The following is a 54981-nucleotide window of genomic DNA, read 5'->3' as shown; positions in this document are numbered from 1 at the left end:
CGCTCGCATCGCGCGCGAGCTCGTTAACACCGACGGCTGCGAGATGCTGCTCGATGGCGAGGCGTCCTCGGGATCGTTTGCGGTTCACGAGGTGGCGCGCGATCTCGGCGTGCTCTGCATCCATACCTGCTCGGAGGCCTCGTCGCTGACGGCCGATCCCAAGCAGCACATCCCGAATGCATTCCGTTGCGTCCGCCAGGGCATTCACGATTCGATCGTCGGCGCCAGCTATGCGGCGTCGATCGCAAAGGCCAAGGGCCTGAAGAAATGGGCGACCTGTTCGCCTGACTATGCCTATGGCCGCGACACCACCGGCGAGTTCGTGCTGTACCTGAAGAAGTTCGCGCCCGACGTCGAGGTCATCAGCGAGTCCTGGCCAAAACTGTTCCAGCCCGACTACACCGACGTGATCACGAAGATCCTGCAGGCGAAACCGCAGGCGCTCTATTCCTGCCTGTGGGGCGGCGATCTCACGTCCTACATCGACCAGGCCAACATCTACGCGATGTTCACCCAGATGGAGGTGTTCGCGGTCAACATGGCCGATTACACTGCGCTCACCGTGGTGAAGAACCTGCCCAAGGGCATCCACTCCGGCGACCGCTACATCAAGACGTTTCCGCCGACACCGGAGAATGCGGCCTGGGGCGACGCCTACAAGGCGAAGTACAGCGAATATCCGACCAACTGGTCCTGGCAGAACGCGACGGCCGTCATGTTCCTCAATGAAGCCGTCAAGAAGGCCAACTCGACTGACGGCAAGAAGGTCGCGGAAGCGCTGACCGGATTGACCATCAAGTGCCCGTTCGGCGCCGATGGCACAGTCACGATGCGCGCCGACGACCACACGCTGGTCGGTTACGCAATCGGGTGGGGCACCACGATTCCGAAGGAGCCCTATGTGCTCGATATGAAGGCCGGTGACTGGAAGACCATCTTCGAACTCGAAGCCGAGTGGAAGAAAAGCAAGGGTTACACCTGATCCGTACGCCAGGCGGGGACAGCGGTCAGCAGTCCCCGCCGGCGATCTGATGCTTGTCGCGCGCCGGCGTTGCGGCCCGCCGTAATGGATGATTTCCCGTGGACCTCGACGCGCTCGCCAGTTGTTTCGCCAGTCCCGCTTGCCTGGTGACCCAAACCACCAGCGGCCTGATCATCGGTATGCTGCTGTTTCTCGTCGCCGTCGGGCTGACCCTGATCTTCGGCGTGCTCAAGGTAGTCAATTTCAGCCATGGCGCCTTCTATATGTTTGGCGCCTATTTCGCGATGACGGCCTATCAGCTCACCGGCAGCTTCGCGCTGGCGATGCTGTGCGGCGCCGTCGGCACCGCGATCCTCGGCCTGATCTTCGAGCGCGCGTTCATGAGCCGGGTCTATGGCGCCGACGTCCTGATGCAGCTCCTGGTCTGCTATGCCTTCGTGCTGATCTTCGATGACGTCGTGCGCATGATCTGGGGCCCGGAGTTCAAGTCGATGGGCATGCCGGCCGCATTCCAGGTTCCGCCGCTGTTCATCGCGGGCGGCGTGGTGCCGCCCTACTATCTGCTGCTGATCGGCGTGGCGCTCGCCGCTGCCGTCGTTCTCGGACTAGGGCTGGCGCGCACAAAGATCGGCAAGGTGATCCGCGCAGCAGCGCATAATCCGGGGATGGTGTCTGCGCTCGGCATCAACACGGGGCTGATCTATGGCGGCGTGTTCGCGCTCGGCGGCTTGCTGGCGGGGCTAGCCGGCGCGCTTGCCGCACCCGTGCGCTCGCTGACACCGGGCATGGGGTTCTCGGTGCTGATCGAGTCCTTCATCGTCACCGTGATCGGCGGCATGGGCTCGATCCTGGGTGCGTTGATCGGCGCGCTCCTGATCGGACTGATCCGCTCCTTCGGATCGCTCGGTTTTCCCCTGTACACCGAAGGGCTGATGTATCTCTTCATGGTGATCGTGCTGGTCGCGCGGCCGACCGGCCTGTTCGGCAAGGAGGCCGCATGACCGAATTGCAGGCCGGCGAGGGCGCGCAGGTGCTCAAGGTGCCGCGGATCGACGCGAGGGCGCAGCGTTACCGCGATGTCCTGATCGCGCTCGTGGCCTTCATCGTGCTCGCGCTGCTGCCGATGGTGTTCGGCAGCAAGCAGCTGCTCGACTTCGTGGTCCGCTGCGCGGCCTACGGACTGTTCGCGACGTCGCTGAATCTCCTGGTCGGCTACACCGGAATGATCTCGTTCGGCCATGGCATGTTCTTCGGCCTCGGCGCCTATGGCTTCGGTTTGATGATGCAGAAAACCGGTGTGCCGATTCCGGTCGCCTTTGCCGCGACGTTGGCGATCACCTTCCTTGTTGCCGCAGTCATCGGCGCAATCTGCGTGCGGCTGAAGGAGATCTACTTCGCCTTCGTCACGCTGGCATTCCAGATGCTGATCCACTCGACCATCCTGTCGTGGCAGTCGCTGACCGGCGGCGACCAAGGATTGCGCGGCGGCATCCCGCGGCCGCCATTTCTCGGCATCGACCTGTCGAGGCCGATGCATCTCTACATCGCGAGTTGCGCGTTGCTGGTGATCGGCCTGCTCCTGATGCGCCAGATCGCGCAGTCGCCATTCGGCTACACGCTGCGCATGATCCGCGACAACCCGACGCGCGCGAGCTTCATCGGCATCGATGTCTGGCGGGCGAAGCTCGTGATCTTCGTGCTTGCGGCGCTGTTCGCGTCGACCGGCGGCATGATCATGGCGTTGTTCGTCTCAGGCGCCTATCCCGAATTCGCCTACTGGACGATCTCGGGTGAGGGCATCTTTATCAACATGCTCGGCGGCGTCACCACGTTCCTCGGGCCGATGGTCGGCACCGCGCTGCTGCTACTCCTCAACGACACGGTCACCCGCCTGACGGAATATCACGGCATTGTCCTTGGCATCGTGATCCTGTTCTTCGCTATCGGCCTGCGGAAGGGGCTGATGGATTTCATCGTGGAATGGTTCGTGCAGCGTCGCGAGGGAGCAAACGGCTAGCCATGCTGGAGATCCGCTCCCTCTCGAAATCCTTCGGCGGCGTCAAGGCGACGGACAACGTCTCGCTCGACTTTGCCGACGGGTCGTTGACTGCCGTGATCGGCCCCAATGGAGCCGGCAAGAGCACGTTCTTCAACCTGATCACCGGCGCGCTGCGACCGGATGCGGGCCAGATTCTGCTCAATGGCGTCGACATGGCCGGCAAGACTCCGCCGGAGATCGTGCGCCACGGCATTGGTCGCGCCTTCCAGGTTGCGAGCATCTTCCCGTCGCTGACGGTGGAAGAGACGATGCTGGCCGCGGTCTGCGCCGACCAGCGGCGGGCCGGCGTGATGCATCGTCGTTTTCCACTGGCCGAGACGCGGGATCGCGCCGAGCATGCCATGGAGCTGCTTGGGCTTGCCAACAAGCGCAACAGAACGGCTGCGACGCTGTCGCATGGCGACCAGAAGCTGCTCGATATCGCGCTCGCGCTGGTGCTCGAACCGGAAGTACTGCTGCTGGACGAGCCGACGGCCGGCATGGGCACTGAGGAGCGCTGGCGCATGATCGACAAGGTGCGCGAGCTCTGGGAGAAGCAGAAGATCACGGTGGTGTTCATCGAGCACGATATGGACATCGTGTTCAAGATCGCACCTAAGATCGTCGTGCTGTGCTACGGCCGGATCCTTGCGACCGGCACGCCGGACGCGATCCGCAGCAACGACGCCGTCATCGAGGCCTATCTCGGCAGCGAAGACCGTGCGGGAGCCGTCGCATGAGCACACAGCCGGTGGTGCAGGTCGAGGACCTCGACGTCTATTACGGCACCAGCCAGATCCTGTTCGGTGTCGCCCTGTCGGTGCGGCAGGGCGAGACCATGGCGCTGTTGGGTCGCAACGGCGCCGGTAAGTCGACAACCATGAAGGCGATCATGGGGCTGGCGCCGGCGCGGCGCGGCAAGGTGACCTTGCGCGGCAACGTCGTGTCTGGGCTGAAGCCGCATCGCATAGCGCAGGCCGGGCTCGGCTTCGTGCCCGAGGACCGGCAGATCTTCCCGGAGCACACGGTCGAGGACAATCTCGTCATCGGTCAGAAGAAGGGGCCGAACGGCGAGGACGAATGGTCGATCCGCCGGGTCTATGATGTGTTTCCGCTGCTGGAGCCGCTGCGGCAGCGGATCGCCGGCCGGCTGTCCGGCGGCGAGCAGCAGATGCTGGCGATCGCCCGCACGCTGATGGGCAATCCGGTGCTCCTGCTGCTGGACGAGCCGAGCGAGGGGCTGGCGCCGATCATCGTGCAGCGAATCGGCGATCTGCTGCGGCAGCTCCGCGGCACTGGTGCCACAGTATTGATCGCCGAACAAAACATGCATTTTTGCCTTGGCCTTGCGAGCCACGCGACGGTTATCGACAAGGGGCAGATCGTCTACACATCCTCCATCGAAGAGCTCAGGGCCAACGACAACATTCGACAGCGCTATCTGGCGCTGTAAGGCCCCTGACAGCAACGGGAGGAAAAATGGCGGGCGAACGCAAGCTCACGCCGACGCATGAGGCGCCCTATCGGGGATTGAAGGTGCTCGATTTCGGGCAAGGCATCGCGTCGCCCTATTGCGCGATGCTGCTCGGGGTCTACGGCGCCGATGTCATCAAGGTCGAGCCGCCTGAGGGCGATTGGTCGCGCTATCTCGGCACGACCTATGGCAATCACACGACCTTGTCGGCCGTCTACAACCGCGGCAAGCGCAGCCTGTGCCTCGACATGAAGCACAAGGATGGGATTGCGATCGCCCAGCGTCTGGCAAAGGACGCCGACGTGCTGATCGAAGGCTTCAGGCCCGGCGTCGCCACCCGGCTCGGGCTCGGCTATGAGAGCCTGTCGCAGGACAATCCCGGCCTGGTCTATCTGTCGGTCAGCGGCTTCGGGCAGAGCGGGCCGTACTCCAAGCGGCCCGGGTCGGACTCGGTCGCGCAGGCGTTCTCGGGGCTGGTTTCGGTGAATGTCGGGACCGACGGCGTGCCGCACCGAGTCGGCACCACGATCTCCGACATCGTCACCGGCGTCTACGCGTTCCAGGCCATCGCGACGACCCTATTTGCGCGCGCGACCGTCGGCACCGGCCGCTGGATCGACGTCAATCTCTGCCAGTCGACCTCGGCGCTGCTTGGCCACAAGGTGGCCGAGTTCATCCTCGAGGGCGGGGCGCCTCGCGCGCTCAACGTGCCGGCCGGCACCTACCAGACGCAGGACGGCTGGATGATGGTGACGCTGGTCAATGAGCCGCAATACAAGCGCCTGTGCGGGGCGATCGACCGCGAAGATCTCGCCACCGATCCGCGCTTTGCCGATTTCGCCCGGCGCGCCGATTCCGCCGACGCGCTGATCCCGCAATTGCGCGAGGTATTCCTGACCCGGCCGACGGACGCCTGGCTGACGCAACTCCACGCGGCCGATATCATTGCCGAGCGGATCCTCACTCCGGGCGAGTGGCTGCGCAATGCCCATGTCGAGGCAACCAAGGCGTCGGTGTGCCAGGATACCCCGGGCGTCGGCCCGGTCTACACGCCGCGGACGCCGGGCATCGCAAGCCTGTCGGAGGACCGCCTTTGTCCTGCCCCGGATGTCGGACAGGACAGCCGCGCGGTCCTCACTGAGGCTGGCTTTGGTCCGGCCGAGATCGACGGGCTGGTTGAGTCCGGCGCGGTGCGGCAGGCCAAGCGATAACGAAGGCAACCATTCATGAGCACAGATCTCGTACGTTACTCGGTGACGAACCACATCGCCGAAATCATGCTGGACCGCGGGCCGGTCAATGCACTCAGCCTGCCCTTGATCGACGCGCTATTGGCCGCGCTGGCCAAGGCGCGCGACGATGAGATGGTTCGCGCCGTCATCATCGGTAGTGCCCACAAGGTGTTTTGCGCTGGCCTCGACCTCGACATCGTCAGGGGCAAGCCCGCGATCGAGACCAAGACATTCCTCGAGCGTCTCTATTTCGCGCTGAACGATACGCAATACCGGATGGGCAAGCCGACGATCGCGGCCATCGATGGCGCGGTGAGGGCGGGCGGCATGACGATTGCGATCTCTTGCGACATGACCATCGCCGGCGACGCCTCCACCTTCGGCTATCCCGAGATCGATGTCGGCCTGATCCCGGCGATCCACTTCGTGCAGCTGCCGCGGCTGGTCGGCAAGCACCAGGCGTTTGCCCCCTTGTTCCTCGGCGAGCCCTTCGATGCAGCCACTGCCTATCGCATGGGCCTGCTCAGCGAGGTCGTGCCGAAAGGCACCGCGCTTGATCGCGCTCGGGAGATCGCGCGCAAGCTTGCGACGAAATCACCGATCGTGATGAAGATCGGGCGCGACGCGTTCATGCGCGCGGTCGATGCGGATTTCCGACGATCGGTCGAGAACACGGCGGAAAGCTTCGTTGTGGTCGCATCGACCGAGGATTGCCAGGAAGGACTGAATGCGTTCGTCGAGAAGCGGACGCCCAACTACAAGGGACGGTAAATGGCCGGATTGTATTTCGAAGAGTTCGAGGTCGGGCAGGAATTCCATCACGAGTTTAGCCGAACCGTGACGGAGATGGACAACACCATGTTCAGCCTGCTGACCATGAACCCGCAGCCGTTGCACCTCGATGCGCATTTCTCGGAAAAGACCGAGTTCGGCCAACGGTTGTTCAACAGCCTCTACACGCTGGGCATCATGATCGGCATGAGCGTGTACGACACGACGCTGGGAACCACGGTCGGCAATCTCGGCATGACCGACGTCAGGTTTCCCAAGCCCGTGTTCCACGGCGACACGCTGAAGGCGCACACCAAGATCATCGGCAAGCGCGCCAGCAAGTCGCGACCGACTCAGGGCATCGTTGAGTTCGAGCACACCATGACCAATCAGCGCGGCGAGGTGGTCGCGAGCTGCCGCCGTACCGGCCTGATGCATTGCAAACCGAGGGCCTGAGCGATGCGATCGTTCCTGTTCGTTCCCGGTGACAGCACCCGGAAATACGAGAGCGCCAAGAAGACCGCGGCCGACGCGTTGATCCTCGACCTCGAGGATTCCATCGCGCCGGACCAGAAGGTGACCGCGCGAGGCATCACCCGAAAGATGCTCGACGAGCGCAACCCGAGCCAGAAGCTCTACATTCGTGTCAATGCTCTCGACACGGATATGACGCTCGGCGACCTGGCGGCCGTGATGCCGGGCAAGCCTGATGGCATCGTGCTGCCGAAATGTGCCGGCGCGGCCGACGTCAACAAGCTTGCGCTCTGGCTCGATGCGTTCGAGGCTGCATCTGATATCGCGCAAGGCACCACGCGTATCGTGACGGTTGCGACCGAAACCGCACGCGCGGTGCTCAAGATCCTCGACTTCGAGAACATGAGCCCGCGGTTGTGGGGCATGATGTGGGGCGCGGAAGACCTCGCGGCCTCGCTCGGCGCGTCGCGCAACCGCACCGACGGCCGCTATCACTCGCCCTTCATCCTGGCCCGCGATCTCTGCCTGATCGGCGCGGCCGCAGCCGGCGTCGTGGCCATCGATACCATCGCAACCGACATCAACGACCTCGACGCGCTGAAGGCCGAGGCGATTGCTGCGCGCCAGGACGGCTTCCTGGCCAAGGCCGTGATCCATCCCAAGCATGTCGACGTCGTCAACGCGGCCTTCATGCCGACGGATGAGGAGGTCGAATGGTCGAAGCGGGTGATCGCCGCGTTCGCCGGTAATCCGTCCGGGGTGGTCAAGATGGACGGCAAGATGCTGGACAAGCCGCACCTTCGCGCCGCCGAGAAGATTTTGGCGTCGCGCGGAAGATAATCAGCGATCCGGCTCGATCAGCGCGCCGCCTTCAATGAGGGCGGCGATCTCTGTGTCTGCGAGCCCAGCCTCGCGGAGGATTTCCCGGCCGTGCTCGCCGAGCCGCGGCGGATGGCTCCGGATCGACGGCGGCGTCTTGCTCCAGGTCGCGGCCGGGCCGGCGACCCGTAGCGTTCCCTCCGTCGGGTGCTCGATGGTCTGGATCAGTCCGACCGCCGCCAGATGCGGATCGTCGATCAGGCTGTCGAGGTCGTGCAGCGGCGCATGCGGAATGTCGGCGTCCTCGAAGAAGCGCATCCATTCGGCGGTCGTGCGGGTCTTCATCATCTGCGAGAACCAGTCGTAGACGAAGTCGTAGTTGCGGGTTCGCGCCGAGATGCTGTTGAGCCTGGGGTCGCGATCGGCCGCGTCGGCGAGCCCGATCTTGGCGAAGAACGCGTTCCACTGCTTGTCGGAATAGACCAGCGCGCAGATATAGCCGTCGCTGGTCTGATAGGGGCGGCGATCGGGCGACAACAGCCGCGAATAGCCCGGCGGCCCGATCGGCGGCTCGAAGCTGCGGCCGGCCATGTGATCGCCGAGCACGAACTGCGCCATGGTCTCGAACATCGGGATTTCGATGGCCTGGCCTTCGCCGGTCCGTTCGCGGTGAAACAGCGCCGCGAGGATTGCGTGCACGGCGTTCAGGCCGACGGTGCGATCGGCCATGGTCGTCGGCGAGTAGCGTGGTTCGCCGGTGATCTTGCCGGTGAGCGCGGGCAGGGCGGTGAGGCCCTGGATCAGATCGTCATAGGCGGGCCGTCCCGCATAGGGCCCGGTCTCGCCGAAGCCATGCAGGCTCGCGTAGACCAGCCGCGGATTGATCGCGAGCAGATCGTCAGCCCCGAGTTTCAGCCGTGCCATCGCCGCCGGGCGGATATTGTGCACGAAGACATCGGCGGCCGCGGCAAGCCGCAGCAGGGCGGCACGGCCACCGGCCTTCTTGAGGTCCAGCACGATCGAGCGCTTGTTGCGGTTGCCCTGCAGGTACATCGCGCCCATCCCAGGATGGCGCATCGGAGCTGCATGGCGCATCACGTCGCCATCGGGGCTCTCGACCTTGATCACGTCGGCGCCGTAGTCGCCGAGGATCATGGTCGCATAGGGCCCCATCATCACGCTGGTGAGGTCGATGATCCTGACCCCTGCGAGGGGACCCGCGGGCGTGGACTGCGTGTTCCTCGTCGGCGCCCCGCTCAATGGGTTGCCGCCAGCGCTTCGGTGAAGGCCTTGTAGACGTCGGTGCCGGGCTTGCCGCGCTTGTCGACGTCCTTCACCCATTCCTGCGCGACCGCCCTGAAGGCGGTGTCGAACACCTTCTTGTCGTCGGCGCTGAAGTTGATGACCTTCATGCCCTGCGACTTGATCTTGTCGGTCGCGGCCTTCTCGCCGTCCTCGAACCGCTTGCAGGCCTCGCGCGTGGTCTGCTCGCCGGCATCGACCAGTGCCTTGCGCACATTTTCGGGCAGTGACTTGAACTTCGCCTCACCGATCGAATAGGTGAAGATGGCGGTGCCGAAATTCAGGCCCTCGGTGCCGGACTTGAGGATCTTGCCGAAGTCGTAGGACACGGAGCTCTGATAGGAGAAGATGAGCCCGTCGAGCGTGCCGCGCGTTAGCGATTCATAAATCTCGGGTGCTGCCATTCGCACCGGCACGCCGCCGATCGAGCGCATCATCAGGTCCATCGCGCCGCCGGTGGTGCGGACCTTCAGGCCCTCGATGTCCTTTGCCGACTTGATCTCGCGGCTGGTCGCGAGCTGAAGCTGATAGGCCGGCAGCGCGAGTGTCACCAGCGGATGGAGCTGGTTCGGGGCGAACTCCTTGGTCTCGAGGATGCCGCCATTGTGCGAGACCTTGTAGAAAGCGAGTGAGCCCCGGCATTCGTTGTCGAAGATGCCCGGTAGCTCGGCCACCGCCGTCAGCGGAAACTTGTCGGACGAGTAGGACGGCACGATGTAGGAGACATCAGCCACGCCGAGCGCGGTGAGCTGGGCCATGTCCTTGGCCTTGCCGAGCTGCTCCGCCGGAAAGTGCTGGAACGTGACCTGGCCATCGGTCAACTTGGTGACCAGCTCCGAAAACGGCTTGCCGACGAGTTCGTGGATCACGTGGCCGGATGGCAGGCTGTCGGCGAGGCGCAGCGTGATCTTCGCCTGCGCCAGAGCCGATGATGCGGAGGCGGCCAGCAAGGCCGTGCCGATGCCGGCGGTGAGAAAGCGAGAACAGAACGTCATTATGGTCTCCCAGCAGGTGGCCGTCTCAACCGACGGCTTCTTCAATGTTGCATATGGTTCGGCAGCCAGAGGATGATCTCCGGAAATGCCACGAAGATCGCAATCGCTATCAGGTGAGCAATGAAATGCGGGAACGTGCCGTGGAACACCTCGCCCACGGGACGGTTTGCGTAGCGCGCCACGATGAAGCAGTTCAGCCCGATCGGCGGCGTGATCATGCCGACTTCGGCCGTCACGATCTTGATGACGCCGAACCAGATCGGATCGAAGCCGAGCGACTTGATCAGCGGCAGCACGATCGGAACGGTCAGAACAAGGATCGCGATCTGATCCATGAAGGAACCGAGCACGATGTAGCCGCACAGGATCAGCGCGATGATGACCCAGCGCGAGACGTCGAGCCCGCCGACCCAGCCGATCAGGTTCTGGGTGACCTGCGTGAGGGTGAAGAAATAACCGAAGATCTGCGCGCACATGATGATCAGCACTATCATGCAGGTGCCTTGCGCCGCGTGCCGCAACGTCACATAGAGTGACGTCATGTTGATCTTGCGCTTCCAGCAGGCGAGACAGAAAGCGCCGAACGCGCCGAATGCAGACGCTTCTGTCGGCGTCGCGATTCCGAGATAGATGGTGCCGGTGACGATCGAGAACAGCACCACCATCGGGCTGACCTGCCAGAGCAGGCCGAGGCGCTCGGACCATGACACCGCTGTTACCGTCGGTGCGCGCGAGGGATCGAGCAGCACCAGGATGTAGATCGTCGACATGATGATGACGGTGACGAAGATCGCCGGAATGATGCCGCTGATCAAAAGCTTTCCGATGTTCACCTCGGCGAGCAAGCCGAAGATGACGAGCGCGACCGAGGTCGGCAGCAGCATTGCGAGCGTACCCGAGATGGCCACGACGCCGGCCGCCATCCTGGGTTCGTAACCTTGGCGGATCATCGCCGGCAGGCTGGTCGAGGACAGCGTCGCGGCTGACGCGGTGCTGGTGCCGCAGATCGAGCCGAAGTCGGCACCGGCAAGGGCGGTCGCCATGCCGAGTCCACCCGGGATTCGTCCGACCCAGGCCGCCGCCGTCTTGAAAAGATCGTCGGCGACGCCGGACAGCAGCACGAGGTCCGCCATCAGGAGAAACATCGGGATCGTGATCAGCTCGTAGGAGCTGACGGCCGACAGCGGCGTCGTCTGCAGCACGCCGAGCAGGATCGGCAGGCCGCCGGTCAGATAGAGGCCGACCCCGCCGGAGAAGGCCATGGCGAATGCCACGGGCGTTCCGATTGCCAGCAGGAAGAACAGCAGGCCAAGGACAAGGGCGGGGATCATTCGAAACCTCCGGCGGCCTTCTCCGAATGACCCGAGATGGCCGGCAGCGGCAGCAGGTTCTCGCCCGTCAGAAGGCTTGCGGTATTGGCAATGAGGTGAACGGCGAGCCGCAGCGCCAGGATTGCCGCCCCGACAGGGACGAACGCTGCGGACGCCCAGGTCGGCCACGGGATCGCACCTGCCATCACGTCGCCGGATACGTAATTGTCTAGTGCCCGTTGATAGCCGAGCCAGGCGATCGGAATGAAGATCGCGAGCCCGACGAGGTTTGAGATGATGACGCACAGGCGCTGGATCACGGCCGAGAAGCGAGGCAGCAGGATATCGACGCTGATGTGCCCATTCACCGCGTAGGTGCCGGACAGCGACAAGAAGAAGACTCCCGTCATCACGTAGAGCGAGATCAGGTCGTAAGCCCAGGAGAACGGGCGGTTGAAGACGTAGCGCATCACGACGTCGGAGAACACGATGATCATGATCGCGAACATGAACACGGCGGCGACGGCCGAGGTGACCTTCTCGACGGCGGTCAAGGCCTTCAGGCTTGTCTTGATCACGTTCAGCTCCGTCGCGCTACTTGACCGCCGCGACGGCTGCACTGAATTCCTTCAGGGCGTCGCTGCCGTGTTTGCCGCGCGCATCGAGCCCGTCGGCCCATGCCTTGCCCACGCCCTTCGTCAGATCCGTGAGCTTTGCGATCGCGTCGGGCTGCAAGGTGTCGAAGTGGACGCCTGCGGCCTCCATCGATTTCATGGTCTCGCTGTCCTGCTTCTGCACTTCCTTGCAGGCGGAAGGCAGGATCTCCTCAGCCGCATCGACCATCGTTTTCTGGATTTCGGGCGACAGTTTCTTCCAGGCATTCTCGCTGATCGAATAGGCGACGACGAAGCTCGCGAAGCCGAAGCCGTCGGTGGAATATTTCACCAGCTTGTCTGCGCCGTAAGCGACAACGCTCTCGAGCGGAAACAGCAGGCCATCCATCGTGCCCCGCGACAGGGACTCGTAGGCGTCGGGGGCCGCCATGCGCACGGGCACCGCGCCGATGGCGCGCAAGGTGAGATCCTGCGCGCCGCCGGTCGACCGCAGCTTCAATCCGTTGATGTCGCCCGCGTCCTTCACCGGGTGCTTCACAGTCAGGATGCGATAGGGCGGCAGGCTGACTGCGAGCAGGAGGCGAATGCCATTCGGGGTATAATCCTGCTCCGCGATCACGCCACTTCGCGCGGCCTTCCAATAGGCCAGCGTGCCCTGGCAGGAATGCTCGAACATGCCCGGCAGCATCGCGACTTCTGAGACTGGCATCTTGTCGGACACATAGGCCGGCGCGACATAACCGATGTCGGCGACGCCGGTTTGCGTCAGCTTGAGCATGTCTGCGGCTTTGCCGAGCTGTTGGGCCGGATAGTGCTCGAAGGTTACCGCATTGTTGGTGCGTTTCTGAACCTGTTCCATCCAGGGCTCGAGCACGAGCTTGACGAGATAGTGTCCCTTCGGAAAGGAGTCGGCTACGCGTAGCTTGATTGGCTCCGCCGCCGCCAGATTGACCGATGCGATGAGGAAGCCATAACCGACCAGTGCTCGCCCGAGCCCGCCCATATTTTCCGCCCCTGAGAATACGTTGTTGTTTTAAGTAGCTGCGCATAAACGAATTTGCGCGTCAAGCATGGCTCGGCTGAGCAGGGCTGATAGGACAACCGGAAAGCGCGGGGCGCCATGCATCACGGGCCGCCACCGCGAATTGACTTTGATCCCGGATCGGCGGCAAATGCCTCAAACCAACATTCATTGCCGAGAGGAAACCACCATGGCGGACGCGCTGATCATTGACGCATGCAGGACACCACGAGGCATCGGCAAGGCCGGCAAGGGCGCGCTCTCCAGCATTCATCCACAGCAGCTTGGCGCCGCGGTACTGCGCGCGCTGGCAGACAGGACCGGCATCAACACCGCCGATGTCGACGACATCGTCTGGGGCACCAGCTCGCAGCGCGGTCCGCAGAGCGGCGACCTCGGCCGCATGTCGGCGCTCGATGCCGGCTATGACGTGCGCGCCAGCGGCGTCACGCTCGATCGCTTCTGTGGCTCCGGCATCACCAGCGTCAACATGGCCGCCAATTCCATCATGGCGGGCTCCGAGGACCTCGTGATCGCCGGCGGCACGGAAATGATGTCGATGGAAGGCCGCCGCGGCGAGGGGCCATTCATGATGGACAACGGGAACCTTCGCCTGCGTGCCCGCCACCCGCAGTCGCATCAGGGCGTCTGTGCGGACGCCATTGCGACCATGGAAGGGATCACCCGGCACGACGTCGACGCGCTTGGTCTCGAGAGTCAGAAGCGGGCGGCTGCGGCGATCAAGGGCGGGCATTTCGACAAGAGCCTGGTTCCGGTCTATCGCGAGGATGGCACGCTGGCCCTCGACCGCGAAGAGTATCCGCGGCCACAGACGACGATGGAAGGCCTCGCCGGGCTGAAGCCGGCGTTCCCGGCCGTTGCCGACTACGCTCTCGACGACAAGGGCACGACCTATCGGAAGTTGATCCTGGAGAAACATCCGGATCTCGACATCAACTTTGTCCACCACGCGGGAAATTCTTCGGGTGTGGTGGACGGCTCCGCCGCGATCCTGCTCGCGTCGCCGGACTATGCCCGCAAGCACGGCCTGAAGCCGCGCGCTCGCGTGGTCGCGATGGCCAATATGGGGGACTCGCCGACCTTGATGCTCAACGCGCCGGTGCCGGCCACCCGCAAGGTGCTGGCCAAGGCCGGCTTGACGCTCGACGACATCGACCTGTTCGAGATCAACGAGGCCTTTGCCGTGGTCGCCGAGAAGTACATCCGCGACCTCAAGCTCGATCGCGACAAGGTCAACGTCAACGGCGGCTCAATCGCGCTCGGCCATCCGATCGGTGCGACCGGTTCGATCCTGATCGGGACGGTGCTGGATGAGCTCGAGCGCCGCGATCTCAAGCGTGGGCTGGTCACGATGTGCGCTGCCGGCGGCATGGCGCCGGCCATCATCATCGAGCGGATCTGAGCCGGTTCAGACGGCGGGAAACTGCAGCTCGAAGGCCACGCCTCGGCTGGATGGCAAGAGACGGATCGAGCCGCCATGGGTGACCATGGCGGCTTGTACGATCGGGAGTCCCATTCCGGTGCCGCCCGTATCGCGACGGGTGGTGAAGAAGGCGTCGAAGATCTTGCCGCGATTGGTATCCGAGATCGGGCCGCCGTCATTGCTCGCAATTCTATCGGCTCTTTGCGTCCGATTCCGACGCAGCCCGTCGCGATGCGCTCGATCACGTCATGCTGCATGCCAGTAAACAAGCGCCTGAAGCGCGCACTTGTCGTCGATTAAAGACGGCGAGCTGTTTCTGATCCGTGATCAGGACGGCGCCCTGACGGCCGACTTGTAGTCCTGGTGCTTTGACCAAGAGACGTAATAGGCCACCCCTGTCATCGCCGCGATGCCGGCGATGCTGACCACGATCTGCATTGTCAGTGCATTCGGGCCTGTAATCAGGATCAAGTGCGCGGCAAAGGAGAGGAATACGCCCGAGCAGAACACGGCCAGCCACTCTTCACCGCATTTGATGATCGGTTGCAGGACGTGAGAGTGCAGATGTCTCCAGTCACGCGGCACCAACAGGGTGAACAGGAACGTCAACGCCAGGAAGTGCAGGATGCGGTATGGCTCGACGTTCTCCTGCTCGTTCGGCAGGAATGTATTGACGAAGGAGTCGGGGACCATCTCGGCAAGCATCGGAATCCTGCTGCTGGCGACAATCGTCAGCGCGAACAGGAGATACAACAGAGCGGCAGCGCGCAAGGCAGGCACGGCTTGCATCGCGCGGATCGCGTCTGCATAACGATTGCTTATAAGGCTGCACCAGCCGCCCATCACGAACAGGAGCTGCCAGCAGAATGGATTGAAGTACCAGTGACCGTCCGGATACGACGTCAGGTTCCAGTCAAGCAGACGGGCTGCCGCATAGAGCGCCAAGGATGCGACGAGCGTCACGTTCGGTAGGGTCAGTAGCCCGAATAGGACGATGGGCAGGAATGCCATCAAGGCAATGACGAGTTGCAGGACGTCAAGATTGAGCGGCGTGGCCTGCAGGAGCAGGCCGTAGATCAGAGACCGGATCGAGTGATCGATGAAGCCGGTGATGTTGAACTCGTTGATGATCTCAGGTGCCGCGGTCCGGCTCGCGACATAGCTGATCAACTCGACATAGATCACGAACAGCACGATATAGGCCGCGTAGAGCTGCCACACGCGCTTGAAGATACGGGTTGCGGCTACCAGGAATCCGCGTTCCAGGGCCATACCGGCGTAGATCAGCGTCGCTGTGTAGCCCCCGACGAATACGAACAGGTCGGTCGCACCGCTGAAGCCGAAGTTGCGCAAGGTCAGCGCGTTGACCGCGTTGTGAGGGATGTGGTCCAGAAACAGAAACCAATTGGCGATGCCGAGCAGCAGCGCGATTCTGAGATCGCTGTTGCGTGCCGCGATCTCGGCATTTGTTGTCGGATTCATTGAAAGCAGACGTCTACTGGCCGGAGAAGCGGAATCACTAATCTAGTGGGAACCTCAGCACAGTCCGAATAGACTTTGCGTGAACATATGTAGTCTGAATTCGGTTCCGGCCAAGGTACCGAATCCGAAGAAAATCACGTTCTCGAAATCGTCGCATGAACGCTTTCGACGTCAGACTGGTTCGTGTTTGCGGAGGTCGCGGGCATGGTCGAGCGTATTGGCTTGCAAGTCTGCGCCGGTCAAGCCGATCTCGGGAAGGGCAGCCTCGGCAAGGATGTCGTCCGTGATGTCCCCAACAGAGGATCCAGCGATCTCGTGGATGAAGCTGATATTCGAGCATTCCCCTGATGCGACCCGCGCGACGACTTCGCGCCTGGTCATTTCGGGATCGACGATGGCCTCACGTCCGCGGCGGCCATAGTCATCATCACGACGAAATATTGCATGTTCGAAGTTCGACACCTTGACTGTCATCGGGTATTATTTCCGATGATCCGAATAAAGTCAAGGCAATTTCTGATAATCGGAATTAGAAGGTTCGCCCCTGACCTAGCCGAAGGAGAATCGGCCAGGCACCCTTCCGGAGACCACTCCTACTTGTCGGACGACCGTCCGCCGGAGGCCTTGGTCGCCTTGCGGCCCTTTGTTGCCGTCTTGCCCCGCATCCTTGCGATCTGGCCGCGCGGCAGGGTGACACAAATCTCGCCGATCCATTCGAGCCTGACGCCGTTGATCGGCTTGGCATTGAAGCTGGTCAGGTTGACGACGCCGGACGAGCTGCCGCGCTCCACAGTCTTGAGGTAGCGCTCACCGGTCTTCAGCCGGACTGCGGCCTCTTCGCCGTAGAAACTCGACAACGGATGACGCTGCTCGCGATAGACCACGATCACGTCGCCATTCTCATATTTTGGCAGCATGGAATCGCCCGATACTTCGAAGGCGATGGTCTCCTCCGCAAGGGGGAACGGAAGTTCGACGTCGCCGAGACCTTCCGGCGGCACCTGCTCGTAATCCGGCTCGATCGAGGCGCCGGCGCCGATCCGCCCCATGATCGGCACCGCGTTCAGCTCAAGATACTCGACAATCAGGGGGATCTCCGCCGCCTTGATCAGCCGTATTCCCGATAGAATTTCGGACACCGCACCGGCCCGCACGCCCATCGCTTCGGCAAGGCCCCCCTTGCTCTTGCCCGTCCTCTCAAGTCCGCGTTCGATCATTTTCACGTCAAGCATGGCTCATCCTCTCCGAATCCCTGAACTGTCATAGCAGTTCCGATAATCAGAAATCAAGATGTTCCTGCGTAGCGACATCGAGAATTCGCCGACATGAGGCAGTTCGAAGCGGAGCGGTTCCAATCAGTGCCGCAAGCGATAGAACCATCAGTCTGGCGTTGGCCAATGGTATCGCTTCGGTCAGGTAAAGCACGAAAATGCCACCGAAAGCGCCTGTGCCTTGCATCTCAGCAAGGACAGCGAGGAAAGAGTCGGGCTGGGTCAGATGGCAGTGGCGACGGCTTAGAGATGACTCGTGTTTTCTGACGGTCGAGGCATTGGGCGATGGATCGGCGCCATAACGGATTTTGAATAGTGGTTCGTGGTGGGATTAGCTCGCGGGTAAGCCTGCATCCAATTGCAAGTTTTGCGAGACGGCGACCGGCGGGAATGTGCCCAGCCGGTGCACCTTCGCCCCCATGCCAAACGTCCGGTCTGATCCTCGTGCAGGCCGGAGGCGGCGATGGTGTTGGGGCGATATGACCGGTCGTCAATTGGACCCGCCATCGGCTTCCAGGGGGCCGGGCGGCTCCGAAGCGTAGCATGGCAAAGACTGCCGTTACCAAAACGACGGCTCGCATCGGATAGCTTGATTCCGAGCTGCTCCTGCAGTCGGTTGTCGATGCGCGCGAAACTCACGCACCTCAGCTTGGCCAGAATCATGGAGCCTGAACCGCTTGCTGCATCCTCGGTAGATTCAACATCGGTGCATCAAATCGCACGCTCGAATCATTTGGTATTTGGACGATGCTTGTCTCAGCCATCGATTTATTCGCCGGGCCCAGATGATCGATGCCGGTCGCCACCACCGAGACACGGACAAGACCTTCTAGGCGTTCATCGAAAGTGGCGCCGACGATGATGTTGGCGTCCGGGTCGGCCCCTTCGCGAATGCGGGTAGCGGCTTCGTCGACCTCGAACAAGGTCAGGTCCTTGCCGCCGGTGATTGAGATTATGAGGCCACTGGCGCGCTTGATCGAGGGATCCTCGATCAATGGATTGGAAATCGCCGCCACAGCAGCAGCGAGCACGCGTTTTTCGCCAGAAGCCTCGCCTCTGCCCATCATGGCCTTGCCCTTCTCGCGCATGACAGAGAGAATGTCGGCAAAATCGAGATTGATCAGGCCTTCTTTGACTATAAGATCACTGATGCAGGCGACACCTGAGTAAAGCACTTGATCGGCCATGGCGAAGGCATCGGTGAATGTCGTTTTCTCGTTAGCCACCCGGAACAGGTTCTGGTTTGGGATAATCAACAGGGTGTCAACCGCCTCCAACAGTTTCGCGATGCCTGCTTCGGCAAGGCGCATACGACGCTGGCCTTCGAAGTGGAAGGGCTTGCTGACGACACCGATGGTGAGGATGCCAAGCTCACGTGCGATCCTGGCTATGACGGGTGCTGCCCCAGTGCCGGTACCGCCGCCCATGCCAGCAGTAACGAACACCATGTGTGCTCCGGTCAAGTGATGCTGAATCGCTTGAATTGCCTCTTCGGCCGCAGCTCGCCCCACCTCGGAGTTCGAGCCGGCGCCAAGCCCTTCGGTCACCTTTGTGCCCAACTGGATGAGGCGCTCGGCTTTCGACATGGCGAGCGCTTGGGCGTCGGTATTGGCGACGACGAAGTCGACGCCTTCCAGGCCGGCGGCGATCATGTTGTTGACGGCATTGCCCCCGGCGCCGCCGACGCCAAACACAACAATGCGCGCTTTCATCTCGCGAATGTCGGTGATGTTCGCCACTTTGCACCTCACGATTGATCCGACAAGCTGGAATCGCGGGCCTAGATTGCTACCTATGAGCCTTGCGATATGCGTCTAGTGCAGCTTGTCTGTTGCTGACAATCGAGGTGCCAACTCAGCCATCGCTCCGTAGAGCCGCCACCTCGCCCTCAAGCCGCGCCGTCGCTTCTGTAGCGGCCATAGTCTCTACGGTTGCCTGCAGGCCAGGCACTCTGCGCACCCGCGTTCATGCTCGAAATCTGTGCGGTGACCGGTTGCCCTCGATTCGAGCTGCACAATTTCCGCCTGCAGCGCCTCGATCTTTTCCTCTGGTTGGACGATGTTGTCTGCCTGACGACCACCTCGTGGGCAGTTCAGCGAGATGAACGCTCACCAGGACTTTGCCGTCCTTCGCAAGCGAGCGCGGCAACCGGAGCCGTTTGGCAGGTGATTGGGCACGCCCGCTGAGATCGTCAGCAGGGCCCGAACTGCGACGTATGTCAGCGCCTCAATCGGCATCGGCTGCTCTCCTGGAACGACCGCGAGGCAATCGGCTCTTAACCAAAAAGTAACCACAGGCTAGGCTGCGTTGGTTAACAAGTTCTTAACGTCGCTGAGAAAGCAGCGGAGCGCTGCTTGGTTGGACGAAGACGGCTCTTGCCAATAGGTTCCAATGGCACTCCAACCATCACTCAGCCCTTCCTCATGCAGGTTGCCATTCTGCTAGACGAGTGCCGCGATGCGATCTGGACAGCGACGGAGGCGGCACCCGATGAGTGCACCGCAATCGCGATGCTGATGTCGCGAGTAGCGCAGGGCGGGCAAGCGGTGAGCCATTCATCCTTTATGCAACGGTGGGGCACTTTCCTATGGCAATGAGAAGATGCTCGGCGTTGCGATGGGCATGCTTTGTGAACTCCTGCTGCTTGATGAGCCGGCCTCGGGTCTTGGTCACGACGAGATCGCTAATCTCGACGCGGCTCTCCGGGATCTCAAATCGCACGATGTGACGCTGTGTATAGTTGATCACAAGGTTGGATTCCTGGGGAGGCTCGCGGACCGTTCGATCGCGCTCCATCATGGTGCTGTCATTGCCTCCGAAAAGACCATCGATGTCCTCGCCGACGAAGCCGTTGCGACGGCCTATCTGAGCAAGAAGCATGCTTGATGTATCGAACCTTAACGTCCGTTACGGCAAGCAGAAGGTACTTTCGGAGGTGATCGACCTGCTTGGCAGGCTGGCGATTGTCGCAGCCGGTCTTGCCGAGGCTCAACTCAAAGGAGGATTACGGTTCGAGCGCTATCGGCGCAAGGCGGACATTGCTAAGCCAGACCTTTAGCACGGTTGGGCGGACGCTGATCGAAAGATCCATTCGCTGTAGGCCGCACAGCTCGCTGCAGAATTGGCCAATCTTCGCTTCAATTAGCTCTCACAATCCGCGGGTCGAAGAGCAAGAAGCAAGTCATGGAGGATCCATGCCATCGATAGTCATCGCCCAGGGCGGCGGCCCCACCGCCGTGATCAACCAGACGCTCTGCGGCGCCATCCTCGCCGCGCGCAAGCATGATCCGTCGTCGCGTATTCTCGGCGCCCGCCACGGCGTGCGCGGCCTGACGGTTGGCAATGTCGTCGATCTCACCGCCATCCCCGAAGCGGATTTGCGCCGCCTCGGCAATACGCCCAATTCGGCGCTCGGCTCGACCCGCGACAAGCCAGATTCCGGCGCATGCTCTGCGATCCTCGCGGCGCTGAGTCGGCTCGACGCCCGTGCCTTTGTCTATATCGGCGGCAATGACACGGCGGGAACGCTCGAATTGCTGCGTCAACAGTCAAACAGTCCCTGCCATTTCGTGCATGCACCCAAGACCATCGATAACGATCTGATGGAGAACGATCACGTCCCCGGCTTCATCTCGGCCGCCGCTTTTGTCGCCAATGCCCTTGTCAGCGTTGATCTCGATTTTCGCGCTATGCCCGGCATCTATGTCGCCATCGTCATGGGCCGCCATGCTGGATTTCTCACTGCAGCTGCCGCAGGCTGGCAGCAATCGTCCGACGATGCCCCACATCTTATCTACACGCCGGAAAAGCCGTTCACGGTTGCCCAGTTCCTCGACGAGGTCGATGCAGTTTATGCCCGCTTGGGCCGCTGTATCGTTTCGATGTCCGAGGGCGTGCAGGACGAGATGGGACGGCCCCTCGCCGAGGCGCTGGCAGGCGAGGCGGTCGAGCACGACGCCCATGGCAATCTGCAATTGACCGGCGGCGATCTTGGTATCGAGATCCAGAAAGCGCTGAAATCGCGTTTTCCCAAGGCGAGGGCGCGCGTCGATACGCTGGGCTATTTGCCGCGCGGATATGTCGGCGTGATCGACGAAACCGACCGCAAGGAGGCTTTCGACGCTGGCGCATTTTCCGTGCAAAGCGCCTTGGGCGGCAGCGGCTCGGTGGTGCTGCATTATGACGGCCACCACACCACACCTCAATTCGTGCCGTTGACGCGTGTGGCGGGCAAAACGCGTCGTATGCCGGATGACTTCTTTGCCGGCAGCAATGCCGTCTCGGCCGAAGGACGGCGGTATTTTCGGCGGCTGCTGCCCAAACGACCCGACATCTTCCCGCCGTTCGTGTGAGAATGCCGGATAAGAGCATTCTCAACATAAGGTGTGCCGCGGCCTCGAATATTGCCCCCTTCGGCGTCCAACGTTGACGCCCGTGCAGCGCTTCGATCTGGAATGGGTTGCGGCACTTATGGCGAATTGGGCGGGGGCAACCTTGGACGCCGGATGGGGGGTAAAGGCCACGCCGATCCACAATTGACACGTGCGCATCTCCACGCCACATCGGCACCTTGCGCGACTGTCTCCGTCGAAACTCAGAAGCAAAACTAAATCAACGGCACCGACATGGGCTCGGGGCATCGGACCAAAGGAGGGGCTGGCGGTGTTCGGCGGGACACGGGCGGTCGCCAGCGCGGCGGGCCAGCGCGCCTTTGCCATTCGTCAAATGCGATCGGCCGGTCCCATTCCGCCGGCTCACCCGAAACAGCTCTCAGCGGGCTTCCTATTCGTTCGATCCGACGCGCCCCAACTCGCGCTGTCCTGTCGGGGTCAACGCCATGATGCATTCCCCATGAGCGTTCTCGTCGCCGTCGCAGATCAGTTCGTCGCGCAGCAAACTCCATAGCGTTTTTGGTCGGACATCGGGGCACACCAGCATGCCGCCCAGCTGCGATCGATATTTCCGCACAACCAAGCCGGCCTCGACGGCTTCAAGTGCGCGCTGTTGCGCAAGCGTCAACCTCGAAACCTTCTCACTCAAACCCATCCCCCACACTCAACACCAACACAACAAAGCATCTATCCACGTCAGGGGTGAAAGTGTGGCACATCAGTGCACGAAAGCCACACCGCACTGCAAATCAACACGCGCGCTACAAACGCGTGCCACGCATCGAGCTGCGGAGGCAATCACGTCAACTGAGCAGCAGCAGGCCCGCGAAATGCGAACGAGACGTAGCTTTAGGGACCAGGCTGCTTTCCCCGCAGTATCTCGCGCGTCGTCTGGTGGATCCAGCGTTTGTGGTCAAACGGTCAGGGTCCAACCGGAAAAGTGCGTGGCATGGTGGTGATTGTCGTCCGGGACGGCCGGAAGGCCATTGGTATTGCCTGCTAAAGCCATCGCAACCCTGGAAAAGCAAGCGCAATGGCTTCGGGCCTATCCGCGCTATACTTTCAAAATCGAGGGCCACGCGGACAAGCGCGGAACCCGCGAATACAATATTGCGCTTGGCGCACGTCGTGCCCAGGATGTCCGCGACTTTCAGATTTCGAGCGGGATTTGTGCGAACCGCATGTGGACGATCTCGTACGGCAAAGAACGACCTGTTGCCGTTTGCAAGACGAGTCCTGTTGGTCGCAGAATCGGCGTGCGGTGACGGTATTGAACGCTAGCTCTTGACGGCAATGACGACTGATCGGAAGCTCTTAATGCGGTGCTCAGAAGCGCGCTCTTATTCAGCGTGATGCGGACAGTCCTTGCGAGCGCCGCGGAATCCATCAACGAACGAACCAGCTTTAGCGGGTCGCGTAATGGCTCTCCGGCCGATTGCGCCAAGGCGCGCTTGATCGCGACAGTCATGCCGAGCTGGGGAGCCGCTTGCGCCGGGCGATCCAGCCGACGACTATCGATAGTGTCGCCACGACAAGCGGCGGCACCCCATGCCGGTATTCGCCATGGAGGGTGACGGTCGCGAGCGCCGCCAACATCACGGTGCAGCCGAGCGCCGAGCCCCACAGTCGTGTCCGTGCCTGCGCCAGCAGAAAGGCGGTCGTGAGTTCCAGCGATCCGGTCACGAAATGGAACCAGTGCGGGTATCCCCACCGCAGATATTCCTCGTAGATGGACCCAGGGGCGAGGATGTTGCTGAGCGATCCCGCGACGAAGAAAGCTGCAAGTGCCCAGGCCGAGACTTGGCGCCAGGAAATCTTTGACATTTATCCAACCTTTTTCTGATGGGGCTGCGCAGAGGACCTGCGTGGTCGCGCCAAGTGACGGCTGGCCGCGGCGCATTCCTGCCGAAGGAGATGCGACTCTTTCGGGGCAGGTCCGAAAGAATCGCATCTGATCGCTGATCCGCGGACCTACGCCGTGGCGGCCTTCTGGGCTGCCGCGAAGACATCCCGGGGAAGCGTTGTGCCGGCGACATGCTCGGTGCCAGCGACGCCGAGGTCCATCCAGCCCGCGTTGACGGCCTCGAACATTGCTTCAGCCGGTCCAGTTTGGCCCTTCGGGATGCCGAGCTGCTCGAACGCTGCCGGCCATTCGGCCCGCGGGACAGCGAAGGCCTTGACGTCGTGCTGCATGACATCGCCAAGTTGCGCTGCGACTTCATCCGCGCTGACCATCGAACCAAGTTCGATGACGCGATGCCCCGACCACATCGGCCCGGTCAGCAGCGTCGCCACCTCAGCACCGATGTCGTTCGTCGCGACCATCGTCGATTTCCGGCTGGTCGGATTGTAGTAAACTGGGAGCGTGCCGCCCTGGGCGACGTGCAGGCCGTACAGGAAGTTCTCGAAGAACCCGCCGGCGCGCACGACAGCGACCGGGGACGCCAAGTCGCGAAAGCCTTGCTCCAACAGCGATAGGGCGGTGATCATTCCCAACCCGCTGGTTCGGTTCGCCCCCATCGACGAGAGCGCGACCACACGCGGCGGTGCGGTCTTGGTCAGCGCCTCGACATAGCTCGCGATGACGCCCTTGGCCTCCTTGAAATCCGGCGAGGGGGCCCAGACTGCGGGCAGCATGACGAACGCGCCGTCGACGCCGTCGAGCGCCCGCTGAATCTCTGCCGTGTTGTTCCAGTCGCCCTCCACCAAGTCCAAGCCCTTGTCCATCCATTCCGCCGCCCTCTCGCGACTGCGGACCAGCGCGCGCACCCTCTTGCCGTGAGACAGCAGATGCTTGGCCGTCGCGCCGCCGACTTTTCCCGTAATTCCCATCACCAAAAACATGTGTTCTCTCCTTGCCCTGAATGGTCTATGTTTGAGGGCAGGTCTCACATAGAGACCTTAGAGCTGCGCCGTAAGGAGGCAGTTTTTTGTAACCAGGAGAGAAAAAGGGGTCCCGCATGAGCGCCGCATTGAGCGCGATCGAGCGATTCAGCCGATATCAATCGGACGACGCCCAGTCAGTAAGACCCGTACATTGTCCGGTGCGCGAGGTGCTTGACCGCATCGGCGACAAATGGAGCATACTCCTGGTCATGACCCTCGCGACGCGACCGCAGCGCTTCAGCGAACTTCACCGAGCCATCCGCGACATTTCCAAGCGCATGCTCACCCAGACGCTGCGCGACTTGGAGCGCGACGGACTTATCACCCGCCATGTCTTTCCGACCAAGCCGCCGAGCGTTGAATATTGCCTATCCCCGCTAGGCCAATCCCTGCTGGAGCCGATGGCGAGCCTCATCGATTGGGCCGACCGTCGTTATTCCGATATCCATGCCGCGCGCGTCCGCTTTGACGGAGCCCTCTGTGATGCCTAGCGCTATTGATCTAAGACGGAAGTTCGCATCATCGCATGCGTGAGGTCTGACGGCGTGCCTCTGTAAATCGGCTCGCAACTTTGCCTCCGTCAATACGATGTCGATCAAGGCATTGGCGTTCCGATCGGCTCCAGGACCCCGCGCCGAAGCACAATAATCTCCGATTTGCAGCGCGCATGGTCTCATCCGTGGACGCCCGATCATCGAATGAGCGGAAGAACCTCGAATTCATGGAATCGCGGTGGCGACGACAGCGTCCATTCCAGCGTGGTCGCTCCGCTGCCCCATGGGTTGCCGGCCGCCCTCGACTTGCGGATGAGCGCATAAGCCATGCCCACGAAGAACACGACGAGCCCGGCTGCTGAGATATAGGCCCCGATCGAGGAAATCAGGTTCATGCCCGCGAATGCGTCGGGATAGTCGGCGATGCGCCGCGGCATTCCCGACAGCCCGAGGAAATGCATCGGAAAGAACGCGAGATTGACGCCCACGAACGTCAGCCAGAAGTGCAATTTGCCGAAGGTTTCGGAATACATGTACCCCGTTATCTTCGGAAACCAGTAGTACCATCCCGCGAAAATCGAGAACACGGCACCGAGCGACAGCACGTAGTGGAAGTGTGCCACGACGTAGTAGGTGTCCTGAAACGATCGGTCGATGCCCGGATTGGCCAGGACCACGCCGGTCACGCCGCCGATCGTGAAGACGAAGATGAAGCCGATGGCCCACAACATGGGCGTCTCGAAAGTGATCGAGCCGCCCCACATGGTGGCGACCCACGAAAAGATCTTGATGCCGGTCGGTACCGCGATCACCATGCTGGCGAACGCAAAGTAGGCTTGGGCGCTGCTTGACATGCCCACGGTGTACATGTGGTGCGCCCAGACCACGAACCCGATGAATCCGATGGCCACGAGCGCATACGCCATTCCGAGATAGCCGAACACGGGCTTTCGACTGAAGGTCGAGACGATCTGGCTGACCATCCCGAAGCCCGGCAGGATCATGATGTAGACTTCTGGATGTCCAAAGAACCAGAACAGATGTTGATACAACACGGGATCACCGCCAGCCTCCGGCGCGAAGAACGTTGTCCCGAAGTTCCGATCCGTCAGGAGCATGGTGATTCCGCCGGCAAGCACCGGCAGCGACAGCAACAACAGAAATGCGGTCACGAGCACCGACCAAACGAACAGCGGCATCTTGTGCAAGGTCATTCCGGGCGCCCGCATGTTGAAGATGGTGGTGATGAAATTTATCGCTCCGAGGATCGAGGACGCTCCAGCCAGATGCAGGGCGAGAATGACGAAATCGACCGCCGGGCCGGGATGGCCGGAGGTCGAGAGCGGCGCGTAGAGCGTCCAGCCCGTGCCGGCTCCGGACGAGCCGGGCTCTCCCTCGACAAACGCCGAGATGATGAGCAAGGCAAACGACGATGGGAGTAGCCAGAACGAGACGTTGTTCATTCGCGGGAACGCCATGTCCGGCGCGCCGATCATCAACGGCACGAACCAGTTGCCGAACCCGCCCATCATGGCAGGCATCAGCGTGAAGAAGATCATGATCAGCCCGTGGCTGGTCACGAACACGTTGTAGGTATGAGTGTTCGTAAAGATCTGAAGGCCGGGTTCTTGCAGTTCCGCGCGGATCAACACTGAGAGAATCCCGCCGATCACCCCCGCGCAGATCGCGAACACGAAGTACATCGTGCCGATGTCCTTGTGATTGGTCGAATAGACGTAGCGACGCCAACCGGACGGCAGATCGTGTGCATGACCGTGAGAAGCGACATCCGCGGAAAATGACATTGCGTTCTTCCTTGGGTTTCAAGAGTCTGCGGCGGGCTAATGCAGGCTTTTGGAACCAATCAGGGCGGTGATGATCCTTTTCACTCGATCGCACTGCATTGCAGCGCTTCGCCCGAAGGCCTGAAAATGCCTGACGCATGGCAGGGTCGCCCGCGAGACGATTGTGTGGTGCTCCTCCGGAGGGACGTCCGACGTCTGGTCCGAAGTCGGACAGGCGGGCGGCAGCGATCCGAAGTAGGCGGGATGGACCTCGTGCATGTAGCAGGGCGGCGACGCATACTCGTGAGGGGCGGGGTCGTCATCGTCCCGGTCGAAGCATCCGCGGTTCTGGGTCATCGTCCGGCCTCCGTCGCAATCAGGCTCCACCTGTGGGTCGGCGGGGCGCAGCCAAACGTCCAGACGTCGACGCTGCGTCGCTCTTCGGGCTTCCCTTCGCCGCCTTCCAGAATCCTGTAAGAACTGGCGACGAAGCGCACGGAAATCTCGGCGTGTGCGTCGTCAAAACGCGCGGCAACGATCTCGGGAGGTGCGACCAGCGCGAACACAGTCTTCGTCTTCTCGTGCCGATCCTCTTGCGCCGAGATCGCGTCCGAAAACTCGGCATAGACCTCAGGGGAAACGTATCTGAGCAGTGTCGCCTGGTCGCCGGCATTGAATGCCGCGACGACCGCCTCGTAGGCCGCAAGTCTTTCGCTGAGGAAGTCGATCACGGTGAGTCCGCCGCAATGCTTGAGCACGCTGGCTGCCAGCGCCTCCATCTCTGCGCAGCGCGCCGAAACGCTCACGGGCGAGATCGCGCGGCCGGATCGTTGAGCGGCTTTAGCCTTTGCAAGGGAAGAAAAATGCTCAAACCAGTAGGTGAACAGCCCATAGACCCAAAGTCCCCACAACAGCGCGACGACTCCTGAACCGTTGCCATCCTCGGGCATAGCGACCTCCTTGTTGCCCGAAGCCTCGCTCCCATTTTCCCGGCGAACAAACGAATTTAATCGCCCGAATAAATCAAAAAAATTGCTGTTGCTCTGGAGAACTGCGTCCTGACATGGATCGGGAGATGCCTGGCGCTCGCGGCATGCGGAGAAGATGATATCTTCCCAAACATCGGCAGCGGCCCGATGGGCCCGATCATTGCGGAGTGATCGGAATCGTCAGTCGGTGGCGATCCTGACGTCACTGCTTGCGCTCGGGTTCTGCACGGGAGGCGTTATGCTGGCGTGACTTTCGGCGACGGCCGACGTCTTGTGATCGTTGTACGTCAAGGCGGCGGTTGCCAACAGAAAACCCCAGAAGATTGCGACGCAAACCAGCAATTCAATGCTTACCTCCGAACCTGGCATCGGATTCGATCGTGCTCTGGACGTCGGCAGCAGTCCAACCAGCCTCGACGCGACTGCCTTCTTCTGGTCGTCCATCCAGTTCTGTCCGGACATCCGGTCGAGCATCGAGATCAATCGCTTCTGCGCTCGTGCTCCGATCATTTCGTCGAGCCGAGCCGCTTCTTCCCAAGGGTCCACGTCCAACCGCGCCAACGCGGAAACGACGCTGATCTGCGTTCCGTTGCCGTCCTCGCAGATCACGGCATACAGGAAGTCGTCATATCTCGACGGCAACACGGAGGTGGATTTGATCTCCATCTGAACCTCCCTTGCTCTCTCGTTTGTAGTGACGCCTCATTCATTGCCGATCCCCGCGCGCTGACAAACGATAATTTGTGCCCGTTTCCAGCAAAGAAACGAACGATGGGGCCATCAGAGTTTTTGCGCCAAGAATGCAATAATTGTCGCTTGCCAAGCGCGATCGCGCGTCGCCAAGTCTAGCGAAACATTTGGAATGGATGCTGCCGCGATAGCCGCGAAGGCGTCTCGCCAGGAGACCCCTTGACCGGCAGAGAGTGAGGGCCAACGTGACCTACGCAAGAACCGACCTCTGGCACCCGATCAAATTGCCGCCGGTGATGATCTCGGAAACTGATCGAGAAAGACTGGTTGCCGTCGCTACCGCTGCATTGACGGATCGCGGGCGAGCCGCGGCCGCGTCGAACCTGCTGCGGGAGCTCGACCGCGCCACCATCGTCCCGGCCGCTCAGCTTCCGGCAAATGTCGTCGCTGTCCACTCACGGGTGCATTTGCGCGACAACATCACTGGAGAGGAAAGCTGGATAACCCTCGTGCTTCCCGGAGAGACGAAGGGCGGGACAAACGCGCTGTCGGTGTTGACGCTCTCGGGAGCGCCTTGATCGGATTGCACGAGGGCGCATCGATCGATTGGTGCACCGCCTCCGGGAATCGCAACAGCAAAACGGTTCTCCATTGTGACTAAGGGGGGCCGCGAGATGTCACATGGCTGGGATACGGAGGGCTGGAGACCAAACGACGAATCCCATGTCACGATGCCTTTTTCCCTCGCGTCTTCGGCCTCTCGAACGGTTTGACATTGTCCATGCGCCCCTCCGGCTTCACGGCGACGAGCACGCTGCAGGGCGGCTTGTGCAAGATGGTTTCACCCACGGAGCCATTCAGCCAACGCGCAAGCGTTCCTTGATCCCGATGGCCGACGACGATCAAATCGGCACCGATCTCTCTGGCGACCTGAACGATTTGCTCGGATGGCCTGCCGTATCTCAGGGCACCCACCGTCGAGCAGCCCGCGCCGTGCAAGCGCCTGACGCCTTCATCGATCACCTCTTGGACCGCAAGCCGCTGGGCATCGGAAACGACGAACGACATCGCCTCGACGACCGGCATGCTTTCCGTCCTGTCGACGATCGCGAGCAGATGCACGGTGGCACCGCACGACAATGCCAAACCTTCGACCTGGGCGAGCGCTTCGCGCCCATCCGGCGAGCCATCGAAGGCCAAGAGAATTCTTTGATACACGTGCGGTCTCCTTGATTTCAAACGGCCTCACGGTCGATGACGCTCAGCGCCAACCATGGGCCTGACGCCACCATATTCCCCCGGTCGATCGCGACAAATGAAAAGTCTTCGCGCTTGACGGCAACATTTTTGATCTCTCCGACCTGCGCCGGTCATCTCATCCATCAACATCCTTGCTGACAACCGACAAATCTTCTCGTTTGCAAACGCCGCACAAACGTCGACTAGTCAGTATGGCCGAGACGGATCATCGATTGTCTTGACGGCCGGCTCTCAACAATTGAGGGAACGAAATCATGGTCAAAACCCCATTACACGATGGAACTGTCAATACCGGCCGCACATTGGCGTCGTCTTCGTACGGAATGAGCGAGAAGGACCCTGCACGCGTCGGCTATTGGTCGAGAGGGGAAGTGTTGATCTTTCTTGACGATCTCCTCGGCGGCGAGCGGACAGGTATCGGCGCGTTCGCCGCGATCGGCCGCTCCGTCGACGATCATCTCGTAGACCTGATCTTCGAATCCGAACTGGCGCAGGGAGCGATTTGCGTCCTGCTCAAAAAAGAAATGATCAGGAAAGGAGGCGCTCACATGATCCGCCGGGGAGGGGTTTTCGCTGCGGCCTCTCCGGGCAATGGCATCCGCGGCACTCGCAATGCCATCGCATTCGCCCGCGCGCATATGGCGGGGTTAGCGGACATGATCGAGGATGGCGTCGTGAACATCTTCGATCCAAGGCTGAATGCGAAACTGATGTATCTGCTGCTGTTGCACCGCAAGCAGGTCGAACTCCTCGATACGGTCGATCCAGGTGCCGCGAATGGAAGAACTCACCCCTGTCCGAGCGATCACTGATCGTGACGCACGCTCCCGGCGGCAAGATCTCAAAGAACGGCAGATGGATGCTTGACGCGCCGACCTTGTCTTTCGTTCTTATGGCCGTTGCCGTCGGGCTTGCCGCCGCGTTCGTGTGGTTATTTTCCAAGATCGAACGGGCATTCAATGTGCGACGTGCCCGAAAGCAACGCAGTCAGAAGGGCCAGTGACGGTTATACGAGGCGCCGCTTCGTCGGCCTAGCGCGCGCCCCGTCCTGCCCCCTACTTCTTTACGAGCGCGACGGCGCGCAACGCGGCAAGCGCGACTTCCAACGTGGCGGCATCAACGTTCGTGGAGTAGGTTGTATAGACCGGGAAAGAGAACCGCGGTGCGCCAGGCACCAGATGCAGGTCTCCCGTCAACAGGTAGGGTTGGATCGCGTGCATTCGGAAGTATCCGGAGCCACCCTCCAGGAGAGTGTAAGTGAGAGCAAGCGGACCGAGGTTTGTCAGCAGGCTTGGGACCGTATCCGGAAAGCTCATGGCGTGCTGAAGGGAGAACTCGGAACCCCATTCGACATGGACGTACTTGGGATCGCCGTCTCGATATTTCGCAAGATCGGTGGTCACGAGGATGAGCTCTTCCTCCATCAGCAAGTCGACCTCAATGCCGGGCAGCTGATGCGGCGCATATACGATGGCAATGTCTATGAGCCCCGCCGCAACGTGCGAGATCAGGTCCTGGGGCACGTCGACGTGCACCCGAAGAGCGATGTCGGCATGGGAGCGACGCATTCTCCTGACCCAATCGAGCAGGAGCGGCTGCCATAGGCTGACTTCGCTTCCGATCGTCAGCACCGCGCTATGGCCTTCGGGCACCGCCACCTGCTGCTTGGCCTGCTGCCACAGCTGAACGAAATTGGGGGCGAAGCGCAGGAACTGCTGACCGGCGGGAGTGAGGTTCGCACCGGTCTTGTTCCGGACGAACAGCGGCCGCCCGAGTTGCTGCTCGAGCAGACGGATGCGTGCGCTCACCGTGGTTTGCGCGACATGGAGACGGTCGGCAGCCTTGACGAAACTGCCGGTCGAGACGATCTCGATAAATGTCCTGGCGAGTTCGATATCCATCCGATGAATGCAGCAATTCTGCAGGAAACGGTCAATTCAATTCGTTTGCCTCGACCGTAGCTCGTTTGGCTTAATGCGGACAGAAGGCGAGGCGAGGTGTGTGCGCTTTCGCCGCATGTGGCTTCATTTTGGAGCCGCTACCCAGAAGGAGGTCGCCATGTTGCCTCTTCCGAAGGTTGCGTTGACCGCATCGGATTATCCCCGTCTCGACCGGCTCGCGCGAGCCGCATGGAATCGAGGCAATATGGACGCACTTCTCCTCGTCGGCGAAATCAACCGGGCCGAGATCGTGCCCGATGACGCCGAGGATGCCGATGCGCTCGTGAGGATCGGATCGTGGGTCACCTACCGGATAAATTGGGGCGCTTCGCGAAGAACGATCCAGTTGGTCTGGCCTGAAGACCAGACTTTCGGCACGGACTGCATATCCGTTCTGTCGGCATTGGGAGCCACGCTGATTGGCCTGCGCCGCGGAGACAAGATGCCTTTCTTCATCGGCGGCAGCCTTGACTTCGTCGTAATCGAGAACGTGGAACGATCACGCTCGAACGTCGTACCGTTTCGTGTCCCGAACATTGCAAGAGCCGGAAGACAGGATGGCGATCCGGGTCCCACGGCAGCATGACGTAGTATCCCTGTATCCCTTGTAAAGAACCGGAGGACGCCTGATGGGAACGATGACGACGGTGCCTGCGTATCGGGGGCCGGCGCTGTTCTCCTACGGCTTTAGGCCGTTCTTCCTCTTTGGCGCGATCCAGGCCGGAGTCATGATCCCCCTGTGGCTCGTCGTGTTCGCCGGCGACATCACGCTGCCGACGGCCTTCGGGCCGCTCGACTGGCATGCCCACGAAATGCTGTTCGGATACGTCGCTGCGGTCATCGCAGGCTTCCTGCTGACCGCGATTCCGAATTGGACAGGACGGCCGCCGATCCGGGGACCACGACTGGCGGCTTTGTTCTCAATGTGGCTCGCGGGCCGTCTCGCGGTGAGCTTTTCCGAAACGATCGGCTGGAGTGCGGCGATGGTGGTAGACACCCTGTTTCTGCTGCTTCTCGCCGCCGCTGCCGCGCGTGAGATCGTGGCGGGGCGGAAGTGGGGCAATCTGATGGTCGTGGGCGTTGTGATCCTGCTTGCGACGGCCAACATCGCTTTTCATGTGGAGGCGCATCTGGAAGGCGTCGCCACGTACTCGACCCGGGCCGGAATTGCCATCGTGGTGACGCTGATCGGCATCATCGGCGGCCGCATTGTGCCGAACTTCACTCGCAATTGGCTGGCGCGTCGTGGGGAGGGGCGGATGCCGACCCCATTCGGTCGGTTCGACGCCGTCGCAATCCTGACAGGCGTTGGCGCGCTTGCCATTTGGGTCGTCGCGCCGTCGGGGCCCGCTGCAGCCGCGGCGCTTTGTTGCGCCGGTGGGCTGCATCTTTTCCGCCTCGGGCGGTGGGCCGGCGAGCGGACGCTTCCGGATCGCCTTGTGCTGATCCTTCACGTCGCCTACGCCTTTGTTCCGGTCGGATATTTCCTGACGTCCTTGTCGGCGCTCGACCTGATCGCGGCCGGAGCCGGTGTGCACGCTTGGACGGCAGGCGCCATCGGGACGATGACGATTGCCGTGATGACACGCGCATCGCTTGGACACACCGGGCAGCCACTGGTGGCTTCCCGCGCTACCCAGGCGCTCTACCTTGCCATTGTAATTGCGGCTCTTGCGCGCGTCTGCGCCTCACTCGAGCCTTCTTCGCATGCAGGCGTCTTGCTGGCGGTGGCAGGTGCGGCATGGACGATGGCCTTTCTCGGCTTCGCGCTGACTTATTCACGGTTGCTTTGCATCGTCCCGCCTAATCCGCCGTAAGTGCGACAACCCATTCCCGATTGGAGCGCTGCACGGGGGGCAAGGTTGGACGCCGAAAGGGGGCAATATTCGAGGCCGCGCCACACTCCGCGTCTCGGAATAACCAGGCGTGAGAGCCCGGCAGCGCGAGGCTGGCACACTGCTTGCTGAAATCTCGGTGCCGGGGATTGCATTGCCCAGGTTGAGACAGGGCGCCGCCGGAATAGCGTATTTCAAGACCGGCGGCGTATCATTTTGGAACTATAAGCACGGGCGGCACGAAAGGTGGCGCGTGGTGACGATTCAGGTGAAGCGTGACATACGGCTCTCGACCGACATGCTGATCATCGTCGCGTCGACTGCGATCGTGGCGATCGGCGTTGTGATCTGGTGGATCTAGCGGCCCGACTGCGTTGAGCCCTAGAACGGGGGATTTAGACGAACCCTAGTATTTCCTTACGGGAGGCCCTAATGGCTCGCCTCGATTTTTATTTCATGATTTTGATGCTCGGGTTCGTTGGGCTGGTCGGAGGGCTGACATTGAGCCTTGTGCCCTAAGTCCGGCGTGGTCGGCGGCCCATGAAGCAAATGCCCGCGACCGAAGCGATCATCACCGTCGCCTTGCTGGTGATACTAGCGCTCGTGATTTGGCATGGTGCTCTACCGTAGGCTCGCATGCCAGAACATTCCGCGTCGGCTTGCGGACGCGCGGGCCTAGAGAACCCAAGTTGGGTTGTGGGGAGGTGCTGCCATGACTGCCGCGGCCGAAAGACCGGCAGCGAAAGGGCCGGGCAACGATCTGCAGAGGGTGGCCGATCTGCTTGGCGGTCCGCGCGTCCTGTTGCGCATCATCACAAGCTCCCCTCGATGTCCACGAACTGATGATCGACGCGTTGCCCGGCGCCGCGCTCAATCACCTCATCCTCGGCTTTTGCGTGATCCACAAGATGGGCTCGCTGGAAAGGTCGTCGGCGTGAGCCTTCGTACCTTGCACCATCCGATTACCAACCGCCATTCAAATTCAACTTGCGACCGTCGCAGCGTACGTCGGGAAGGGCAGGTGTCCGGTGAGAGCAGAGTGGCTTGTAGTTCCGCGCCAACCGCCGAAGCCCGTGAAGACAGCGCGCTGTTCGATATCAGAGCATGCACATCCACTGCGTTTGGCGCATTCCGAGCGCTCGAGCGGCACCATGTGTTAGATCAATTGTCACCGCGGGCGTGAAAGGACCTCGATCGTTTATCACCACGGTCACGGACCTTCCGTTCTCGGGATTCATGAGTGTTACACGCGACCCGAACGGGAGTGTGCGGTGCGCGGCCGTGAACCCACTTGAGTCGAATATCTCACCGTTTGCGGTCCGTCGTCCCGATGAATAGAAGGGTTGCGACCACATGCTGTCCTGAGCATGTCCCGTGAGGCTTGGAATGTGCAAAGAACCAAGAGAAGCCTCGACTGTGAGCGGATGCGGACGGCGCGATGATCCACGCTATCGCCAGTGCAAGGGCGCAAAGAGAATGGACGAACTGACCTAACCGATGGCACATGTCGATCGTCTTCGAGGTCGCAACGACGGAGGGCACGGTTCTGATGTGGAGTAGGGCTGGGGGTGGACGAGATCGCGCTTGGCCCCGCGCTGACGCGGCAGCGTTAGCTATGCCCGCCCGGTTGGAAGGTGGCGAAAGTCACCCTACGATCCGTCTCAGTGATTGAGAGTCTGACCGCACTAAGGCCGCGCTACCGCGGCGGTTGTGGACGCCATGACGGGGCGGGCGCTAGCGTAGTCGGCGGACGCACAGTCCAACTTCCGCCGCGTTCAGCGCCACACTCAGAATCGCGAAACTCACACGCTTCGCGCAGTGGTCCCGGTCGCTTATCTGCGGCCCCCAAGCCTTGGTGACCGGGACCGGCGCGCGAAAATCACGGCCTACCTATCGCTCGTTGGCGACGATGCTGGACCTTGTGATTTCAAGATTGTCCGGCGTCGCTGCAGTAGCGTCAGGCCGATCAGCGCTATCATAGCGGTTCGCAAGATCTAGAAGACGCCGCTTGACAAATGGATCCGCCTTGGCGGCCAGATCCCGTACCATGCCTGCGCGTTCCTTCCTGAAGCTCTCGTCCATTTGGGAGTCCTTAAAACGCAACAAACCGTAAGGGCCGGCGATGCTAGCGCATGATTTGCATTTGGGCGAGCTTCACCGCGTTTCTAGCGACTGTCTTTCGCACTGCAGAACCTCACTTCCGCCGCGTTCCGCGTCAGACTTTGCGGGCGCGAACCGTCTGGAGGCGTTCGCGCAGTGGTCCCGGTGTACTATTTCCGCAGCTGTCCGGCCCCGGTGCACCCCGACCCGCGCGCCCGAAAGGAGCGGTCCCCGGCCGTGATCATGCTGCTTAGCCGGGGACCTTATGCGGTCGGGGATGGACTGGGAATAGACCGCACCGTGCAATTCGATCGAAGCGGCGCCGCCATCGGAAGTGTCGAAAGTCACGGCGCCGGTGCGCCCGAAGAGAGACATGCCATGGCGCAACAGCATCCAGCCGCGTTGTGGCTGCTGTGAAGGATGGAAAGCGAGGCGCGTGCTCTGGCGTAATTCTCGCGACCTTATGCCGACCTGACCGTGGGATCGGTCCCTCATAGGAAAATCCGCCTCGCGGGAATATCTCGCGGTCTTCAAGCGGGGCATGCCCGCCCTTGGCCGCCGCCTGGGTGGGCATTTTCTTTTCCAGCCGACACAACGGAAATGTCCAAGTGTGCCGTGGCCTCGAATATTGCCCCCTTTGGCGTCTAACCTTGACCCGTGCATCGCTCCAACCCGGGGGTGTGGCACTTGCGGTGCTTTGGCTGGAGTCAAATTTGGACGCCAAATTGGAGTGGGCGCCTGGGGGCGGAAAGGGTCAGGCGGCTGACTTTGACCCTCTGCCGGGCGTGCTGATCCCCGAACTGTTGCGGGCTGAGCTAGCCGAGAGCGGAGCGCAATCGGCCCTTATTGTAAACCTCATCGATGAAGCGGGGGAGGTTCTCGATAACGTCCTCGAACGTTTCGTATGCCATCGGATATACCGCCTCGACCTTTATGGCTTTCATGAAGCTCTCCGCCTTGGCGTTGTCGTACGGATTGCCGCGCCGCCCCATTGAGCCCACAAGTGCGCGCGCCGCCAGTGTGTCGCGATAGCGCTCGGAGGCATATTGCGAACCTCGATCCGAATGATGCACGCATCCCGCCGGCAGGTGTCGTCGCTCGATTGCGACCGCCAGAGCGGCGATCGTCAGCCGCGCATCGATCGAGCGGCTGATCGCATAACCACGACTTTTGGGGCATCGATGGTCGTGCCAAGCCAAATTCACCATGCCGGTATCCAAGCATTTCGGAAAATGTCGACACGGCGTCGCCCGTGCTCGTTCAGCATGCTGAAGCAGGCAACGATGGCGCTGTGGTTTGGATCGGCGTGGCCTTTGACGTCTATTCCAAGGATTGCCCTGTCGACATGATGTCGGTCACGATGCATCGTCATTCGTGATGAGTTCTCATACTATCGCAAGCACGATGAGCCTGCGTAGTCGAACGTTTTCTCCTTCGGCTGCGATCTGGCTGGAGCTATCGATGATCTTGGCACGCCAACGTAGATACAAGCGAACCGGTGGCCAGCGCGGCCTAACTTTCGTCACAAGCCATTTCATTCGGAAACGAGGGCTGCTCGCCGGCGATTAGGCCTTCGTTGACGGGCCCTGCACTACACCTTCAACTGCGTTTCCATGTGCCGTAGCCGCAGGTCCATTCGTATGAGGCCCACGGTCGGCAGACCCACAATCATCAGTAAGAGTAGCTCGACCTCGATCATTGTCACGCTCTCCTTCGCAATAGGACGTCACCGCTGTTTCCGTTTCGACGGCTCGATCGAGGCTGACACTTCAACCTCGTGGCCCCCTGTGGAGCGTCGGGCCCAGCTTGCGGTAGGTGGCCGGCAGCGTCCGGCAATAGCGTAGCGCGGCCGTTGACGACCTTCGGGATGACAAAGCGCGGCGCGGGTTGCCGTAGGCTCACAGGCCGGCCTCGACGTCCGCCGCTGTTTCAGGGCCGGCCCCTTCGGACCATCGCGCGCTGTAGCTCCGCCCTCAGCCATGTCTGGCACCGTCCTCTCGAACGCGGGACGCGAATAGATTCCGGCCTTCAACTCGCACAAGAAAGACTCAACGGAGACCTCGTCGCAATGCCCCGGAGGTCATCGCGGTTCGCCGCCCGCGGGTGATAAACGCAGGGAGCCTGGACCAAGCGTGTCAGCGGCCTCGAAATGCTTGAGCCGGAGCCGGTCCCCGACGCCTCACGAGGGCGCGCGTAGCGGTCGAACATCGAAGGTGCCTCGGTGGCACCTTGTCATGCCGCAGGGAGGCCCACGACTATTGATGTTGCCTGTTGGGCCCAAAGCCGAGCGAGCAATTCGAACGTCGCCGCGGTCTCCTCCGATGGCAAGGCTGACGTTGCTACGCGACAGTTGCCGCTCCGCGATCCGGCGAAGCATCGCTTGAGTTGGTTTGTTCATGTGCGACTGCGTAGGCATTTGGCATCGCAATAATTGATCGCGCTGCCGGATGGTACTCTGCCCATAGTTCGACGCTCCGTTCCAGCGTGCGATAACCGTGTTCGGCCACGCCAGTGTCGAAGATGGTCGACAGCGGGGTGGTCTCTCATGTAATTTCATTCCTACCGACGACCCAGGTCGCATTTGAGCGCGGTGTGATGACCGCTGGTGCAGGGACGGGTCTAGTGCGTCTACTCAAAGGAGTTCGCGGCGGTCACTATCGCCACCATCCTCTCCAGCGTCTTTCTGCTTTAGATTTCTCAAGTACTGCGGGTGTGTCGACGCTGGTGCCGGCGGGAAGATTGACGTGATCAAGTCACCCAAGGAGAACCGACTAATGAAGCACACTGGAAATTGCTTTTGCGGCGCCGTCGAACTGCAAGTCACTGGAGAACCGGAAGCCATGGGCTATTGCCACTGCCGCTCATGCCGCTCCTGGTCGGGTGGTCCGGTCAATGCGTTCAGCCTTTGGAAGCCTGAGGCGGTCGAGGTCACAAAAGGAGTTGACCAGATTGCGACATTTGAGAAGACCCCGATGAGCCAGCGCAAATATTGCAGCAAATGCGGCGGTCATCTGATGACGAACCATCCGACGCTTGGACTCGTCGACGTCTTCACTGCCACAATCCCGACGCTCAAATTCGCCCCCGGCGTCCACGTCAACTATGCCGAAGCGGTGTTGCCGATACGCGATGGCCTGCCGAAGTTGAAGGACTTTCCGGCCGAGTTCGGCGGATCCGGCGAAATGCTTGCCGAATAGCTCGGCGGTCATCTGATAGCGATAGCGGGCGTGGCGGCAAGTTGGCGCCACGCGGTGACCTACGGTCCTGCGCGGTCCGATGCTCGTTCGGGCCGGCATCGGATCGGTTTCTTGGGCGCTTCCACGCAACTATGCGTGAGTTCTCCGCGGGCACAGTTGGCGGCAGCCATGTCAGGCGAAGGTCCCGCCCTGCAAAATCCGGATTTGGTCTTGGTGACGGGCTTCCGCTAAAAGGCTGTGGCGCCGCTTGCCGCGACGATCGCGGAATTTCGCCTGACAAAATAATCAAAGGAAACGTCCGATCATGACCGTCAGACCAGAATTGCCAGAGCGCGCGCCGCGCGGAGAGGGTATCCCGACGGCGCTTGACGGTCTGCTGGTTGTCGATTTTACCCGCGTTGTCGCCGGTCCGGCCTGTACGCAGACGCTGGCCGACTTCGGGGCCGAAGTCATCAAGATCGAGAATCCGGACGGTGGAGATGACACGCGCGCGTATGAGCACGCCGAGATCGGCGGCGAGAGCGCTGCATTCCTGAGCCTCAATCGCAACAAGCGAGGTATTGCGCTCGACTTCAATAACCCGGCTGCGCTGGAGGTGGCCCGCGAGTTGATCGCCAAGGCCGATGTCGTGGTGGAGAATTTCTCCGGCGGCGTGATGAAGAAATTCGGCCTCGACTACGCTTCAGTGGCGCCGACCAACCCGCGTCTGATCTATTGCTCGATCTCGGCCTACGGCCGGAAAGGCGATTTTGCGCTGCGCCCCGGTTTCGACCCGATCACGCAGGCCGAAAGCGGCTTCATGTCGCTCAACGGTTTTCCGGACGGCGAGCCGGTTCGCACCGGTCCGCCGATCGTCGACATGGCAACGGGGATGTCGGCCTGCAATGCCATTCTGCTCGCACTGATCGCACGCGATCGGCTCGGTCGCGGCCAGCAAGTCGAGGTCGCACTGATCGACACCGCGGTAGCGATGACCGGATTCTACGGAATGGCCTATCTGATCAACGGTAACAATCCCGGCCGGTTCGGCAACTCGCCGAACGGTTCGCCGACCGTTGGCGTCTACCAGGCATCTGACGGACCGCTCTACATGGCTTGCGCCAACGATCGGCTGTACCGACGGCTTGTAACGGACGTGCTCGAACGTCCGGATCTCATCACCGATCCGGAGTTTGCCCAGCGCAAGGCTCGGAGCGCCAACAGGGAGAAGTTGCGCGGCATCATCGCCAGCGTGTTTGCGAGCGACAAGCTGGAGAACTGGATGGCCAAGATGAAGAAAGCCAACATTCCGGTCGGCTATCTGCGTACGGTCGAGGAGGGGTTCAACGCACCCGAAGTGCGCGATCGTGATCGCTTGAGCAAGATCTCTCACCCGACCGCTGGTTCGGTTCCAAACATCGAGTCACCGGTCACCATGAGCGTCACGCCGACGGTCGAACCCGTCGCCGCTCCGTTGCTTGGTCAACATACCAAGGACGTCCTGCGCAAGACTCTTGGCTACGACGACCGGCGCATTGCGGCGTTGGCCGAGGCGGGAGCGTTCGGCAAACAAGGCAACACGGGTTAGCGCGCGGGTGGGCACCGAAAATCAGGCGCTTTTGACCGCCAATTTGTCACAAGCCGACCTGATCGCCGGCGAGCGGAACGCCGCTCGCACCATATTGCTGTCCCCGCCAACACAGCGCGGCATCTCGCGCCGGCCGACATGTGCCAACGGCACTGGTGTCGAAATCGAGCCGTTCCGGTAGTTCAGTTCGGCTTGCTGCGCAGGTTGTTCCTTGGCATACTTTCAACTTCTTCGAGCTCCGCACGATCGATTTCGAGGCGAGCCATCCGAAGTATCAAGGTTGCCGTCGTCAGGCCAAGGCGTTCGGCCTCCTGCGCTGCGGTTTCTACCTTCTGGGCCAAGCCTTCACGTTTACCTGGGTATGCCATTCGTGATCCTCACTTAAGGTGCGAGATGAAAAATCCCACTTATGTTGCAGAGCTGCAGAACAAGCTCGGAGCTCCATCGAGCGAAACAGTAGAAAGCCTGCGACTGTTGAAGGCCTTCCTTCGGCTTGCGCCCGACCAGCGTTGCGACGTCATCGAGCTGGTCGAACGTTTGGCGGCTCAGCCGCCGGGTGATCCCTCATTGTCCTGAGGGATTCGTTTTCCCTGGATTCAGTTGCTCATTGGCTTGGCCGGCGGCTGCGTCGCGATGACGTAGACCGCGCCGCCTTCGAGCGCCTCCGATTGATGGCGGGTCCCGGCCGGCAACAGGATCGTATCTCCGGCGCTGACGACGCGCTCGCCGTCATCCCAGATGAAGTTCAGCCGACCCTGGATGATCATCAGGATCTCATCGACCGGGTGCGTATGGAAGTGATGCACCTTGCCGGCGGCATCGTGCTGCAGCTCCACCGAGCCCTGCGCAGGAAGCAGGTTCAGGATCTCGGGATCGATGGAAAATTCGGTCTTCGTGCCTGCGATGATCTGGGTCATGCTGCCCGCTCCTTGTCTTCGATGGCCGGCGTCTTGTTCTGCGCGAGCTTGGCGAAGGGACAGCCCGCGCTCGTGTTGTTGTCGTCGTGCAGGAAGTACTGCAGGTACTCGCGCCCGTCGGATGCGCCGTAGCGGCCGAGCAGCGGTGAGGGGCTTGCGCTGTCGTACGGGATCAGACGCTTGCGCACCTCGCCGAACGCGGCGTTGGCCGCTTTCTCGGTTCCGAGAATCTTTTCGAACACCCAGCGCGGCTGGAAGGTGAGCATGAAAGCGCTGGAGCGGCGGCTCTGCCGCATCACATGCGCCGGTGTCGTGCACACCACGAAAATCGGCTCGCCCGCGAACGAAAATTCCCACATCGGGTGGTCGATCTGTTCAGGTACGTCGGCCGGCCACGAGCTCTTGTCGAGGCGTGCGAGCTGGTCGAGTGTCATCCACATCTTGCGATAGTAGGCGTCGAGCGTCTGCACCGGCCGCGGCCGCGTGAACACGATCAACGAGGTATTGGGTCCGAACGAGCGGGCCTCCGAGACGTATTGCGCGAGTTGCTCGCCGAGAACGGCGACATCGTATGGATCGAGGAAAAGATACCGGAGCTGATCCTGGCGATGCCCTGCCACGCCGAACACGCAAGGAAACGGCCTCGCTTCGCTGCTCATCTGCGCTTCGAATTCGGAGAACATCACGCTTTGCCAGCTGCTCACCGGAAAGTTTTCGGAAACATCGCCTTTTCGTAAAAACAAGCGCTTCATAACACCCCCTAACGAGACTAATGAGCTATCAACTTGCTCCTCATCAGTAGCGGCCCGGCAATACCCGGCAGCGACATGAGGAGCAGAATGGCAATCAAGGTGCCGTAACCGGCGTCGCCAATCGCCGCCTTGTTGTGCACGGCATCGGTTCCCGAGACCTGGCTGGCGGCGAGCATGGCGAACCCGATGATGGGCTGCGACACACCGGCGAAGAGTCCGGCGGCCGTGGTGTTGACGGAGGCACCGACGCCGATCAGGTCGGCTGTGTAGAGTTTCTTGACGCATTTCAGCACCAGCGGAACGGTGCCGCCGGCGACGAGGCCCAGCGCCGTGAACACGACGGTGACGTAGACGAAACCGAATGCGTGTGCGACCGGCGGCAGCAGCAGCGCGATCAGCACCATGCGCAGCACGCAAATGCGGATCAACGCGCGGTCGAGCGTCGCCGCGGCACGATCGGCAGCGTGGCCAAGGAAGATCGAACCAACGGCGTTGCCGATCATGAAGGCGAGCAGGGGCGTGCCGGCGCTGGTCTGGGAGATGTGGAAGAAGTGCGCCACCATCGGAATGCCCCAGACACCGGATAACGTCGTCACGACCGCGAAGTGCGACGCAAATGTCATTGCGCAACCCCAGTTCGCGAGATGCGTCAACGATTGCCGCGCAGCCGTCACAACACCCTTCAGGGTCTTGTTGCTGTGCGAGACCGGATCAGGCTTGAGCGCAAGCTTGGCAAAAGCAAGGTTGGCAAGGCCGATGCAGGCAATAAACAGGAAGCAGGCGCGCCAGCCGAAGCCGGAAACGGCAGCCGCGAGCGGCGTGGTCGCGATCACGCCGCCGACATATCCGGAAACCTGCGAAATCCCCGACATCACGCCGAACCGCTCGTCCGCAAAGCTTTGCGCGACGAGCTTCAGGAGGGCGGTGAAGACCAGTGCATCGCCACAGGCGACGACCAGGCGCGCGGCAAAGACATCGAGCAGGTTCGGCGCCAGCGCGAACGCTGCACTGCCGAGCGAGGATGCGATCATGCTGACCAGCACGACGCGCTTGACGCCGTACCGGTCGACCAGAAGGCCCGCCGGAATTTGCATCAGCGTGTAGCCCCAGAAATAGCTGGAGGCGAGCATTGCAACACCGGCCGCATCGGTGTTGAAGTCGTGCATGAAACTCAGGCTCATCGACTGCGGCGATACGCGCTGCAGGAAGGCGATGGCGTAGGCGATCGCGACAGTCGCCCAGGCCAAATAGGCGCGGTCGGTCAGGCGCGAGGTTGGTGCGAATGCGGTTTGTTGTCCGAGTATCGACATCAGATCCTCGCGTAACCGACAGAGAAAAGGGCATCCGCCGAGTCCGGGATCTTCCGCGACATCGCTGCCTCTACGAGCGATGCGGTGCCGTGATACGTCTGACGGTGATGCTTGATGTGGCCGTAGGCGCCTCGCATGATCATGTCGGGCACCTCGAGCGCTTTGCCCGGATAGAGCGATGCGCACATCTCGACACAGGCCGCCTGCAATGCAGGATCCTGCGCGTCGTCGAGCAGCGACGGTGTCACCCTTGCGCAAATCTTGGCATTGGCGGCCCAAACGATGGGGTTGCGGGTCCGCCAGCCGTAGAGCACGCTGCCTTCAGGTCGTTCAGCGGCCCCCGAACATCGCAGAACTTCGGCAGTGAAGAAGCCGTAGAGGCCGCGGCCCTGGTGAGCCGGCAGTACTTCGGTGCCGCTACGGTAGATCCCAGGTCCGGTCGACAGTTGCAGGACGCGATAGACCGAGAAGGCTACGAGGCCCGAGCTGTCATAGACCAGGATAAGGCTGTACTTGCTGTCGAAGGGTGAGGATGAGGCCGTCCAGTGCGGCTCGCTGGCCTGCCAGTTGACGGCGATGATGCCGTTCATCGCATCCATCAGCGACTGACGGTCGCAGGCCTCGATCCGGGAGGCGTCAGGTAGGCTGTAGACCGCGTAATCCGGCCACGGCGATGTGATCGCCTGATATCGGCTGCCCAGACTTCGCGACATGGCAGAACTCCCGCATTCCATCGCGACCTATACAGGGGAGCCTCGAATGGCTTAAAGGACAATATGCCCTCGAAATCTGCCAAACCGGCCCGGCCCGAGCCACTCGACAAGACGTACACGCGGCGGATCGCGATCGTCGCGTTTCCAGGCGTGACCTTGCTCGACATCTCGGGGCCAGCGCAGGTGTTCGCGGAACTGGAGGCGATCGAATTGCCCGGGCCGGGCTATTCGCTGTCCTACCTTTCGACTTCTGGCGGACTGGTGCCGACTGACGTCGGCATGATGATAGACACCGCACCGATCGATAGTATTGGACCTGGCGAGGTCGACACGCTGGTGATCCCGGGCGGCCCCGGCATCTGGCAGATCCGCAGCGATGCGAAATTGATGGGCTGGATTGCGCAGGCCTTGCCCAAGGCGCGCCGTATCGCGTCGGTTTGCCTCGGAGCGTTCGCACTGGCTTGGACGGGCATCTTGGACGGCAAGCGTGCTGCAACGCACTGGCGCTATTGCCCGCGGCTCCAGGACAGTTTCCCCAAGATCCGGGTCGAGCCGAATGCGATTTTCGTCAAGGACGGGCGGGTCTGGTCGTCGGCCGGTGTCAGCGCCGGCATCGACCTGGCGCTTGCCATGATCGAGGAGGATTTCGGCCATACCACCGCGCTCGATGTCGCGCGCAGGCTTGTGGTCTTCCTGAAACGGCCGGGCGGGCAGAGCCAGTTTTCAACCGTCCTTGCGGCACAGGCATCTGACGTCGAGGGGCGCTTCAGCGCCCTGCATGCGTGGATCATCGAGAACATCACCAGCGACCTGAAGGTCGAGACACTCGCGGAGAAGGCCGGCATGACGCCGCGCACATTCGCAAGGACGTATGTCAACCGCACCGGGATGACCCCCGCGAGTGGCGTTGAGGCGCTTCGCGTGGAGACGGCTCGCTTGCTGCTCGAGAGCCGTCAGATCGGTGGCGTGGTCGAGGTGGCCAAGCGCGCGGGATTTGGCGATGACGAACGGATGCGTCGCGCGTTCCTGCGGCACCTTGGCGTTTCTCCGACCGAGTACCGAAACCGCTTTGCGGGCGGGTAGCCGGCTCATGCGGCCGCGCTCAGGCGGCGGAATATTCTTGTCGAGACGGATCCATCCCGCGAGCGAATAGCTGGGCTTCGCCGGCGGGTTTCTCGGTTCAAGACGGTAGCTTTTCCGGTTTGTCTGCGGCTAATGTGCCGGCCAAATCGGGAGAAGAAACACCATGAATGACGGGACCCCCATCCAACCTGCGCGCAATGTTGAACTCGGCGCGAGCGGCGAGGAATATCAGAATCTGCACGAATTCGTGCGGAAGGCCCGTGCCAAGCTGAACCAGAATGCTTGGGACTACATCGTCGGCGCCTCGGAAACCGAGACCACGATGCGCCGCAACAGGATGGCGCTGGACGAGATCGCGTTCCGGCCGCGCGTGTTGCGCAATGTCGTGAATGTCGATGCTTCCACCGAAGTGTTCGGGCGTAAGCTCCGGCTTCCCGTCATGATCGCTCCGGTCGGCGCGCTCGAGATCTTCGATCCCGACGCAGGCGCGGCTGTCGCGCGCGGCGCGGGGAGCTTCGGCGCGGCACATATGCTGAGCTCGGTGTCGGAACCGGGGCTGGAAAATACCGCCAAGGCGGCGCCGGATGCGTTGCGCATCTATCAGCTCTACGTGCGCGGCGACGATGCGTTCGTCGAGGACGTCGTCAGCCGGACCATCGCCAACGGCTATGCCGCGTTCTGCCTCACAGTCGACACCGCCCACTACAGCCGTCGCGAGCGCGACATCGCCAAGCGCTACGTCCGCGAAAGCCGCATCCGCGCCACCGGCGGCGATTTCCAGAAAGGCCTGGAATGGCGGACGGTGAAGCTGATCAAGGACAAGTTCAAAATTCCGCTCGTCATCAAGGGAATCGCTACCGCGGAAGATGCGAAGATCGCCGTCGATCACGGCGTCGACTGGATCTATGTGTCGAACCATGGCGGACGGCAGCTCGACCACGGCCGCGGTTCGATGCATGTGTTGCCCGAGATCGTTCAGGCAGTCGGGGGCCGCGCGAAGATCATGGTCGACGGCTCGTTCTACCGCGGCACCGACATCGTGAAGGCGATCATCTCGGGAGCGGATCTCGTCGGCATTGGCCGTCTGCACTGCTGGGCGCTCGCCGCCGCAGGTGAGGCCGGCATCGTGCGCATGCTTGAATTGCTGGAGGACGAGGTGATCCGCTGCCTCGGATTGCTCGGCGTCACCAGTTTTGCCGAGTTGGACAAGTCCTATCTGCATCCGGCAACGCCGACCAATCTGCCGAGCGTGTTCAGCGCATACCCGCTTCTGGACATCGAGCCCTACCGTTACTGAGAACCGCGAGGTCCGCACGAACGAACTTGCAGGCGCGATCGCAGCTCGCGAGAGCCTTGATCGCGCCCGGCCGGACCATTCTGTGATGTCCATGAAGACGCCGCAGCGAAGACAAAGTCTGAGCGAAATGCGGCACTAGGCGGAGCGGATGGCAGATAATCCATTCGCTGAATTTTCCCTCGAGCGAGCTATCGGCTTGCGCTGGACGCTGCGGGATATCCAGGCCGGCCGGCTCAAACTGTCGCCGGTCAGCGACGAGGACCTGCAGCTGCTTACCGAGCTCGGCCTGATCGAATTGCACGATGACGGGCCGGTGCTGACCCCGGCAGGCGCTGCCGTGCTGAGTGACTAAACGGTCCAATCCGGGCGGTAACAGGGTCTGGATAACTCTCCGCTAGGTAACTTTTCCTCAATCCACCGGAACGAGCGATGGCAGCCGGCGGTTGTGATCGGCGCTGACGCGAACGCAATCTATGCTAACGTCGCCGGACGCTTATTTCAGGGGGCGATCATGGTTGAGCCAAAGCTTGAAGTTCCTGCCGAACTTCGCGACCTCGCGGAAAAGACCATCGACCAGGCCGAAAAGGCCTTCGGCTTGTTTTTTGATGCAGCCAGCAAATCGATGGCAGCGATGCCGGGGAGCGGAACGGAAATCTCCAAACAGGCGCTGTCATTCACCGAGCAGAACATGAAGGCGGCGTTCGAGCACGCGCGAAAGCTGGTGCAAGCGACCGATCTGCAGGAGGCGATGCGGATTCAGTCGGAATTTCTGCGCAGCCAATTCACCAACGCCGGCGAACATATGCGGCAGATCACGGGCAGCGTGATGTCTGCCACGAAGGACGCGACCAAAGGCAAGTCTTAGGACCAAGTTCTAGGACGGAATATCCTGCGCTTTCAGCGTCGGCGGGCAACGGCGATGCCGAGCAGGAAGGCTATGAACAGGCTGGCGAGCGGCGCTTCACGCGTGACCGCGCTCACCGTGGCGAGCGCTCCGCCCGGCCGGCGCGAGGCCGCGATTGCGTCGCTGAGCCGATCGACGGCAGCCCGAAGTCCATCCGACACCTCCGTGATCGTGCGCGAAACATCGGTGGCGGTGTCGATCGCGCGCTCGGCGAGACTCGGTTGCAGCGGGGATTCCGGCGTTTCGAAGCTCATGTGATGTGCCGCGGTTTTGCTGGAGGGGCAGAGCCAGCCGTCTATCCGCGCGTGCGCTTGCTTTGAACACCAGGTCGATGACCTATCCGCGACAAGCGCCGTCTTTAACTAGCGTGACGGCCGTGTGCTGGAAATGCCGCAGTTGCGGATTGGTTCCGCAGATTGTCTCGCTTTTTCAATGTGGGGAACCGGAAACTTCCGAGCGGGTCCGGGCTTGTTGCAGCAACGATAACTGCACAATGGGATTCGACATGAGGGACGTTAGCGCGATCGAGGAAAGAAAGCGACACGGCGGCGCGCCACTCGTGGTGGCAGCCGTCATTGCCGCACTCGGCGTGCTGGGCATGCTGGTTGTCGATCACGGGCCGTGGAGCAAGCCGAAGGTGCAGCCGGCCGCGACGGCCAATCACTCAACGACCGGCGAGGCCGCACGCGCCGCCGGCGCAAAGGTGATGCCGACCGAACCAAGCGCGCCGATCGAGCCGGTGCCGCCCGGCCCGAAGCCGGTTCAGCCGGCGAACCCGAACTCGTCTCAATAGAGCCCGCTGCAATATCGAACGTCGATCCCGTTCCAAGCGCGAGTCCGATCCAACGACGGCTCACGCCGGCTACCCCGGATGAGCTGCGGGTCACGAATTGATTCGCCGGGCAAACCAGCGGCACAAGGCCAGCATTCGAAATGTCGAGCTTGCGCAGCTAGCGTACGCTGACTAGCGCTGCCCAGGCCACGGCAAGGCCGGCGCCGACCAGGACCAGATACGGACTCTCGCAGAATAGACCGCCATACTCGCACATGGTGGTGCCGAGCGAGCCGACCTGATGTTGACCTGCCGCGTAGAACAAGCCCGACAAGACCGCGAGCACGGCAGCAACAAAATACATTGACGCCTCCTTGCGATGCGAGAACGGCGCGGGCCGATCGGGTCCAACGCCGCACGGAATTGTCCTGATGGTGGGCCGGATGATGAATCGCTCTTCGGTTTGACACGTCCGGCAACCCACCGGCACAATCCCATCATTGCAACAAGCATAGGGCGGTCGGAAGAAGCCCGCGTTGCGATCTTCCCATTCGCACGAATTTTTCGATGATGGCGGTTTCCCGCCGTCGAAACCAACACGTCGCATTTTACCGATTTCGTTCAACTCGCAAGAAGGGTTTGGTACATCGGGTAACCCTCCCGGGGAGCGCGGAGCAGGTCGGACGTACCCATGCTCGGTATGGGGCGGTCTCGTTCAAATTCTGATAACTAGAATATGCCGCAACACGTCGTCGCTCATTTTGCTTTATGAGTGGACTCCAATAGGTCAATACCGAGCGCGAAGCGCAATTCTGTGCGTAAGACAAACCAAGCCGGTACATCACTCAAATAGATCGCTCGGCGGGTAGCGCTGGACGGTGGCAGTGAGATCAGCGGTCATCCTGATGACAAGTCGTGGCTGGGCTAGTCAGTTGCCCATGCAACGGCTGCTGTGCGCTTTAGCTCGTCACAGGCCTCGGCTTGAGCGCTAAATTGCAGACAGTTGACCCGTCGATAGTAACTTCCACGCTAGGCGGAACTGTGGAAGCATTTGACGGTCAGAGCATTCTGCCAAAGGGGCCAACAGATGCGCGCAGGCATAGCCGGCGGGCGGAATGGCCCGGAAGAACACCAGTGGCACCGATCAGACAGAGGGCGCGCCGGTAAGTGATATCGGACGAGCGGCAAAGCCCACGGCTGTTTGAATCGCCGATGGGCCAATTTTGCGAGACAATTGAATGAAAGAATGAGATCAAACCTCGAGTTTTCGAAAAGCGCTCTGGGCCGATCTGGGCGACCGTTTTGTATGCCGCTCAGATGGTGTCGAAGATCCATGCCAAACCGTAGCGATTGTAATGTCTTATGATCATGCATTTCGAAACTGGGGCCATCGTTGGCGGGTTCGAAAGCGCCCGACTACGGCTGCGCCGCCTGCAGGAGCGATGCATGCGAGGAGCCCATCGCACCATGGATGCAAAGCCAATCCCAGGTCCGCCAGGCACCTAGCTATGTCAGACAGCACCACTCGCGAAGAGTGGAAAAGTTCTTCACTTCGGGTAGTGGAAGCTGCCTCTGCCTCGATCTACGTCACTTTGGTTTCTAGGACTGAGGGATTAAACGAGACACGTCGTCGCCACGCTGCCGACGGCGACGACACGAGACGGCAGATATGGTGAGCAGAGAACGTCCCAGTGAGACGGCGGAAGCGTTCCGACTGTTAAAAGCCTTTCGAATGATCCGTGACGGGCACGTGCGTCGCGGTGTCGTCGAAATGGTCGAAGCCATAGCCGTAAAGGAGCAAACAGAACGCCGCAAAGCCGCGGGTGAAGAGGCTTAGCCTCTTCCGCGGTCCGCTGGATTTCGGATCATTTCGCCAATAAGGCGACCAAATGATCCGTAGCCATTGCACAGCGGGCTTCGTCTATCTGCTTACACGCGCGAATAGCGCTCTGCTTCAGGCTTTCGAGCGTTTGAGCGTCGGCCTGCGTTTTCTCTACCTCTTCAAGTCGCTTATTGAGCGCCGCAAGTTCTGACTGCATTTGCTCGATCCGGGCGCGATGGTCGGTCCCGACAATCATCTCCCCGGCCTTTTGTGCCCGCATAGTCATCCCCCCTAATACGGTTGCGTGCTTGATGAACGCAATTTGTGGCTTCATTCAGGACAAAGTAGCGTCAAAGCCGAGATGAGGTTCGGCAATCGAGGCGGCAAAAATTTCCCACTGCGCGTCGGTTGGACCGGGAGATTGCGTCGGCAATTCGATTCGTCGCGTGCATGACGACGGATATGAACGCATTGATGCGATATCCGATAACCACATCAGCGCCAAGAAGGTCGGGCTTTGGGTTAAAATGCGAAAAACCAAAACGTGAGCAAATCGCTATACCCCCTGTCCGGACCTCAATGAGGCGTGCGGACACTTCGCGGAAGTGCCAACAGCGTCTCGGCGCGAGAAGCTAACCCCAGGGTCCTGAAGTGCGCAAAAGACGTTTACCGAACTGTCGCCATCCACCGAGACGGCTCGAGCAGCGAGACCTGATCATTGATCTGGATCAATCGGACTTGCGCAAAGGTCACTTTGGTGCTGGATGCACCCGCTGGGTGCGCTGAAGTCGAGGCAAGTAAGACGCTATCAGAATACCGGACCGTAGAGTGTACGCTACGAGGAGAGCCGGATGCATTCACCACGCCACACTGCCGCTTCTCTACATGTTGCAACTGTCGTTCTGGTGGCCCTGGCCTGCTGTTCGTGCGCGATCCGTCCCTTACAGGGCGTGCTTGTACCGACCAATGAGACGGTTGAAGCTGTCTCGCGCGTCCCTATTCTTGTCGCAACGACTCGTACGCGATCTAGCAGCGACCCTGGCGAAATGTTCAGCCGAGAGCTGTCCAACGAGATCGCTTTTGGTCAGGTCACCGTTTCTATTCCGCCGGATCATGCGCGAGCGGTCGGCGAAATACAGTGGCCGGTGACTCCCCCCGGGGATCCCCGTCGAGATTTTGTAACGGCATCGGCAGAATATTTGGATCGCGTCGGGTTTGGCGGCGCTATCACCACCGTGGCAAAGGCCGGACATCGCAGCAAGGCGATGGTCTTTGTGCATGGATTCAACAATCGTTTCGACGACGCCATTTACCGGTTCGCCCAGTTCGTGCACGACGGCAGACTTCCTGTTGTTCCGGTCCTTTTTTCCTGGCCATCACAGGGCGTAGCAAGCCTGAGCTCATATGAGTACGACCGCAAGGTCGCGATGCAATCAAGTGCGCCGCTGGCCCAGCTCCTGGATACTGTCAATTCGAATCCTAGCATCAAGGAGATTACCCTTGTCTGCCATTCCATGGGCTGCCTGGTAACTCTTGAAGCACTCCATATGAAAGCATCGCGCGGAGGAACGATGCCGAAGCTGAAGAACGTGGCTCTTGTCGCGCCCGACGTCGAGTTTGATCGGTTCCTGAGTCAGGTCAGAGAGATGGGTGCCCGGCGCCCTCGGATCGGCTTGTTTCTGTCTCAGGATGATATAGCTCTCAAAATATCAAAATCCATTTGGGGAGGGACAACGCGCGTCGGCGACATCAATCCGGAGGAGGAGCCTTACAAGAGCGAGATCGCGCAGCAGAAGATATTGGTGTTCGACCTGACTCATCTAGGAGGAGACGACTCGCACTCCAGAGCCTTCGACGAAGTGAGCACCGTAATGGGCATGTTGGAGCGGAGGCTCGCCCAGGGCCAACAGCTCGGAGACGATACGTCAAGAACGGCCTCGGCAAGATGAAGCGCACTAGGCTGCGTATGCGCACGCGCGCAACACTACGATTGAGGGCGTACCGCTGCTCACGATCCGGCGAAAGGAAAAGCTAGATTGTCCGCTCCGGGTCCAAAACGCGACATGCCCGCAGTGCGCATCCAACGTCCGTTGTAACCTCCATAAGCGGACCTTAGCGCAGGTTGTCTAAAAACCGTGGTAAGCTGTTTCTCTTAGGGCTGGAAAGGAGGCTCCCATGCCCGGGCCGCCACCTGAACATCCACGTCTGCGCCTGCTGCGAGGCAGCCCCGGAAAGCGTCCCGCTCGGTCGCCGCCTGAAGCCAAGCAGGCCGACGCCTGTCCCGCACCGCCGGCACGGCTGAAGGGCTGAAGGGTTACGCACGCGAAGAGTGGGAAGCAGTCGCGCCAGAACTATTCCGGCTGGGCCTGTTGACCGTTCTCGACGTCACCCCGCTTGCGGCCTTATAGCGCGACAATCTGGCGGGAAGCTTCCATCCTGTTTGCTGCGCGGCACGGCCTACTGCAGCGCCGTCGCGCAACAACGCAAGGCCGAGGAGACGATGACCGGCCAGCCGTTGACGATCACCACCGAGCACGGCGAGCGCGTCAATCCGCTGCTCCGGATCGCGAGCCAATCCGCGAACGACGCCTTGAAGTTCGGCAGCCATTTCGGCCTATCGCCGATCTCGCGCCTACGCCTGTCCGGCGTGGAGCCGCCGAAGCCGCCGTCGAAATTTGATGGCCTTATCGGGAGCTGATCGCTGCTGCATTCGTCGCGCGCTATCAAAAAGGCTCCGCCGCGCGCGTCAACAAAACAGGCGCTCGCCTATCAGCCTTGAGTTTGACCTTTAACGCCCGACAATGAGTAGGGTCTTCTCGACAAACCCCGCCAATTCGTCGGAAGAGAGGCGCTTCCCTTGAATGTAGTTGGGGTCGCCATGCATGTATTGGCGGGTATACGTGTTGATGTCATCAATGTCGTCGTATGCTTCTTTAAGGGCCTGCGGGACTTGCTCAACGTCACGATTGCGGCCAAGCATCGCGCCTAGCGTTGACGCCTCTCCATTTCAACGGGAGCAATACGTCGAATGTGGGTCTCTATCACGGGACGGATTTTTTGGATGACGTCGCGCGGCTCACCTTCGCGCTTGGCATGGTAGGCGTTCAACATTCGACGATTTGCGGCATCGTCGGATTCGGTGTCGTTTTCGATATTCCAAGGCGCGATAACGGTGTCGCGCTTTCCTACCGCGACCAGCTCTAACGCCTTTCGATGCTCGGGCGGTAAGGGCAGGTCCCAAATCTCTCGGAGAAAGTGACGGTCGTGCGACATCACTACGGCCTGTTCAACGCCAATCCCACAGCGGCGGATTTCCGTGATTGTGCATGTGCGGCGATAATGATCTTGGCTATTGAAGGGATCATCGAACACGACGATGGTTTCCGCCTTATGTGGGTCCTTCGCAAGTTCAGCCATAAAGAAGGCGAGAGCAAGCGTGCTTTTGTCGCCTGCCGATAGTGTATTCTTAAAGCTCGGCTGATTGATGGGGGTATCAGCGTTTCCCATCTCGACGACGGTTTCATCAATGATCACGCCAAACGTCGAGTTCGGAATCGGCCCGTGTACTCTACCCTCACTTCATCGATGCGAAATCCGGCGCTGAACTTGCGCAAGTTCACATTGATGGATGATTTATAGCGCGTCAGCACTTCCGTACTGTAGGCATCAAGGGCATCTCGTGCTGCAGCCTTGCGCTTGTCGAGCTCGTTCTTCTCGATCATTAGTTTCGAGTACAACGAGCCGCCGCAATTTCCGGCCATGGCGTTTCTTGATTAAGCGTAGGCCAGCAAGTTGCCGTTCCGCTGACTGAGCCTGCGCGGAGCTAGCGTTTTTCTTATGCCGCCAGAACGCTAACAAGTTCCGTGCATCATTCCTCACCGTGGCGTAGACGATGACTGCAAGCCTTGAAGTATGGTCGCGGACGGACAGAAGACAACCTCGTCTCACGCCGCTTGAACCCCAGCACGCTCACACGACAAGAGGCCGTCGAGAGAGCCACGGCGCTGGCGAAGTCTGAGGCGGATAACCGAGCGAAAAATTGAATGCTTTCAAGCGCGATGCTGCCGAATGGTGGGCCCGGCAGAAGTCCCACCCTTCAACAAAATCAATCATTTGATTTTGTCTCGGCGCCACAACGGACCGCAGATGGACCAAAGGTTTTTCTCGAAGTGTCTGGCCAATCCCGGCGATTTTTTTATAGACAACGGGCCGTCGCGCCGTAGCTCAATAGAGCAGCAGATTTCTAATCCGCAGGTTGCGGGTTCGACTCGACCCCTGCCGGGCGCACCAACGGCCTCCCGGTCCTGGGGGCCGACCGGCGCGGGCCCCGCAGAGTGCGAATGCTCTGGGGGATATTTTCTGCAATCAGCCACCAGAGTTCGTTGTCGCTTGCGCGCGCCGGTCAACGGGGTGGGGCGGGAGTAGCCGCAGGTTGCTGGGTCGTAGGTGGTGCCGCAGCAGGTCGCGCCGCGGCAGGGGCGGCGGCAGGTCGCACGCGTGGTTCACAGCGACCGTTCACCATGCGCATTTTTCGAGCGCTGCACTTGCGGACCGCGGCGCGCACCTTGGCATTCGATACGCAGATGCCATCGACCAGTTGACGGCCCAGACCACATCCTTGGCGAACCGGAATGACAGAACTGTTCGACTGCTGTAGTGGGGCGTACGGCATAGTCTGTGCTGGGGACACAACGCACAGCGCGAGCGCAACGACGACGAGCCTGATCATTGCTTCCTCTCCAGTGTCACTGAAAGCTATGTCGATAACTTCACCATCGGCTTCGAGCACCATAGGCCAACGGCGTCGGCCGCTCAGTACCCATAATACCCGCCGGGGCAAACCCAGTTGCCGTAGGCGTCGTAGCCGCAGCCGCCGCGGTAGTAGGCTCCCGCCGCAGCGGCGCCGACCGCAGCCGCGCCCACTGCCGCCGCTCCGGCACCGTAACGGTAGCCGCGATAGCCGTAGCCGTAGCGCCCACCGCGCACAGCGACAGCGCCGCCACGATAGCCGTAGCGCCCGCCGCGCACAGCGACCGCGCCGCCCCGGTA

At 61.2% G+C, this 54981-nt stretch carries 59 protein-coding genes and 3 pseudogenes (1 of these 62 only partly in view); 29 read left to right on the top strand and 33 right to left on the bottom strand.

Annotated elements, in window-relative coordinates:
* The 9 genes from AS156_RS29515 to AS156_RS29475 all read left to right on the top strand — a co-directional run.
* Positions 1-982, top strand: partial view of an ABC transporter substrate-binding protein gene (locus tag AS156_RS29515; RefSeq protein WP_066512126.1) — the 3' portion only. 278 nt of this gene lie to the left of the window's left edge; 982 of the gene's 1260 nt are visible here — the last part of the coding sequence; its start codon lies off the left edge, out of view; its stop codon occupies positions 980-982.
* 98 nt (positions 983-1080) lie between these two features.
* Positions 1081-1983 (top strand): branched-chain amino acid ABC transporter permease, encoded by a 903-nt coding sequence (locus AS156_RS29510; protein WP_066512123.1) that lies wholly within the window; start codon positions 1081-1083, stop codon positions 1981-1983.
* Complete coding sequence (locus AS156_RS29505; protein WP_066512120.1) at positions 1980-2999, top strand: branched-chain amino acid ABC transporter permease; 1020 nt, start codon at positions 1980-1982, stop codon at positions 2997-2999. The genes AS156_RS29510 and AS156_RS29505 overlap by 4 nt, the downstream gene beginning before the upstream one ends.
* Positions 3000-3001: 2 nt before the next feature.
* Positions 3002-3760 (top strand): ABC transporter ATP-binding protein, encoded by a 759-nt coding sequence (locus AS156_RS29500; RefSeq protein ID WP_066512117.1) that lies wholly within the window; start codon positions 3002-3004, stop codon positions 3758-3760.
* Positions 3757-4473 (top strand): ABC transporter ATP-binding protein, encoded by a 717-nt coding sequence (locus tag AS156_RS29495; RefSeq protein WP_066512116.1) that lies wholly within the window; start codon positions 3757-3759, stop codon positions 4471-4473. The genes AS156_RS29500 and AS156_RS29495 overlap by 4 nt, the downstream gene beginning before the upstream one ends.
* Before the next feature lie 26 nt (positions 4474-4499).
* A complete protein-coding gene (locus AS156_RS29490) occupies positions 4500-5705 on the top strand; it encodes a CaiB/BaiF CoA transferase family protein (protein ID WP_066512112.1) in 1206 nt (401 codons plus the stop codon).
* A gap of 15 nt (positions 5706-5720) precedes the next feature.
* Positions 5721-6497 carry an enoyl-CoA hydratase/isomerase family protein gene (locus AS156_RS29485; protein WP_066512110.1) on the top strand — a complete coding sequence of 259 codons (777 nt, stop codon included), beginning with the start codon at positions 5721-5723 and terminating at the stop codon, positions 6495-6497.
* On the top strand, positions 6498-6953 hold the full coding sequence (locus AS156_RS29480) for a MaoC family dehydratase (protein ID WP_066512107.1): 456 nt from the start codon (positions 6498-6500) through the stop codon (positions 6951-6953).
* Positions 6954-6956: 3 nt separating this feature from the next.
* The gene (locus AS156_RS29475) at positions 6957-7811 is read left to right on the top strand and encodes an HpcH/HpaI aldolase/citrate lyase family protein (protein ID WP_066512106.1); all 855 of its coding nucleotides are present in this window, start codon (positions 6957-6959) and stop codon (positions 7809-7811) included.
* Here AS156_RS29475 and AS156_RS29470 read toward each other — a convergent pair whose 3' ends face one another.
* The 5 genes from AS156_RS29470 to AS156_RS29450 are packed head-to-tail and all read right to left on the bottom strand — an operon-like array spanning position 7812 to position 13014.
* The gene (locus tag AS156_RS29470; RefSeq protein ID WP_082747799.1) at positions 7812-9050 is read right to left on the bottom strand and encodes a CaiB/BaiF CoA transferase family protein; all 1239 of its coding nucleotides are present in this window, start codon (positions 9048-9050) and stop codon (positions 7812-7814) included. It lies immediately after the preceding gene.
* Positions 9047-10087, bottom strand: coding sequence for a TRAP transporter substrate-binding protein (locus AS156_RS29465; protein WP_066512365.1), 1041 nt, complete (start codon positions 10085-10087; stop codon positions 9047-9049). The genes AS156_RS29470 and AS156_RS29465 overlap by 4 nt, the downstream gene beginning before the upstream one ends.
* A 41-nt stretch (positions 10088-10128) precedes the next feature.
* Positions 10129-11418 (bottom strand): TRAP transporter large permease, encoded by a 1290-nt coding sequence (locus tag AS156_RS29460; RefSeq protein WP_066512101.1) that lies wholly within the window; start codon positions 11416-11418, stop codon positions 10129-10131.
* A complete protein-coding gene (locus AS156_RS29455; protein ID WP_136626493.1) occupies positions 11415-11975 on the bottom strand; it encodes a TRAP transporter small permease in 561 nt (186 codons plus the stop codon). The genes AS156_RS29460 and AS156_RS29455 overlap by 4 nt, the downstream gene beginning before the upstream one ends.
* A gap of 16 nt (positions 11976-11991) precedes the next feature.
* The gene (locus AS156_RS29450) at positions 11992-13014 is read right to left on the bottom strand and encodes a TRAP transporter substrate-binding protein (RefSeq protein WP_066512099.1); all 1023 of its coding nucleotides are present in this window, start codon (positions 13012-13014) and stop codon (positions 11992-11994) included.
* 208 nt (positions 13015-13222) lie between these two features.
* On the opposite strand from AS156_RS29450, the gene AS156_RS29445 reads away from it, so the two are divergent.
* Positions 13223-14455 (top strand): acetyl-CoA C-acetyltransferase, encoded by a 1233-nt coding sequence (locus AS156_RS29445; protein ID WP_066512097.1) that lies wholly within the window; start codon positions 13223-13225, stop codon positions 14453-14455.
* A 6-nt stretch (positions 14456-14461) separates the two neighbouring features.
* Here AS156_RS29445 and AS156_RS41300 read toward each other — a convergent pair.
* From AS156_RS41300 to ftsZ, 5 genes and pseudogenes are all read right to left on the bottom strand, one after another.
* Positions 14462-14659, bottom strand: a pseudogene (locus AS156_RS41300) (ATP-binding protein); the annotation flags it as partial.
* 144 nt (positions 14660-14803) lie between these two features.
* Entirely contained in the window at positions 14804-15958 is a 1155-nt protein-coding gene (locus AS156_RS29435; protein ID WP_066512094.1) for an OpgC domain-containing protein, read from the bottom strand.
* Between the two features lie 171 nt (positions 15959-16129).
* Positions 16130-16404, bottom strand: a pseudogene (locus AS156_RS29430) (hypothetical protein).
* Positions 16405-16551: 147 nt separating this feature from the next.
* The gene (locus AS156_RS29425) at positions 16552-17190 is read right to left on the bottom strand and encodes a S24 family peptidase (protein ID WP_066512092.1); all 639 of its coding nucleotides are present in this window, start codon (positions 17188-17190) and stop codon (positions 16552-16554) included.
* Positions 17191-17888: 698 nt separating this feature from the next.
* Positions 17889-18968 carry a cell division protein FtsZ gene (gene ftsZ / locus AS156_RS29420; RefSeq protein WP_066512090.1) on the bottom strand — a complete coding sequence of 360 codons (1080 nt, stop codon included), beginning with the start codon at positions 18966-18968 and terminating at the stop codon, positions 17889-17891.
* A gap of 862 nt (positions 18969-19830) precedes the next feature.
* Here ftsZ and AS156_RS29415 point away from each other — a divergent pair.
* The 3 genes from AS156_RS29415 (at position 19831) to AS156_RS29405 (ending at position 21581) form a co-directional block, all read left to right on the top strand.
* Positions 19831-20115 (top strand): ATP-binding cassette domain-containing protein, encoded by a 285-nt coding sequence (locus AS156_RS29415; protein WP_245313126.1) that lies wholly within the window; start codon positions 19831-19833, stop codon positions 20113-20115.
* On the top strand, positions 20108-20287 hold the full coding sequence (locus AS156_RS29410) for a hypothetical protein (RefSeq protein WP_066512089.1): 180 nt from the start codon (positions 20108-20110) through the stop codon (positions 20285-20287). Before AS156_RS29415 ends, AS156_RS29410 begins: the two co-directional genes overlap by 8 nt.
* 136 nt (positions 20288-20423) lie before the next feature.
* Positions 20424-21581 (top strand): diphosphate--fructose-6-phosphate 1-phosphotransferase, encoded by a 1158-nt coding sequence (locus AS156_RS29405; RefSeq protein WP_066512088.1) that lies wholly within the window; start codon positions 20424-20426, stop codon positions 21579-21581.
* A 430-nt stretch (positions 21582-22011) separates the two neighbouring features.
* Here AS156_RS29405 and AS156_RS29400 read toward each other — a convergent pair whose 3' ends face one another.
* On the bottom strand, positions 22012-22275 hold the full coding sequence (locus tag AS156_RS29400; protein ID WP_066512086.1) for a hypothetical protein: 264 nt from the start codon (positions 22273-22275) through the stop codon (positions 22012-22014).
* A 337-nt stretch (positions 22276-22612) separates the two neighbouring features.
* Between AS156_RS29400 and AS156_RS41295 the strand changes: the two are divergent.
* Positions 22613-22908, top strand: a pseudogene (locus AS156_RS41295) (OmpA family protein); the annotation flags it as partial.
* A 176-nt stretch (positions 22909-23084) separates the two neighbouring features.
* Here the strand turns inward: AS156_RS41295 and AS156_RS29395 are convergent.
* Positions 23085-23444: a DoxX family protein gene (locus tag AS156_RS29395; RefSeq protein WP_066512083.1), complete on the bottom strand. Its 360-nt coding sequence runs from the start codon at positions 23442-23444 to the stop codon at positions 23085-23087.
* A gap of 147 nt (positions 23445-23591) precedes the next feature.
* The gene (locus tag AS156_RS29390; RefSeq protein ID WP_066512081.1) at positions 23592-24464 is read right to left on the bottom strand and encodes an NmrA family NAD(P)-binding protein; all 873 of its coding nucleotides are present in this window, start codon (positions 24462-24464) and stop codon (positions 23592-23594) included.
* Positions 24465-24580: 116 nt separating this feature from the next.
* Here AS156_RS29390 and AS156_RS29385 point away from each other — a divergent pair, with 116 nt between their 5' ends.
* Positions 24581-24997, top strand: a complete 417-nt coding sequence (locus AS156_RS29385; protein WP_066512079.1) for a winged helix-turn-helix transcriptional regulator — start codon at positions 24581-24583, stop codon at positions 24995-24997.
* 200 nt (positions 24998-25197) lie between these two features.
* Here AS156_RS29385 and ctaD read toward each other — a convergent pair whose 3' ends face one another.
* The 3 genes from ctaD to AS156_RS29365 form a co-directional block, all read right to left on the bottom strand.
* Entirely contained in the window at positions 25198-26805 is a 1608-nt protein-coding gene (ctaD, locus tag AS156_RS29380; protein WP_066512077.1) for a cytochrome c oxidase subunit I, read from the bottom strand.
* A gap of 332 nt (positions 26806-27137) precedes the next feature.
* On the bottom strand, positions 27138-27734 hold the full coding sequence (locus tag AS156_RS29370) for a Tim44 domain-containing protein (protein ID WP_082747797.1): 597 nt from the start codon (positions 27732-27734) through the stop codon (positions 27138-27140).
* Between the two features lie 219 nt (positions 27735-27953).
* Entirely contained in the window at positions 27954-28439 is a 486-nt protein-coding gene (locus AS156_RS29365) for a hypothetical protein (protein ID WP_066512070.1), read from the bottom strand.
* Positions 28440-28708: 269 nt separating this feature from the next.
* Here AS156_RS29365 and AS156_RS29360 point away from each other — a divergent pair, with 269 nt between their 5' ends.
* Entirely contained in the window at positions 28709-29041 is a 333-nt protein-coding gene (locus tag AS156_RS29360) for a GreA/GreB family elongation factor (RefSeq protein ID WP_136626492.1), read from the top strand.
* 148 nt (positions 29042-29189) lie between these two features.
* Here AS156_RS29360 and AS156_RS29355 read toward each other — a convergent pair whose 3' ends face one another.
* Positions 29190-29681, bottom strand: a complete 492-nt coding sequence (locus AS156_RS29355; RefSeq protein WP_082747795.1) for a universal stress protein — start codon at positions 29679-29681, stop codon at positions 29190-29192.
* 296 nt (positions 29682-29977) lie between these two features.
* On the opposite strand from AS156_RS29355, the gene AS156_RS29350 reads away from it, so the two are divergent.
* On the top strand, positions 29978-30535 hold the full coding sequence (locus AS156_RS29350; protein ID WP_136626491.1) for a hypothetical protein: 558 nt from the start codon (positions 29978-29980) through the stop codon (positions 30533-30535).
* Positions 30536-30778: 243 nt separating this feature from the next.
* Here the strand turns inward: AS156_RS29350 and AS156_RS29340 are convergent, their stop codons facing one another.
* The gene (locus tag AS156_RS29340) at positions 30779-31624 is read right to left on the bottom strand and encodes a LysR family transcriptional regulator (RefSeq protein ID WP_066512061.1); all 846 of its coding nucleotides are present in this window, start codon (positions 31622-31624) and stop codon (positions 30779-30781) included.
* A gap of 157 nt (positions 31625-31781) precedes the next feature.
* Between AS156_RS29340 and AS156_RS29335 the strand changes: the two genes are divergently transcribed.
* Positions 31782-32249 carry a GreA/GreB family elongation factor gene (locus AS156_RS29335; RefSeq protein ID WP_245313125.1) on the top strand — a complete coding sequence of 156 codons (468 nt, stop codon included), beginning with the start codon at positions 31782-31784 and terminating at the stop codon, positions 32247-32249.
* A gap of 43 nt (positions 32250-32292) precedes the next feature.
* Entirely contained in the window at positions 32293-33480 is a 1188-nt protein-coding gene (locus AS156_RS29330; RefSeq protein ID WP_066512060.1) for an NnrS family protein, read from the top strand.
* Between the two features lie 1115 nt (positions 33481-34595).
* On the opposite strand, the gene AS156_RS41290 is transcribed toward AS156_RS29330, so the two are convergent.
* From AS156_RS41290 to AS156_RS29310, 3 genes are all read right to left on the bottom strand, one after another.
* A complete protein-coding gene (locus AS156_RS41290; RefSeq protein ID WP_082747794.1) occupies positions 34596-34853 on the bottom strand; it encodes a septal ring lytic transglycosylase RlpA family protein in 258 nt (85 codons plus the stop codon).
* A 535-nt stretch (positions 34854-35388) separates the two neighbouring features.
* Positions 35389-35580: a hypothetical protein gene (locus tag AS156_RS29320; protein ID WP_136626490.1), complete on the bottom strand. Its 192-nt coding sequence runs from the start codon at positions 35578-35580 to the stop codon at positions 35389-35391.
* 833 nt (positions 35581-36413) lie between these two features.
* On the bottom strand, positions 36414-36806 hold the full coding sequence (locus AS156_RS29310) for a DDE-type integrase/transposase/recombinase (RefSeq protein WP_066512051.1): 393 nt from the start codon (positions 36804-36806) through the stop codon (positions 36414-36416).
* A 1566-nt stretch (positions 36807-38372) separates the two neighbouring features.
* On the opposite strand from AS156_RS29310, the gene AS156_RS29305 reads away from it, so the two are divergent.
* Positions 38373-38795, top strand: coding sequence for a GFA family protein (locus AS156_RS29305; RefSeq protein ID WP_066512050.1), 423 nt, complete (start codon positions 38373-38375; stop codon positions 38793-38795).
* 304 nt (positions 38796-39099) lie between these two features.
* Positions 39100-40362, top strand: a complete 1263-nt coding sequence (locus tag AS156_RS29300) for a CaiB/BaiF CoA transferase family protein (protein WP_066512045.1) — start codon at positions 39100-39102, stop codon at positions 40360-40362.
* Positions 40363-40544: 182 nt separating this feature from the next.
* Here AS156_RS29300 and AS156_RS29295 read toward each other — a convergent pair whose 3' ends face one another.
* On the bottom strand, positions 40545-40730 hold the full coding sequence (locus AS156_RS29295) for a hypothetical protein (protein WP_066512043.1): 186 nt from the start codon (positions 40728-40730) through the stop codon (positions 40545-40547).
* Between the two features lie 25 nt (positions 40731-40755).
* Here AS156_RS29295 and AS156_RS45080 point away from each other — a divergent pair, with 25 nt between their 5' ends.
* The gene (locus tag AS156_RS45080) at positions 40756-40938 is read left to right on the top strand and encodes a hypothetical protein (protein ID WP_082747793.1); all 183 of its coding nucleotides are present in this window, start codon (positions 40756-40758) and stop codon (positions 40936-40938) included.
* Positions 40939-40958: 20 nt separating this feature from the next.
* Here the strand turns inward: AS156_RS45080 and AS156_RS29290 are convergent, their stop codons facing one another.
* The 4 genes from AS156_RS29290 to AS156_RS29275 all read right to left on the bottom strand — a co-directional run bounded on the left by AS156_RS29290 (position 40959) and on the right by AS156_RS29275 (position 44054).
* Positions 40959-41279, bottom strand: a complete 321-nt coding sequence (locus AS156_RS29290; protein ID WP_066512041.1) for a cupin domain-containing protein — start codon at positions 41277-41279, stop codon at positions 40959-40961.
* Positions 41276-41983, bottom strand: coding sequence for a YqcI/YcgG family protein (locus tag AS156_RS29285; protein WP_245313124.1), 708 nt, complete (start codon positions 41981-41983; stop codon positions 41276-41278). Before AS156_RS29285 ends, AS156_RS29290 begins: the two co-directional genes overlap by 4 nt.
* 65 nt (positions 41984-42048) lie before the next feature.
* Entirely contained in the window at positions 42049-43341 is a 1293-nt protein-coding gene (locus AS156_RS29280; protein ID WP_066512038.1) for an MFS transporter, read from the bottom strand.
* Positions 43341-44054, bottom strand: a complete 714-nt coding sequence (locus AS156_RS29275) for a hypothetical protein (RefSeq protein ID WP_066512037.1) — start codon at positions 44052-44054, stop codon at positions 43341-43343. The genes AS156_RS29280 and AS156_RS29275 overlap by 1 nt, the downstream gene beginning before the upstream one ends.
* A 63-nt stretch (positions 44055-44117) precedes the next feature.
* On the opposite strand from AS156_RS29275, the gene AS156_RS29270 reads away from it, so the two are divergent.
* The 4 genes from AS156_RS29270 to AS156_RS29255 all read left to right on the top strand — a co-directional run bounded on the left by AS156_RS29270 (position 44118) and on the right by AS156_RS29255 (position 47299).
* Positions 44118-45137 (top strand): GlxA family transcriptional regulator, encoded by a 1020-nt coding sequence (locus tag AS156_RS29270; protein WP_066512035.1) that lies wholly within the window; start codon positions 44118-44120, stop codon positions 45135-45137.
* Positions 45138-45300: 163 nt separating this feature from the next.
* Complete coding sequence (locus AS156_RS29265; RefSeq protein ID WP_066512034.1) at positions 45301-46434, top strand: alpha-hydroxy acid oxidase; 1134 nt, start codon at positions 45301-45303, stop codon at positions 46432-46434.
* A gap of 148 nt (positions 46435-46582) precedes the next feature.
* The gene (locus tag AS156_RS29260) at positions 46583-46786 is read left to right on the top strand and encodes a hypothetical protein (RefSeq protein ID WP_066512032.1); all 204 of its coding nucleotides are present in this window, start codon (positions 46583-46585) and stop codon (positions 46784-46786) included.
* A gap of 159 nt (positions 46787-46945) precedes the next feature.
* Positions 46946-47299 (top strand): phasin, encoded by a 354-nt coding sequence (locus AS156_RS29255; protein ID WP_066512356.1) that lies wholly within the window; start codon positions 46946-46948, stop codon positions 47297-47299.
* A gap of 32 nt (positions 47300-47331) precedes the next feature.
* Here the strand turns inward: AS156_RS29255 and AS156_RS29250 are convergent, their stop codons facing one another.
* Positions 47332-47592: a hypothetical protein gene (locus tag AS156_RS29250; RefSeq protein ID WP_066512031.1), complete on the bottom strand. Its 261-nt coding sequence runs from the start codon at positions 47590-47592 to the stop codon at positions 47332-47334.
* 251 nt (positions 47593-47843) lie between these two features.
* Between AS156_RS29250 and AS156_RS29245 the strand changes: the two genes are divergently transcribed.
* Entirely contained in the window at positions 47844-48131 is a 288-nt protein-coding gene (locus tag AS156_RS29245) for a hypothetical protein (protein ID WP_136626489.1), read from the top strand.
* Between the two features lie 157 nt (positions 48132-48288).
* On the opposite strand, the gene AS156_RS29240 is transcribed toward AS156_RS29245, so the two are convergent.
* Both AS156_RS29240 and AS156_RS29235 read right to left on the bottom strand, forming a co-directional pair.
* Positions 48289-48474 carry a hypothetical protein gene (locus tag AS156_RS29240; protein WP_066512021.1) on the bottom strand — a complete coding sequence of 62 codons (186 nt, stop codon included), beginning with the start codon at positions 48472-48474 and terminating at the stop codon, positions 48289-48291.
* 1501 nt (positions 48475-49975) lie between these two features.
* The gene (locus AS156_RS29235) at positions 49976-50266 is read right to left on the bottom strand and encodes a hypothetical protein (protein ID WP_066512020.1); all 291 of its coding nucleotides are present in this window, start codon (positions 50264-50266) and stop codon (positions 49976-49978) included.
* A 517-nt stretch (positions 50267-50783) separates the two neighbouring features.
* Here AS156_RS29235 and AS156_RS29230 point away from each other — a divergent pair.
* The gene (locus AS156_RS29230; RefSeq protein WP_066512018.1) at positions 50784-51881 is read left to right on the top strand and encodes an alpha/beta hydrolase; all 1098 of its coding nucleotides are present in this window, start codon (positions 50784-50786) and stop codon (positions 51879-51881) included.
* 380 nt (positions 51882-52261) lie between these two features.
* Positions 52262-52630: a P27 family phage terminase small subunit gene (locus AS156_RS45670; RefSeq protein ID WP_283807949.1), complete on the top strand. Its 369-nt coding sequence runs from the start codon at positions 52262-52264 to the stop codon at positions 52628-52630.
* Between the two features lie 90 nt (positions 52631-52720).
* Here AS156_RS45670 and AS156_RS29220 read toward each other — a convergent pair whose 3' ends face one another.
* From AS156_RS29220 to AS156_RS45075, 4 genes are all read right to left on the bottom strand, one after another.
* Positions 52721-52912, bottom strand: coding sequence for a hypothetical protein (locus AS156_RS29220; protein WP_066512006.1), 192 nt, complete (start codon positions 52910-52912; stop codon positions 52721-52723).
* A 5-nt stretch (positions 52913-52917) separates the two neighbouring features.
* Positions 52918-53466: a hypothetical protein gene (locus tag AS156_RS29215; RefSeq protein WP_066512003.1), complete on the bottom strand. Its 549-nt coding sequence runs from the start codon at positions 53464-53466 to the stop codon at positions 52918-52920.
* A complete protein-coding gene (locus AS156_RS29210; protein ID WP_066512002.1) occupies positions 53463-53654 on the bottom strand; it encodes a hypothetical protein in 192 nt (63 codons plus the stop codon). Before AS156_RS29210 ends, AS156_RS29215 begins: the two co-directional genes overlap by 4 nt.
* A gap of 1090 nt (positions 53655-54744) precedes the next feature.
* Positions 54745-54981, bottom strand: a 237-nt coding sequence (locus AS156_RS45075) for a hypothetical protein (protein WP_245313123.1), incomplete at its 5' end; no start/stop codon positions are given.

It is taken from the genome of Bradyrhizobium macuxiense, assembly GCF_001542415.1.
Classification (GTDB): domain Bacteria; phylum Pseudomonadota; class Alphaproteobacteria; order Rhizobiales; family Xanthobacteraceae; genus Bradyrhizobium; species Bradyrhizobium macuxiense.
This window is presented reverse-complemented; position numbering and strand designations above follow the sequence as displayed.

What these genes read in the sequence shown, in the direction of transcription:
- AS156_RS29505 (WP_066512120.1), top strand. Translation starts at nt 1,980, where the DNA reads ATGACCGAATTGCAGGCCGGCGAGGGCGCGCAGGTGCTCAAGGTGCCG.
- AS156_RS29500 (WP_066512117.1), top strand. Translation starts at nt 3,002, where the DNA reads ATGCTGGAGATCCGCTCCCTCTCGAAATCCTTCGGCGGCGTCAAGGCG.
- AS156_RS29495 (WP_066512116.1), top strand. Translation starts at nt 3,757, where the DNA reads ATGAGCACACAGCCGGTGGTGCAGGTCGAGGACCTCGACGTCTATTAC.
- AS156_RS29490 (WP_066512112.1), top strand. Translation starts at nt 4,500, where the DNA reads ATGGCGGGCGAACGCAAGCTCACGCCGACGCATGAGGCGCCCTATCGG.
- AS156_RS29485 (WP_066512110.1), top strand. Translation starts at nt 5,721, where the DNA reads ATGAGCACAGATCTCGTACGTTACTCGGTGACGAACCACATCGCCGAA.
- AS156_RS29480 (WP_066512107.1), top strand. Translation starts at nt 6,498, where the DNA reads ATGGCCGGATTGTATTTCGAAGAGTTCGAGGTCGGGCAGGAATTCCAT.
- AS156_RS29475 (WP_066512106.1), top strand. Translation starts at nt 6,957, where the DNA reads ATGCGATCGTTCCTGTTCGTTCCCGGTGACAGCACCCGGAAATACGAG.
- AS156_RS29465 (WP_066512365.1), bottom strand. Translation starts at nt 10,087, where the DNA reads ATGACGTTCTGTTCTCGCTTTCTCACCGCCGGCATCGGCACGGCCTTG.
- AS156_RS29460 (WP_066512101.1), bottom strand. Translation starts at nt 11,418, where the DNA reads ATGATCCCCGCCCTTGTCCTTGGCCTGCTGTTCTTCCTGCTGGCAATC.
- AS156_RS29450 (WP_066512099.1), bottom strand. Translation starts at nt 13,014, where the DNA reads ATGGGCGGGCTCGGGCGAGCACTGGTCGGTTATGGCTTCCTCATCGCA.
- AS156_RS29445 (WP_066512097.1), top strand. Translation starts at nt 13,223, where the DNA reads ATGGCGGACGCGCTGATCATTGACGCATGCAGGACACCACGAGGCATC.
- AS156_RS29435 (WP_066512094.1), bottom strand. Translation starts at nt 15,958, where the DNA reads ATGAATCCGACAACAAATGCCGAGATCGCGGCACGCAACAGCGATCTC.
- AS156_RS29425 (WP_066512092.1), bottom strand. Translation starts at nt 17,190, where the DNA reads ATGCTTGACGTGAAAATGATCGAACGCGGACTTGAGAGGACGGGCAAG.
- AS156_RS29415 (WP_245313126.1), top strand. Translation starts at nt 19,831, where the DNA reads ATGCTCGGCGTTGCGATGGGCATGCTTTGTGAACTCCTGCTGCTTGAT.
- AS156_RS29410 (WP_066512089.1), top strand. Translation starts at nt 20,108, where the DNA reads ATGCTTGATGTATCGAACCTTAACGTCCGTTACGGCAAGCAGAAGGTA.
- AS156_RS29405 (WP_066512088.1), top strand. Translation starts at nt 20,424, where the DNA reads ATGCCATCGATAGTCATCGCCCAGGGCGGCGGCCCCACCGCCGTGATC.
- AS156_RS29400 (WP_066512086.1), bottom strand. Translation starts at nt 22,275, where the DNA reads ATGGGTTTGAGTGAGAAGGTTTCGAGGTTGACGCTTGCGCAACAGCGC.
- AS156_RS29395 (WP_066512083.1), bottom strand. Translation starts at nt 23,444, where the DNA reads ATGTCAAAGATTTCCTGGCGCCAAGTCTCGGCCTGGGCACTTGCAGCT.
- AS156_RS29390 (WP_066512081.1), bottom strand. Translation starts at nt 24,464, where the DNA reads ATGTTTTTGGTGATGGGAATTACGGGAAAAGTCGGCGGCGCGACGGCC.
- AS156_RS29385 (WP_066512079.1), top strand. Translation starts at nt 24,581, where the DNA reads ATGAGCGCCGCATTGAGCGCGATCGAGCGATTCAGCCGATATCAATCG.
- ctaD (WP_066512077.1), bottom strand. Translation starts at nt 26,805, where the DNA reads ATGTCATTTTCCGCGGATGTCGCTTCTCACGGTCATGCACACGATCTG.
- AS156_RS29370 (WP_082747797.1), bottom strand. Translation starts at nt 27,734, where the DNA reads ATGCCCGAGGATGGCAACGGTTCAGGAGTCGTCGCGCTGTTGTGGGGA.
- AS156_RS29365 (WP_066512070.1), bottom strand. Translation starts at nt 28,439, where the DNA reads ATGGAGATCAAATCCACCTCCGTGTTGCCGTCGAGATATGACGACTTC.
- AS156_RS29350 (WP_136626491.1), top strand. Translation starts at nt 29,978, where the DNA reads ATGGTCAAAACCCCATTACACGATGGAACTGTCAATACCGGCCGCACA.
- AS156_RS29340 (WP_066512061.1), bottom strand. Translation starts at nt 31,624, where the DNA reads ATGGATATCGAACTCGCCAGGACATTTATCGAGATCGTCTCGACCGGC.
- AS156_RS29335 (WP_245313125.1), top strand. Translation starts at nt 31,782, where the DNA reads ATGTTGCCTCTTCCGAAGGTTGCGTTGACCGCATCGGATTATCCCCGT.
- AS156_RS29330 (WP_066512060.1), top strand. Translation starts at nt 32,293, where the DNA reads ATGGGAACGATGACGACGGTGCCTGCGTATCGGGGGCCGGCGCTGTTC.
- AS156_RS41290 (WP_082747794.1), bottom strand. Translation starts at nt 34,853, where the DNA reads ATGTGGTCGCAACCCTTCTATTCATCGGGACGACGGACCGCAAACGGT.
- AS156_RS29320 (WP_136626490.1), bottom strand. Translation starts at nt 35,580, where the DNA reads ATGGACGAGAGCTTCAGGAAGGAACGCGCAGGCATGGTACGGGATCTG.
- AS156_RS29310 (WP_066512051.1), bottom strand. Translation starts at nt 36,806, where the DNA reads ATGGTGAATTTGGCTTGGCACGACCATCGATGCCCCAAAAGTCGTGGT.
- AS156_RS29305 (WP_066512050.1), top strand. Translation starts at nt 38,373, where the DNA reads ATGAAGCACACTGGAAATTGCTTTTGCGGCGCCGTCGAACTGCAAGTC.
- AS156_RS29300 (WP_066512045.1), top strand. Translation starts at nt 39,100, where the DNA reads ATGACCGTCAGACCAGAATTGCCAGAGCGCGCGCCGCGCGGAGAGGGT.
- AS156_RS29295 (WP_066512043.1), bottom strand. Translation starts at nt 40,730, where the DNA reads ATGGCATACCCAGGTAAACGTGAAGGCTTGGCCCAGAAGGTAGAAACC.
- AS156_RS45080 (WP_082747793.1), top strand. Translation starts at nt 40,756, where the DNA reads ATGAAAAATCCCACTTATGTTGCAGAGCTGCAGAACAAGCTCGGAGCT.
- AS156_RS29290 (WP_066512041.1), bottom strand. Translation starts at nt 41,279, where the DNA reads ATGACCCAGATCATCGCAGGCACGAAGACCGAATTTTCCATCGATCCC.
- AS156_RS29280 (WP_066512038.1), bottom strand. Translation starts at nt 43,341, where the DNA reads ATGTCGATACTCGGACAACAAACCGCATTCGCACCAACCTCGCGCCTG.
- AS156_RS29275 (WP_066512037.1), bottom strand. Translation starts at nt 44,054, where the DNA reads ATGTCGCGAAGTCTGGGCAGCCGATATCAGGCGATCACATCGCCGTGG.
- AS156_RS29270 (WP_066512035.1), top strand. Translation starts at nt 44,118, where the DNA reads ATGCCCTCGAAATCTGCCAAACCGGCCCGGCCCGAGCCACTCGACAAG.
- AS156_RS29265 (WP_066512034.1), top strand. Translation starts at nt 45,301, where the DNA reads ATGAATGACGGGACCCCCATCCAACCTGCGCGCAATGTTGAACTCGGC.
- AS156_RS29260 (WP_066512032.1), top strand. Translation starts at nt 46,583, where the DNA reads ATGGCAGATAATCCATTCGCTGAATTTTCCCTCGAGCGAGCTATCGGC.
- AS156_RS29255 (WP_066512356.1), top strand. Translation starts at nt 46,946, where the DNA reads ATGGTTGAGCCAAAGCTTGAAGTTCCTGCCGAACTTCGCGACCTCGCG.
- AS156_RS29250 (WP_066512031.1), bottom strand. Translation starts at nt 47,592, where the DNA reads ATGAGCTTCGAAACGCCGGAATCCCCGCTGCAACCGAGTCTCGCCGAG.
- AS156_RS29245 (WP_136626489.1), top strand. Translation starts at nt 47,844, where the DNA reads ATGAGGGACGTTAGCGCGATCGAGGAAAGAAAGCGACACGGCGGCGCG.
- AS156_RS29240 (WP_066512021.1), bottom strand. Translation starts at nt 48,474, where the DNA reads ATGTATTTTGTTGCTGCCGTGCTCGCGGTCTTGTCGGGCTTGTTCTAC.
- AS156_RS29235 (WP_066512020.1), bottom strand. Translation starts at nt 50,266, where the DNA reads ATGAAGCCACAAATTGCGTTCATCAAGCACGCAACCGTATTAGGGGGG.
- AS156_RS29230 (WP_066512018.1), top strand. Translation starts at nt 50,784, where the DNA reads ATGCATTCACCACGCCACACTGCCGCTTCTCTACATGTTGCAACTGTC.
- AS156_RS29220 (WP_066512006.1), bottom strand. Translation starts at nt 52,912, where the DNA reads ATGCTTGGCCGCAATCGTGACGTTGAGCAAGTCCCGCAGGCCCTTAAA.
- AS156_RS29210 (WP_066512002.1), bottom strand. Translation starts at nt 53,654, where the DNA reads ATGATCGAGAAGAACGAGCTCGACAAGCGCAAGGCTGCAGCACGAGAT.